The 51,480-nt window shown below is 44.2% G+C and carries 46 protein-coding genes; 23 read left to right on the top strand and 23 right to left on the bottom strand.

Features of this window, described 5'->3' with window-relative positions; translation table 11 throughout:
- Positions 1-44: 44 nt before the first annotated feature.
- The 6 genes from B7360_RS20985 to B7360_RS20960 all read right to left on the bottom strand — a co-directional run bounded on the left by B7360_RS20985 (position 45) and on the right by B7360_RS20960 (position 5,058).
- Positions 45-350 carry a DUF2960 domain-containing protein gene (locus B7360_RS20985; protein WP_085344534.1) on the bottom strand — a complete coding sequence of 102 codons (306 nt, stop codon included), beginning with the start codon at positions 348-350 and terminating at the stop codon, positions 45-47.
- 74 nt (positions 351-424) lie between these two features.
- On the bottom strand, positions 425-2,203 hold the full coding sequence (locus B7360_RS20980; protein ID WP_085344533.1) for a bifunctional molybdopterin-guanine dinucleotide biosynthesis adaptor protein MobB/molybdopterin molybdotransferase MoeA: 1,779 nt from the start codon (positions 2,201-2,203) through the stop codon (positions 425-427).
- Entirely contained in the window at positions 2,200-2,787 is a 588-nt protein-coding gene (mobA, locus tag B7360_RS20975) for a molybdenum cofactor guanylyltransferase MobA (protein ID WP_025534433.1), read from the bottom strand. Before mobA ends, B7360_RS20980 begins: the two co-directional genes overlap by 4 nt.
- A complete protein-coding gene (locus tag B7360_RS20970; protein ID WP_025796368.1) occupies positions 2,765-3,484 on the bottom strand; it encodes an energy-coupling factor ABC transporter ATP-binding protein in 720 nt (239 codons plus the stop codon). The genes mobA and B7360_RS20970 overlap by 23 nt, the downstream gene beginning before the upstream one ends.
- Positions 3,485-3,534: 50 nt before the next feature.
- Complete coding sequence (locus B7360_RS20965; protein WP_005396188.1) at positions 3,535-4,233, bottom strand: ABC transporter permease; 699 nt, start codon at positions 4,231-4,233, stop codon at positions 3,535-3,537.
- A gap of 6 nt (positions 4,234-4,239) precedes the next feature.
- Complete coding sequence (locus B7360_RS20960; protein ID WP_085344532.1) at positions 4,240-5,058, bottom strand: substrate-binding domain-containing protein; 819 nt, start codon at positions 5,056-5,058, stop codon at positions 4,240-4,242.
- Positions 5,059-5,391: 333 nt separating this feature from the next.
- Between B7360_RS20960 and B7360_RS20955 the strand changes: the two genes are divergently transcribed.
- The 3 genes from B7360_RS20955 to B7360_RS20945 all read left to right on the top strand — a co-directional run bounded on the left by B7360_RS20955 (position 5,392) and on the right by B7360_RS20945 (position 10,682).
- On the top strand, positions 5,392-6,843 hold the full coding sequence (locus B7360_RS20955) for a sigma-54 dependent transcriptional regulator (protein WP_005396186.1): 1,452 nt from the start codon (positions 5,392-5,394) through the stop codon (positions 6,841-6,843).
- The gene (locus tag B7360_RS20950) at positions 6,833-8,872 is read left to right on the top strand and encodes a cache domain-containing protein (RefSeq protein ID WP_085344531.1); all 2,040 of its coding nucleotides are present in this window, start codon (positions 6,833-6,835) and stop codon (positions 8,870-8,872) included. The genes B7360_RS20955 and B7360_RS20950 overlap by 11 nt, the downstream gene beginning before the upstream one ends.
- 217 nt (positions 8,873-9,089) lie before the next feature.
- Positions 9,090-10,682 (top strand): ABC-F family ATPase, encoded by a 1,593-nt coding sequence (locus tag B7360_RS20945; RefSeq protein ID WP_012841837.1) that lies wholly within the window; start codon positions 9,090-9,092, stop codon positions 10,680-10,682.
- 362 nt (positions 10,683-11,044) lie between these two features.
- On the opposite strand, the gene B7360_RS20940 is transcribed toward B7360_RS20945, so the two are convergent.
- Positions 11,045-11,878, bottom strand: coding sequence for a formate dehydrogenase accessory sulfurtransferase FdhD (locus tag B7360_RS20940; RefSeq protein WP_085344530.1), 834 nt, complete (start codon positions 11,876-11,878; stop codon positions 11,045-11,047).
- Positions 11,879-12,203: 325 nt separating this feature from the next.
- Here B7360_RS20940 and B7360_RS20935 point away from each other — a divergent pair, with 325 nt between their 5' ends.
- The 12 genes from B7360_RS20935 (at position 12,204) to B7360_RS20880 (ending at position 28,375) form a co-directional block, all read left to right on the top strand.
- A complete protein-coding gene (locus B7360_RS20935) occupies positions 12,204-12,668 on the top strand; it encodes a DUF3305 domain-containing protein (RefSeq protein ID WP_005396177.1) in 465 nt (154 codons plus the stop codon).
- Positions 12,658-13,287: a DUF3306 domain-containing protein gene (locus tag B7360_RS20930; protein WP_085344529.1), complete on the top strand. Its 630-nt coding sequence runs from the start codon at positions 12,658-12,660 to the stop codon at positions 13,285-13,287. The genes B7360_RS20935 and B7360_RS20930 overlap by 11 nt, the downstream gene beginning before the upstream one ends.
- A gap of 305 nt (positions 13,288-13,592) precedes the next feature.
- Entirely contained in the window at positions 13,593-15,254 is a 1,662-nt protein-coding gene (locus B7360_RS20925) for a 4Fe-4S dicluster domain-containing protein (protein WP_005396174.1), read from the top strand.
- Positions 15,255-15,263: 9 nt separating this feature from the next.
- Positions 15,264-15,890, top strand: coding sequence for a molecular chaperone (locus B7360_RS20920; protein WP_085344528.1), 627 nt, complete (start codon positions 15,264-15,266; stop codon positions 15,888-15,890).
- Between the two features lie 73 nt (positions 15,891-15,963).
- Positions 15,964-16,164, top strand: coding sequence for a twin-arginine translocation signal domain-containing protein (locus B7360_RS20915; protein WP_005396171.1), 201 nt, complete (start codon positions 15,964-15,966; stop codon positions 16,162-16,164).
- Positions 16,165-16,174: 10 nt separating this feature from the next.
- The gene (locus B7360_RS20910) at positions 16,175-19,030 is read left to right on the top strand and encodes a formate dehydrogenase subunit alpha (protein WP_005396169.1); all 2,856 of its coding nucleotides are present in this window, start codon (positions 16,175-16,177) and stop codon (positions 19,028-19,030) included.
- An 11-nt stretch (positions 19,031-19,041) separates the two neighbouring features.
- A complete protein-coding gene (fdh3B, locus tag B7360_RS20905; protein WP_005377536.1) occupies positions 19,042-19,650 on the top strand; it encodes a formate dehydrogenase FDH3 subunit beta in 609 nt (202 codons plus the stop codon).
- 14 nt (positions 19,651-19,664) lie between these two features.
- On the top strand, positions 19,665-20,717 hold the full coding sequence (locus B7360_RS20900; RefSeq protein ID WP_005396168.1) for a formate dehydrogenase subunit gamma: 1,053 nt from the start codon (positions 19,665-19,667) through the stop codon (positions 20,715-20,717).
- On the top strand, positions 20,701-21,117 hold the full coding sequence (locus tag B7360_RS20895) for a hypothetical protein (protein ID WP_005396167.1): 417 nt from the start codon (positions 20,701-20,703) through the stop codon (positions 21,115-21,117). The genes B7360_RS20900 and B7360_RS20895 overlap by 17 nt, the downstream gene beginning before the upstream one ends.
- A 423-nt stretch (positions 21,118-21,540) precedes the next feature.
- The gene (locus B7360_RS20890; RefSeq protein WP_085344527.1) at positions 21,541-25,917 is read left to right on the top strand and encodes an RHS repeat-associated core domain-containing protein; all 4,377 of its coding nucleotides are present in this window, start codon (positions 21,541-21,543) and stop codon (positions 25,915-25,917) included.
- 1 nt (position 25,918) lies between these two features.
- Positions 25,919-26,812 carry an immunity 49 family protein gene (locus B7360_RS20885; RefSeq protein WP_085344526.1) on the top strand — a complete coding sequence of 298 codons (894 nt, stop codon included), beginning with the start codon at positions 25,919-25,921 and terminating at the stop codon, positions 26,810-26,812.
- A gap of 342 nt (positions 26,813-27,154) precedes the next feature.
- A complete protein-coding gene (locus B7360_RS20880; RefSeq protein WP_085344525.1) occupies positions 27,155-28,375 on the top strand; it encodes an ammonium transporter in 1,221 nt (406 codons plus the stop codon).
- Between the two features lie 32 nt (positions 28,376-28,407).
- Here the strand turns inward: B7360_RS20880 and B7360_RS25055 are convergent, their stop codons facing one another.
- A complete protein-coding gene (locus B7360_RS25055) occupies positions 28,408-28,581 on the bottom strand; it encodes a hypothetical protein (RefSeq protein WP_012841833.1) in 174 nt (57 codons plus the stop codon).
- Between the two features lie 118 nt (positions 28,582-28,699).
- Here B7360_RS25055 and cobB point away from each other — a divergent pair, with 118 nt between their 5' ends.
- A complete protein-coding gene (gene cobB / locus B7360_RS20875) occupies positions 28,700-29,431 on the top strand; it encodes a Sir2 family NAD+-dependent deacetylase (protein ID WP_005396469.1) in 732 nt (243 codons plus the stop codon).
- A gap of 90 nt (positions 29,432-29,521) precedes the next feature.
- Here the strand turns inward: cobB and B7360_RS20870 are convergent, their stop codons facing one another.
- The 5 genes from B7360_RS20870 to potA form a co-directional block, all read right to left on the bottom strand.
- Positions 29,522-30,559 carry an extracellular solute-binding protein gene (locus tag B7360_RS20870; protein ID WP_005396470.1) on the bottom strand — a complete coding sequence of 346 codons (1,038 nt, stop codon included), beginning with the start codon at positions 30,557-30,559 and terminating at the stop codon, positions 29,522-29,524.
- Positions 30,560-30,806: 247 nt separating this feature from the next.
- Entirely contained in the window at positions 30,807-31,838 is a 1,032-nt protein-coding gene (locus tag B7360_RS20865; protein WP_012841832.1) for an extracellular solute-binding protein, read from the bottom strand.
- A 107-nt stretch (positions 31,839-31,945) separates the two neighbouring features.
- Complete coding sequence (gene potC, locus B7360_RS20860) at positions 31,946-32,716, bottom strand: spermidine/putrescine ABC transporter permease PotC (protein WP_005396472.1); 771 nt, start codon at positions 32,714-32,716, stop codon at positions 31,946-31,948.
- Positions 32,716-33,576, bottom strand: coding sequence for a spermidine/putrescine ABC transporter permease PotB (gene potB / locus B7360_RS20855; protein ID WP_012841831.1), 861 nt, complete (start codon positions 33,574-33,576; stop codon positions 32,716-32,718). Before potB ends, potC begins: the two co-directional genes overlap by 1 nt.
- Positions 33,557-34,672 carry a spermidine/putrescine ABC transporter ATP-binding protein PotA gene (gene potA, locus B7360_RS20850; RefSeq protein ID WP_012841830.1) on the bottom strand — a complete coding sequence of 372 codons (1,116 nt, stop codon included), beginning with the start codon at positions 34,670-34,672 and terminating at the stop codon, positions 33,557-33,559. The genes potB and potA overlap by 20 nt, the downstream gene beginning before the upstream one ends.
- 401 nt (positions 34,673-35,073) lie before the next feature.
- Between potA and B7360_RS20845 the strand changes: the two genes are divergently transcribed.
- From B7360_RS20845 to ttcA, 4 genes are all read left to right on the top strand, one after another.
- Positions 35,074-35,871 (top strand): hypothetical protein, encoded by a 798-nt coding sequence (locus tag B7360_RS20845; RefSeq protein ID WP_005396476.1) that lies wholly within the window; start codon positions 35,074-35,076, stop codon positions 35,869-35,871.
- Entirely contained in the window at positions 35,864-36,700 is an 837-nt protein-coding gene (locus B7360_RS20840) for a glucosaminidase domain-containing protein (protein WP_085344524.1), read from the top strand. Before B7360_RS20845 ends, B7360_RS20840 begins: the two co-directional genes overlap by 8 nt.
- A 13-nt stretch (positions 36,701-36,713) precedes the next feature.
- On the top strand, positions 36,714-37,376 hold the full coding sequence (locus B7360_RS20835) for a DUF2987 domain-containing protein (protein WP_074190133.1): 663 nt from the start codon (positions 36,714-36,716) through the stop codon (positions 37,374-37,376).
- A gap of 199 nt (positions 37,377-37,575) precedes the next feature.
- Entirely contained in the window at positions 37,576-38,469 is an 894-nt protein-coding gene (ttcA, locus tag B7360_RS20830; protein ID WP_005377502.1) for a tRNA 2-thiocytidine(32) synthetase TtcA, read from the top strand.
- A 125-nt stretch (positions 38,470-38,594) separates the two neighbouring features.
- Here ttcA and uspE read toward each other — a convergent pair whose 3' ends face one another.
- The 10 genes from uspE to ccoN form a co-directional block, all read right to left on the bottom strand.
- Positions 38,595-39,542 carry a universal stress protein UspE gene (uspE, locus tag B7360_RS20825; protein ID WP_053807422.1) on the bottom strand — a complete coding sequence of 316 codons (948 nt, stop codon included), beginning with the start codon at positions 39,540-39,542 and terminating at the stop codon, positions 38,595-38,597.
- A gap of 180 nt (positions 39,543-39,722) precedes the next feature.
- Entirely contained in the window at positions 39,723-40,469 is a 747-nt protein-coding gene (locus tag B7360_RS20820; RefSeq protein ID WP_005377497.1) for an FNR family transcription factor, read from the bottom strand.
- 90 nt (positions 40,470-40,559) lie between these two features.
- Entirely contained in the window at positions 40,560-41,237 is a 678-nt protein-coding gene (locus B7360_RS20815; RefSeq protein WP_085344523.1) for a sulfite exporter TauE/SafE family protein, read from the bottom strand.
- An 8-nt stretch (positions 41,238-41,245) separates the two neighbouring features.
- Positions 41,246-41,410: a cbb3-type cytochrome oxidase assembly protein CcoS gene (gene ccoS, locus B7360_RS20810; protein ID WP_012841826.1), complete on the bottom strand. Its 165-nt coding sequence runs from the start codon at positions 41,408-41,410 to the stop codon at positions 41,246-41,248.
- A gap of 15 nt (positions 41,411-41,425) precedes the next feature.
- Positions 41,426-43,789, bottom strand: a complete 2,364-nt coding sequence (locus tag B7360_RS20805; protein WP_085344522.1) for a heavy metal translocating P-type ATPase metal-binding domain-containing protein — start codon at positions 43,787-43,789, stop codon at positions 41,426-41,428.
- 4 nt (positions 43,790-43,793) lie between these two features.
- Positions 43,794-44,270 carry a FixH family protein gene (locus B7360_RS20800; RefSeq protein WP_046875302.1) on the bottom strand — a complete coding sequence of 159 codons (477 nt, stop codon included), beginning with the start codon at positions 44,268-44,270 and terminating at the stop codon, positions 43,794-43,796.
- A 105-nt stretch (positions 44,271-44,375) separates the two neighbouring features.
- Positions 44,376-45,350, bottom strand: coding sequence for a cytochrome-c oxidase, cbb3-type subunit III (ccoP, locus tag B7360_RS20795; RefSeq protein WP_005377487.1), 975 nt, complete (start codon positions 45,348-45,350; stop codon positions 44,376-44,378).
- Positions 45,350-45,523: a CcoQ/FixQ family Cbb3-type cytochrome c oxidase assembly chaperone gene (locus tag B7360_RS20790; protein WP_005396487.1), complete on the bottom strand. Its 174-nt coding sequence runs from the start codon at positions 45,521-45,523 to the stop codon at positions 45,350-45,352. The genes ccoP and B7360_RS20790 overlap by 1 nt, the downstream gene beginning before the upstream one ends.
- Positions 45,524-45,532: 9 nt before the next feature.
- The gene (gene ccoO, locus B7360_RS20785; protein ID WP_005377475.1) at positions 45,533-46,153 is read right to left on the bottom strand and encodes a cytochrome-c oxidase, cbb3-type subunit II; all 621 of its coding nucleotides are present in this window, start codon (positions 46,151-46,153) and stop codon (positions 45,533-45,535) included.
- 12 nt (positions 46,154-46,165) lie between these two features.
- Positions 46,166-47,593, bottom strand: coding sequence for a cytochrome-c oxidase, cbb3-type subunit I (gene ccoN / locus B7360_RS20780; RefSeq protein ID WP_005396488.1), 1,428 nt, complete (start codon positions 47,591-47,593; stop codon positions 46,166-46,168).
- 257 nt (positions 47,594-47,850) lie between these two features.
- Here ccoN and B7360_RS20775 point away from each other — a divergent pair, with 257 nt between their 5' ends.
- From B7360_RS20775 to B7360_RS20765, 3 genes are all read left to right on the top strand, one after another.
- Positions 47,851-48,207, top strand: a complete 357-nt coding sequence (locus B7360_RS20775) for a hypothetical protein (protein ID WP_041852960.1) — start codon at positions 47,851-47,853, stop codon at positions 48,205-48,207.
- A gap of 113 nt (positions 48,208-48,320) precedes the next feature.
- Entirely contained in the window at positions 48,321-49,502 is a 1,182-nt protein-coding gene (locus B7360_RS20770; protein ID WP_085344521.1) for an FIST signal transduction protein, read from the top strand.
- Positions 49,492-51,213: an ATP-binding protein gene (locus B7360_RS20765; protein WP_085344520.1), complete on the top strand. Its 1,722-nt coding sequence runs from the start codon at positions 49,492-49,494 to the stop codon at positions 51,211-51,213. Before B7360_RS20770 ends, B7360_RS20765 begins: the two co-directional genes overlap by 11 nt.
- Positions 51,214-51,480: the final 267 nt, after the last annotated feature.

The following is a 51,480-nucleotide window of genomic DNA, read 5'->3' as shown; positions in this document are numbered from 1 at the left end:
AAAGATGTTCGCTTCATCGATGGAGTGAAAGAAATGGAGACTCATCAACAGGCTACTGCATGATCTCCATACACCACATTTGACAATAGCTCCTTTTTGCCTACGCCTAGGTTTTCTTTTTGAGCTAGGGTGATTTTACTAAAGCCTAATTTTCTGAAGTAGTTATCGCGGTAGTTTCGCACCGCTTTAGTGTCAGACACTGCTTCAATTTGTTGCTCCATCTTTAGGAACTCAGTGATATCGATACCTTCTGCTTCTGCAACCGCTTCTTGAATGTTGCGGTGCTGCTGGTATGAGAACGTCAGTTCTTTGTCTTGGTCTTTGTAAGTGTAAAGAATGGTGCGAGCCATAGCTGTCTCTCTGAAAAGGTTTCTGTATTAAACAAAAAGGCCAGACTCGCTGACCTTTGAATTTCTAGTTTGGGCTAGATTCTGCCTTGAAGTGGGATAATTGTCACGCTTTCTCCCGCTTTTACTGTATCAATAGCTGGGGAGATTTCGATTAAACAGTTTGCTTCACTCATTGAGCGCAAAATACCAGAGCCTTGCTTGCCTGTTGTACGAACGGTTAAACGGCCAGTGTCATCCAGTTCATAGATTCCTCGACTAAACTCGGTACGACCTTGTCGAGAGCGAAGATTCTCAGTTGCGATGGCATTCACTTTCAGAGGCTTCCAGCCTTGTTCGCCTTGCATCTTACGCAGTGCAGGCTCAACAAAATTAATGAAAGAGACCATCACGGCAACAGGGTTGCCCGGCAGACCAAAGAACGGCTTGTTGTTGATTTGACCAAACGCGAGTGGACGTCCCGGACGCATGTTGATTCGCCAAAAATCGATTTGACCAAGTTTATCCAAGGCAAGTTTGATGTAATCCGCATCACCAACGGATACGCCACCAGAAGTCATAACCACGTCCGCTTGCGCCGATGCGTTTTCCAACGCTTCAATCATTAACTGTTCGTTGTCTTCCAGAATACCGAAATCCAAGATCTCGCAGCCGAGCTTTTCAAGCATGCCCATGATGGTAAAACGGTTGGAATCGTAGATAGAATTCGCTTTTTGCTCTGTTCCCGGCGCTTGTACTTCGTCACCGGTGGAGAACACGGCAACTTTCAATTTGCGGAACACATTCGCTTCACCAAAACCGAGAGAAGCGATCATGCCCATTTCTGGAGAGGCTAGGCGAGTGCCTGCGGTAAAGACGTCACTGCCGATAACGAGATCTTCACCTGCTTGACGAACGTTTTGGCCTGCTTTGATATTCGCACCGTTAAAGGTGACCTTGTCACCTTCTTGAGAGGCTTGCTCACGCATGACCACTGTGTCGCCGTTAAGTGGTGTCGGTGCGCCGGTCATGATCTTCACCGCTTGACCAACTTCCAGAGGCTGATCGTAAGCATGGCCCGCCATCACTTCAGCAATCACTTGGTAGCTATCGCGGTCAACATCATCACTGCGGATGGCATAACCGTCCATCGCAGAGTTGGTGTACTGCGGCACGTTTACTGGTGAAATGATATGTTCCGCGAGAACGCGGCCATAGGCGTTTTCAATCTTGCATGCTTCTATTTCCGAAACCGTGTTCACCAAAGAAAGGATTTTTTCTTGGCCTTGAACCACAGAAAGGAAAGCAGGAGAAAGTGTGTCGCAACATGCGGCTTCTTTCTCTTTGTTTTTTGGCGCTTTCGCTTCTTGAACATACTGAATAACGAACTGAGCAATCGCTTCAAGATCATTGATGTTCATTTGTGGCAGTTCAGAATCTAACTCAGCACTGTCGGAAGCGATAGCAATGATGTTTTCATCCTGAGGGTAAAGCCAAGGCTTACCCACTTCTTCACGGTGCAATTCAATTTTAGGAAACGCGATGTTTTTACAGCCTTCGACCAAAACTACATCGAGGTTGTCTTCATCAAAACGTGTTAATAGGTATTCAAACTCTGCTTCGGCTTCTGGCGTTTCTGTCATTAACGCAAAACGGTTGCGAGAAGCAATCAGCATTTGAGACGCGCCAGCTTTGCGTAAACGGTAGCTGTCTTTACCCGGCTTATCGACATCGAAGTTGTGATGAGCATGTTTTAGCATGCCAATGCGTAAACCTGCTTCAGTCAGCTTTGGCAATAGCGCTTCAAGTAGCGTGGTTTTGCCTGTGCCTGAATAAGCTGCAAAACCAAGAATAGGAATATTTAGCGTGTGTTTCATGATTCTAATTGTCCAAATTGCGCCAGTTCTTCCGGAGTGTTCAAGTTGACGAAACAGTTTGGTGAGTCGCTAAAGTCAACGTAACTGGTGTTGCACTCTTTGTAGAGCAGAATGATTTTGCGGTCGCCACGTTCTAAAAATGCGGTGAGTTTTGGCAGTACGCGCTTGTGGTAGAGCGTGAAAACAGGTTGCTGATGGTCACCATCATGAGCGACCAAAATATCGCTGTCTTCTTTGGCGGCTTGGCAGAAACGCTCGACAAGGTCGGTGTTAATTTGTGGGCTATCGCAAGGTACAAATCCAACCCAGTCAGTTTCAGCATGCATCAAACCCGCGTGAATACCGCCCATAGGTCCAGGGAAATCTTTGAATTGATCACTAAATACGAAACCAAATTTGCTGTACGCATCTTGGTTTCGGTTGGCATTAATTAAAATGCGTGGTGTTTGTGGAGATAAACGTTCAATAACGTGTTCGATGAGTGGCTTCTGATTTAATTCAATCAGACCTTTATCTTTTCCACCCATACGGCTGGCTTGGCCACCAGCCAAAATGACCCAACTAGTTTGTGTTGGTTGAAGCATATGCATTCTCTTGGGATGTTTCTTTTGGTATGACATACAACAGAGGAGACTCTATCAAAGTCTTGTCTTTAATCCACCACTGTTTTTTACATAAGTCGGTCAGTGCGTTGGTTTGATGGCTTGTCACCACAATACTGGAACCACGATCCAAAAGATCTTTCGCCATCACCACCAATCGTTCAATGGATTCTTGGTCTAAAGACGCACTTGGCTCATCCATCAATAAAATCGACGGTTTTAAGATCCAAGCCCTTGCCATGGCAACGCGCTGTTTTTCACCGCCGGACAACACGGAGATATGTTCGTCCGCTAAGGTTTCCAAACCTACCATGCGTAGTGCGTGAATAACTTGAGCTCGCTTATCTTTTGGTGTGTCTTGTTGATATTTCAATCCATAAACTACGTTCTCATATACAGTGCCGTCAAAAAGGTAAGGAGATTGATGGAGATAAATCACATCGACACGACCATTGCGACGCGTCAGTCTTTTCAGCCACGTATCTTTTGGCGCAACAACATCGCCAGTAGAAGGCTTTAGCAAGCCGGCAAGGATTTTGAGTAGGGTAGTTTTGCCCACACCATTGTCACCCTTGAGATAAATGGCATCATTTGGGCCGATGGCTAACTCAGGGATGTGGAAAAGCACACGCTCTTTAAAGCGCATGGATAACTGCTCGGCGGTGATTTTTATAGTCATAATGCGCCTCGACATGGGGTTAATGGTGAGTCGTTTGTTTGCTTCATGTTCTATGTTCTGAGGTAGCCTTTGCCTCTCATGCTTGATAAGAAGAAGTTTAGTGCCAACGCTAAAGATAGTAATACAATTCCTAATGCAACTCCTTGCGCAAAAGCACCTTTGCTGCTTTCCATTGCGATAGCGGTCGGAATATTGCGCGTTACGCCCATAATGTTTCCGCCTACCATCATTGAGCAGCCCACCTCGGTTACGATACGTGAGAACCCTGCAATGATAGCTGCAAGTAGAGGAAAGCGGGTTTCCCAAATCATCGTAGCGGCCACGCGCGGAATGGAGACGCCTAGGGTGATGGCGGTTTCCACTGCGCGACGGTCGCTAGATTGCAATGCACCATGCATCATCGATACCAAAACAGGGAAGCAGATCACCATTTGGCCGAAGATCATCGCCTTCTGAGTGAACAGCATTTGCCAGTCTCCCCAAGGGCCAGCGCGTGATAGCAACATATACAGTAAAAGGCCAATCACGACGGTAGGAACCGCTTGCAGCGTATTCACGATCGACAGCAAAAACCATTTGCCGCGAAAGTCGGTATAGGCCAGTACAAAGGACATCAAAATAGCTGGCAATACCACTAAGGATATTGCCGTGATAGAAACACTAAAGGAGACCGCAACGATCTCCCATAGGTCTGCATCAAAATTCACCAATAAGCGAAGCGCTTCCAGTGTTGTATCAGCAAGATTCATATTGCGTTATTTGCTCTCAGCATTCGCAACAAACAGTTGTTTACCGTTCAGGCGGAAACCATTGATAAGTTCCTGACCGCGAGGGGTCACCAACCAATCACTGAAAGCTTTCGCGCCTTGGTAGTTGATTGTTGGGTAACGCTCAGGGTTAACAAGAATAACTTGGTACGGGTTAAACAGTTTTTCATCGCCTTGGAACAGAATTTCTAGATCCAATTTGTTTTGATAAGCCAACCATGTGCCGCGGTCTGTCATGGTGTAGCCTTGCATTTCAGACGCCATGTTCAGAGTTGGGCCCATACCTTGACCTACGCTGCGGTAACCGCCAAAGTTTGGTTCGATTTTAGTTTGAGCCCAGAAGCCCATTTCTTTTTTGTGCGTACCAGAATCATCGCCGCGAGAGATGAACGTTGCGTTTTTGTTTGCGATCTCTTTGAATACATCTAACACGCCTTCGTCATTTTTGATTTTTGCTGGGTCAGCTTTCGGGCCAACAATTACAAAGTCGTTATACATCAGTTTACGAGGTAGAACGCCGTAGCCTTTCTCAACGAATGCGCCTTCGGCTTTTGGTGCGTGTGTCATCACCAAATCTACGTCACCGTTTTCGCCCATTTTTAAGGCCTTGCCAGTACCCGCAGCGATAACATCGACTTTGTAGCCCGTGTCTTTCTCAAATTGTGGAAGCAGGTAATCAAGTAACCCTGAATGGTAAGTACTGGTAGTGGTTGCTAGGCGAACGTGCTCGCCATCTTGAGCGGAAAACGCAGAGTAACTTACAAGCGTGATTGACGTCGCAGCCAGAGTTAGCGCAATTTTTTTCATTTTTATGTGTTCCTTTCCAATGATTCTTTGGCTTTTCTCCCGATGCATTGGGAGAGGCCTCTTGGGCGAGAGCGATTAGTTCAAAGTGCAAGTTGTCTTAGGGTGTTGGAATAACAAACACCAACATCCTGAGATCACTTGAATACGCCCTGTAGCCACCTTATAGCAAACAAGGTGCCAACCTTTTACAAGCGAAAAGTGCTCGATTTATGCACTAAATCATGGGGTTATTTGCACAAAAGTTTGCGTTGGTACAAAATGTCGCACTTTTTGTAGGGTATCTCTGTTTAAACTTGGTACACTCTGTCCCATCCGAAGCCATCTGGGGTAAATATGTCTACTCAATCCCATATTAGTACAAACCAACAATATAACGCCTTTTCCGTACTGGTCGTTGATGATGAATTGGGCATGCAAGCCATTTTGAAAAAGGCATTGGGGAAGCTTTTCTCACATGTCGACACTGCTGGCAGCATCGAAGAAGCAGAGCAACTGCGTAATTCTCGACATTATGATCTGATTTTACTGGATATTAATCTGCCGGGGCGCTCTGGGATTGAGTGGGAAGAAGCGTTTGAAGATGACGACAAACGTGCCGATGTGATCTTCATGACGGGCTATGCGGATTTAGAGATTGCTATTCGCGCACTTCAACTTGGTGCTTCTGACTTTATCCTCAAGCCCTTCAACCTAGAACAAATGCTAAAAGCGGTCAGCCGCTGCATGGATCGTCGCTTGAACGAGCGCATGCAGTACGCCATGAAGCGCGATTACCAACGTCACAATACCTCCGAGATCATCGGTGGTTCAGAAAAAACGCGTCAGCTTAAGCAGCTTATTAACCAGTTTGCACCGTCGCGTGCTTCTGTTTTGGTCGAAGGTGAGTCGGGTACGGGTAAAGAGCTGGTTGCGCGAGGTATTCACCAAGCGAGTGGGCGAACGGGCCCATTTGTGCCAATCAACTGTGGAGCAATTGCGCCAGAGCTACTTGAAAGTGAGTTATTTGGTCATACATCGGGGGCGTTTACCGGTGCAAAAAAATCTCGTGAAGGTTTGTTCCGTGTTGCGAACGGTGGCACCTTATTTCTTGACGAAATTGGGGAAATGCCACTTGCAATGCAGGCATCATTATTGCGTGTGTTAGAGCAGCGTACTATCCGTCCTGTTGGTTCAGAAAAAGAAATCAGCATTGATGTCCGTATTGTTGCAGCAACCAACCGAAACCTGCAAGAAGAGGTCAACCAAGGCAACTTCCGCAGTGACCTGTATTACCGTTTGAATGTGCTCAAAATCGAAGTGTGTCCTCTGCGTGAGCGCAAAACCGATTTGTTTGAGTTAGTGCCATTTTTCAGCAATATGTTGACGCGGGAGCTTGGTATGCCTGCGCCCAAATGGGCACATGAAGATATGGAAGCGATGAGCGAATACGATTGGCCAGGCAATATTCGTGAACTGAAAAACTTGATTGAGCGATGCATTTTGCTCGGTAAGCCGCCAGCGCATTATTGGCGGGAGCTGAATGGTGGACACTCATTGCCTAATGTGTCGATTACCGTTTCTCATTCTGCTGAACTACCGACGTTTAAAGAAGGTAGAGAGTTCACAGGTGAGGGGTACCCGAACAACTGGACACTGAAAGAAGTCGAAAAAGCCCATATAAAACAGGTCGTTAATTTGCACGAAGGCAACAAATCAGCCGCTGCTCGTGACTTAGGCGTTGCGCGTAAGACCTTAGAACGTAAGTATAAAGAATGGGATTCTGAGGATGAGGAATATGCCGACTAACGGCCCACAGCACAAAGGATTGTCGAAATGGACGCACCGTTTTAAAACCATGGTGCGTTATCGCTTATTATTTTTAACCTCCGCACCTATCTTCCTCACTTTGATAGCCCTGATCGGGATTACCATTTATTGGTCCATCCATTATACGTGGCAGAATGCACTGCTGGATGTCTCTGAACGTCTTGGTGTTGCGAATAACAGCGTAACGTTGTTACAGCAAAAGCAATCGAATTACGTACGTGCGTTTGCTGACTCATACGATTTTCGTATTCGCATCAATCAAGGGATACCGCAAGATGAGCTGCAAAAGTGGGTCACTGAGCAGAAGAAAAGATATGCTTTAGATTTTCTCTCTTTCCAACGCGTCAACTCGATGGAAAACAAATTCCGCTTTATGGATCTCACTAAGCGAGAATCGTTTTTTGATGTACTCAATAAAGATGAACTCGAACGCCTCGATCCTGAACTCGCTAAACGAGCGGAAGTGCCTATTCTTGCTGATGGTGGCATGGAAGCGCGTGGGTTAGTCAGTCGAACCGTGATTCCTGTACATAGCCAAACGAATGATTTGATCGGCTTTCTTGATGGTGGTTTGCTTCTCAATAACAGCACTGTATTGGTAGATCAAATTCGCGACTTAATCTATCTCAGCGATAATGATCGCCTTCGTCCGGTTGGCACATTGACCGTATTTCTTGATGATTTGCGTGTAAGCACCAACGTCCCTCTAGACAGCGAGCATAGGTTAGGGCGCGCCATAGGCACTCGCGTGAGCGCAGAAGTTTATAACCAAGTACTTTCAAAAGGTGAGCAGTGGGTTGACCGAGCCTATGTGTATGACGCTTGGTATATTACGGCGTATCAACCGATCAAAGACCAATACGACAATGTTATTGGTATGCTTTATACGGGTTACCTAATGTGGCCATTCGTTAAAGCCTACATGACCAACATTGCCGAAATTAGCTTGATTACGGTTATGTTATTGCTGGTTTCCGGCGTGATGGTATATCGCGGTTCTTATGATCTGTTTCGACCGATCGAACGCATCCATAAAGTGGTGAAGCAGGTCCAACAAGGAAAAGAAAAACGGATTGGTCCGTTGGGATTGGATGCCGATCATGAACTCGCACAATTAGCCAGACAGTTTGATGATATGTTAGACGCGCTAGAAGAGCGCAAAATTGAACTGAAGAACTCCGCAGCGCAACTTGAATGCAAAGTTCAAGAGCGTACGGCAAGCCTTAGAGAAAAAACCCAAGATCTAGAGCTGCATATTCAATTGCTCAACCAAACTCGCGACAAACTCGTTGTTCATGAAAAACTGGCAGCACTGGGAGAACTCACCGCGGGGATTGCTCACGAAATCAATAACCCAACCGCCGTGATCCTTGGCAACGTGGAGTTGATCCATTTTGAATTGGGTGACGATGCAAGTCGAGTACAAGAGGAGATTGATGCGATTCACGCGCAAATTGATCGTATCCGCAATATCACGCGCAGTTTATTGCAATACAGTCGCCAGGGCGGTGTTCAAGATGAAATCACTTGGCAACATGTCAATCCTATCATTGATGAAAGCATCACCTTGGTTAAAACGGGCACCAAGAAACGCGACGTCGAGTTTGTGACTGATCTACAAGCACATACGTCAGTTGAGATAAACCGCCATCATTTGCTACAAATCTTAGTTAACCTGCAAATGAACGCCATTCACGCAATGAACGGCAAAGGCACTTTAACAGTAGTCAGTGAAGACTGGATTGAAGAGGGAGAAGTGAAAGGAGCCGCGATTCATGTTATTGACGAGGGTTGCGGTATTAAGCCAGAAAACTTGAATCGAATCTTCTCACCATTTTACACGACGAAGCGAGAAGGCACAGGGTTAGGGCTGTCGGTCTCCCAAAGTATTCTTAGCCAAACGGGTGGTGAGCTAAAAGCCGAGTCGGAATGGGGAAAGGGCAGTAAATTCAGTATTTATCTACCTAAAAAAGCTGAACTGATCCTAGAGGTGACGAATATCGCTTAGTCACTTGTTGTAAGCATTACGGAAGAAAGAGCCAGTTATAATACTGGCTCTTTTTTGTATTCAATGACGCATTTGTGCTTGAGCTTTTTGCTTTGAAGAAGCACTGCGATGGTTTCGCTAGCGATGAATTAATAAAAACAACACTTGCAGTATGTAGCATGAACAAGTACCGTTGCCCGGTTTTTCTAAATACACCCCAATTGCTAAGGTAAAGGTTTTGATCTCCACAGCGAATATTACTCAACAATTCGGCGCTAAGCCGCTATTCGAAAACATTTCAGTTAAGTTCGGCGAAGGTAACCGCTACGGCTTAATTGGAGCTAACGGTTGTGGTAAATCAACCTTTATGAAGATCCTCAGCGGCGAGCTTGAGCAAACCAGTGGTAACGTAAGCTACGATCCAAACGAGCGCGTTGCAAAACTGAACCAGGACCAGTTCGCTTACGAAGAATTTACGGTAATCGATACCGTCATCATGGGCCATAAAGAACTATGGGAAGTGAAGAAAGAGCGTGACCGTATCTACTCACTTGCTGAAATGAGTGAAGAAGACGGCATGAAAGTGGCTGACCTAGAAGTTCAGTTTGCGGAAATGGACGGCTACATGGCAGAAGCAAAAGCGGGCGAGCTTCTTCTTGCGGTGGGTATTCCAATGGAGCAGCACTTCGGCCTAATGAGTGAAGTGGCGCCGGGCTGGAAACTTCGTGTGCTTCTAGCGCAAGTTCTATTCGCAGACCCAGACGTTATGTTGCTTGACGAACCTACCAACAACTTGGACATGGATACGATCCGTTGGTTGGAAGACACGCTAAACGCGCGTAACTGCACCATGATCATCATCTCGCACGACCGCCACTTCCTAAACTCAGTATGTACGCACATGGCTGACTTGGATTACGGTGAACTGCGCATTTACCCAGGTAACTACGATGAGTACATGACAGCAGCTTCTCAAGCTCGTGAACGTCTATTAAACGACAATGCGAAGAAGAAAGCACAAATTGCAGAGCTACAAACGTTCGTTGCACGTTTCTCAGCAAACGCATCGAAAGCAAAACAAGCGACATCTCGTGCGAAGCAAATCGACAAGATCAAACTGGATGAAGTTAAAGCGTCTAGCCGTCAAAACCCATTCATTCGTTTCGAACAGTCGAAAGAGCTGTTCCGTAACGCCCTGATTGTTGAAAACCTAAGCCAAGGTTTCGAAGAGGACTTGTTCTCAGACTTCAATGCAATTTTTGAAGTGGGTGAGCGCGTTGCGATCATCGGTGAGAACGGTGTGGGTAAAACAACACTTCTAAACACGCTTGCTGGTGTGCTTGAACCGCGCGCGGGTGAGTACAAATGGTCTGAAAACTCAAATATCGGTTACTACGCGCAAGACCACGCGCATGACTTTGCAGAAGACATGAACCTAACGGATTGGATGGGTCAATGGCGTCAAGAAGGTGATGACGAGCAAGTCGTTCGTGGTTTCCTTGGTCGTATGCTGTTTGGTCAAGACGACATTAAGAAGTCAGTAAAAGTACTGTCTGGTGGTGAGCAAGGTCGTATGTTGCTTGGTAAGCTGATGATGCACAAGCCAAACATGCTGCTAATGGACGAACCTACCAACCACATGGATATGGAATCGATTGAATCTTTGAACACCGCGCTTGAGCAATACAAAGGCACGTTGTTCTTCGTATCTCACGACCGTGTATTCGTAGACTCGCTAGCAACGCGTATTATCGAAATCCGCGATGGCAAGATCACGGACTTCAAAGGCACGTACTCTGAGTTCCTAAAATCTCGTGGCGTTGACGCGTAATTACTCGCAAAGCGTTTAAAAAGCAAAAGCCTCGCTATTTAGCGAGGCTTTTTTAATTGGTCTTAATCCTTAAACTGACCGGTTATATACGCATATATGCCGACGACACCAAATGTAATGATCATTGAGAGCATGATGCCACTGGGCGTGAGCAAAAAATTCCACAGTTGGTCATTGTTCATAGTTCACATCCTTTGTGAATGAGCTGTAGTTATCATCAATTAAAGCAAGCGTTGTTATTGCTACAACACATGTTGCTATTTCTGACTTATATCGTTTAATTAAGCCTTCATAACGTGATGATTTACTTATCCCAATTGTTATAAGTTTACACGAATCGACGGTTTTGTATTATTTTCTCGTTAACGAGATGCACTTTCGCCTTTCACATCAAACTCAATCTTGTCGGCTCCGGTAAATACTTGGAAGCGTAAACCTTTTGCTCGCGCAATCGTCGTAATGCCAAATTGTTTCGCAAGATCTAACCCCATTTGAGTAACGCCAGAGCGAGAAAGCAGAACAGGAATGCCCATTTGAGCCACTTTAATCACCATCTCTGAAGTAAGGCGACCAGTTGTGTAGAAAATTTTATCTTCACCTGTTTCTTCTTTGAGCCACATCTCACCTGCAAGCGTATCCACTGCATTGTGGCGGCCGACATCTTCCACAAATGATAATACCTCATTGCCTTTGCAAACCGCACAGCCATGCACCGCACCTGCTTTTTTGTAGGTGTCGTTGTAATGAGTCAACGCTTCCAATGCGGAATAGATTTCTGATTGTTTAAGCGGAACTTGAGGCACTTGGTAGCTTTCAAGCTGTTTCATCACGTTGCCATACATGGTGCCTTGACCACAGCCAGATGTGACGGTTTTCTTTTTCAGAGCGCCTTCTAAATGTTCGGTATTTTCTTTAGTAATCACTGCTGCGGAATGCGTTTCCCAGTCAATAATGACGGATTCAATCGCTGCTGGATCAGACAGGAAGCTTTGGTTTTTCAAATAACCTAGTACTAACGCTTCTGGACGCGAACCTAGCGTCATGAGCGTGACCACTTCTTTCCAGTTCAGCATGACCGTAAGAGGGCGCTCGCATGCGATTTGCTTTGTCAGTTTTTCGCCGTACTCGTCGTACACGTCGACTTCAATGGTTTGCAGGGGATTTTCACTGGTTTTAATAATATTTGGTTTCAGCACAGTCGTGTCCTAGTGATTAAGAGCGTTAGGTTGCTACGCATTTAGCTTGCTAAGTGGTTAGCAAAGCAAATCTCGTTCCAAAATAGCGGTTCCCACAAAAATTGCGAGGCTTTATGTCAACAATGCATTAAAACTGCGAGTTCGCAGTAATGACACATCAGTACATTTGAGTTTCGGCTAGTTTGGTACTTATAGCCAGAGGACATGAATAGGCTAAGCTTTATCAGTGTGGCTCGTTTATTGCTTATAAGTCAATAAAATGGTCGAAAGTAAGGTCAAAGTGTCCTGATTGCTTTCAGACCAAAATAGAAAAACTGGGTGAGTTATGTCGGATAAGAAAGATTTCGAGAACAATTACGAGAAGACCGAAGACGCATGGCCAATTGGCGTAGAGCTTGTTGAGCATGAGATCAGTACAGGGATTTGGGTAACAACCCAATGGCAGTTGACGGGATTTGCGCTAAATCCGACGGAAGAGACTCCCGATGTTTGTCTGTTGCAATTACACAAAGACGAGCGTACAGACTACCGCTTTAACTTAAGCTCTCAGCAACCTAAACTTTTTTTAGTGATGGATAACGTCGAGTCTGGTGAAAAACCAGCGATACAGCTACTAACGGCTTCACAATCTGTCGCGGCGCAATATATGGATGGCGACAACCTTGTACTATCCAACGATATGCCGTTAGCCGTTCAGGCTTGGATGGAAGCCTTTATCGGTCGCCACGGTGAGCTGTTAGAAGTAAGACGTAAGAAACGCAAAGGAGCGGGCAGAGCAAATGGCAACTAGTTTTTTAAGCCGTTGGTCGAAACGTAAATTAGAAGAATCTTCCCAATATGATGAAGAGATCACGCCGATAGCAGAGACGGAGCAATCCGAAGATTGTGTCACAGCGCTTTCAAACGCTGACGAAAGCTCAGACGCTTTGAACGTCAACGAGGTTAGTCAGTCACCAGACATTACCGCGAGTGTAGAGACTGAAAAGCCCGAAGAAATGTCTGTGGCGCAACTGCTGGTTTCCGAAGCTTCAGAAAGTGTTAAGAAAGCCGCGCTGCGCAAAATGTTCTTGTCCGAAGAATTTAACGTGCGTGATGGCCTAGACGATTACGATGATGATTACAGTAACTTAAAGTCACTTTCTAAAGACGTCGCAGAGACGCTGCGTGATTGGGTTAAAGAAAAAGTGGAAGAAGAACCAGACGCTGAAACGGCGCAAGGATCTGAACTTAACGCTGACGATATCGCATCTGAGGTGGTTGAAGACTCAGAACTAAACGCCGAAAAAAGTGCCGGAATTACCCAAGATGAAAATGAACTGTATATAAATACAGTATCCGGTGGAAGTGATACTTTTGCTGAGGAATCACCGCCTAACGAGGTGAGACAAAATATACCACACAAAGAATAGGTACATTTTGACTAAACACTCAATGAACCGGCTGGGACAAAATGTCTCAACCGGTTTTTTTATCCCTACTATTTGTCGGTAAAATATCTAAGTGATTGAATTTTAATTTATATTTTATTGGCATGATATTTGCTTTTTGCTCAATACCAATCTGGTTGAAGTTAGTACGGACCCACTGCGTAGTATTCATCGCCTATAAATGGCGGAATAAGAATACTCATTGATAAGTTAATCAGCAGAATCTCCGGCGCTAACTACACTAAGAGATGGAAAAGACTATCCATGTTCATAAATGGAATTGAGCAATGCTGAAACAATTATTAGAACAAGCAACTTCCAATAACGGTAAAGCGAGGCTGTACGCTTTCGAAAATACCGTAGAGTTGACCAATCTTATTCCACCAACCGTAAGCTATGAAAGCGGCGGTAATACTTTGATTGTGGGTCCAACGGCAATCATCGAAAGTGCGGCAGCGCAATTGTCGCAAATGAACAGCCTAACGCTGCTTTCTACCGACGGCGAAAAGGGCACAAATCCCGAGCTTTACTACGCCAATTCGGTTCAGGTTTCAGGGTTCTTAGGTACGTTTGAAGTTCTCATTGAAAATCATGGTTCGACCAACAACCTTGCCAAGGTCGCGATCAATAGCGATTGTTTCGATATCGTACTCGATCTTTGCCTAAACAGCTGCATGTCGGAAGAAGTACCAGTACCAGGCTACTACCCAGTCGGTCGTGGCTATCCGAAACTGGCTGAGGCGTTGGAAGAAATTCCAACCTTGATGGGGACGTTCGATAAACCGAAATTCTTCCGTTTAGATACCGATCTATGTGCACACAGCTCTCGTGGCGTAAAAGGTTGCGAACGTTGTGTGGATGCTTGCCCGGCAGGTGCACTATCGAGTGAAGGCAGCGACAAAACGGGCCATCGCATCGAGATCAACCCATACCTATGTCAAGGCGTAGGTACTTGTGCTACAGCGTGTCCGACGGAAGCGATTCATTACGCATTGCCAAACCCCGAAGATACGCAAAAGTTTATTGAACGTACGCTAGCTAACTATGAGCAAGCGGGGGGTTTAGATCCTATCGTATTGATTTGTAGTTCTCGCCACGAGAGCTACAACGTGATGGCACTAAAAGCATTGCCAGATAATGTGATTCCAATTGTGGTGGAAGAACTGCCTTCGGTTGGTATTGATACTTGGTTCGCCGCGCTTGTGAACGGTGCCACTCAGGTGCTGTTTGCGGCTTCGCGTTTTATGCCTCAAACCATTATTCGTGTGCTTAATAGCGAAGTAGGTATTGCTCAAGAGCTGCTCGACCAGCTTGGTATCGCCAAAGAAACCATCGACATTTTGTATCTAGAGTCACTACGTGAAGGTGCTCCGACACTTTGTACCGAGTCTTTTGATTTGGCATTAGGTGATTTGCAAGGTAACAAACGTCAGCGTCTATTTACGGCGTTGGATGCGTTGTCCGCATCACGTATTCCAGTTGAGAACATTGTTGAACTGCCAGCAAACGCACCTTACGGCACGGTCTCTTGTGAAAGCAAAGATTGTACGTTGTGCATGAGCTGTGTAGCGGTGTGTCCAACACGTGCATTGCATACGGACGGTCAATCTCCGTCGCTTAAATTCGTCGAGCAAGACTGCATTCAATGTGGGCTGTGCGAGAAAGCGTGTCCAGAGAAAGTGCTGACGCTTACTCCTCGTATGAACTGGGTGAAAGAAGAACGTCAGAAAGCGGTTGTGATTCATGAAGAAAAGGCAGCCGAGTGCATTCGCTGTCACAAGCCTTTTGCTCCGCAATCGATGATCGACATGTTGCAAAACAAACTTCGTGGTCATTCTCATTTCTCTGATGAAGCCGCCATTAATCGCATCGCCATGTGTGAGGACTGTCGTGTGATCGACATGTTTGAATCGATGGCTGCTGATCCAATGAATCAATTGAAATACTAGGAGCTCGCAGTGGATACACAACAAGAACAAACACTGAGAACAGACATTTATCTCGTTCTATCCGCACTTTTTCGTAGTGCGCCAAGTGATGAAATGCTGGCGTTCTTGAAATCGCTAGAAATTGAACCGTCTGAGAGCGCGATGCAAAAAGCTTGGCTCGCACTGCAACAAGCCGCGAACGAAGCGCAGCGAGAAGCGTTAGAAGAAGAATATCAAGATCTGTTTATTGGCATTGGACGTGGTGAAGTCGTGCCATTCGGATCTTGGCATCGCACTGGCTCGATGATGGAAAAACCGTTAGCGGAAATTCGTCGCGATTTGGAACTTTTAGGCATCGAGCGAGAAGAGAACGTGAAAGAGCCTGAAGACCATATTTCTGCACTGTGCGAAGTGATGGCAATGCTGACGGGTGAAGAGGAAGAACTTCAACAAGCGGTGTTTAACAACCACATCGCCCCTTGGTTCCAATCTTTTACGCGCCAACTAGAGAACGCAGAAAGCGTGAACTTCTACAAGCCAGCTGCACAGCTTTGCGATGCGTTTTTAACGTTAGAGCAAGTGCGCTTTAGCGTGAACACCAAAAGCAGTAAGAGCAAATTAAAAATTGATGTGAAAAACGTCACTGATTACGAGTAATCGAGCAGTACTTGGTCATATCGATAGAGAGGCATGAGTCTCCAAAGATCTACCGTAAGGTAAGGAAGCAATGATGAAAGATAATAAAGAAATAAACACAAGCCGTAGGGATCTCCTAAAAGGCTTCACAACCGCTGCCGTTGCTGGTGCTGTTGTTGCGGGAACCACGAAAGTGGCCGTTGCTTCAGAAACGGTTGAGCCTTCTGAAAAAGACGTGAAGAAAAAAGGGTATCGTGAAACTCAACACATTCGCGATTACTACGACACACTTTAGGAGATAACGGATGAAACTTGTCAAACGCTCCGACAGTGTTAGCAAAGAAACGAACCAGCTTGGCGTATCTCGTCGTGCATTCATGAAAAACACTTCGCTTGCCGCTGGTGGCGCAGTGGTTGGTGCTAGTCTATTCGCACCGGGAATGATGAAAAAGGCGCAAGCAAAATCAGTCGATCCAGAAGCGAAAACAGAAGTAAAACGTACTATCTGTTCTCACTGTTCAGTGGGTTGTGGTATTTACGCAGAAGTTCAAAATGGTGTTTGGACGGGTCAAGAGCCTGCATTCGACCACCCATTTAACGCCGGTGGTCACTGTGCAAAAGGCGCCGCACTGCGTGAACATGGTCACGGTGAGCGCCGCCTTAAATACCCAATGAAGCTTGAAAACGGTAAGTGGAAAAAGCTTTCTTGGGATCAAGCGATCGAAGAAATCGGTAACAAGGTGATGGACATCCGCAAAGAGTCTGGCCCTGATTCGGTTTACTTCTTGGGAAGCGCAAAGCACAGCAACGAACAAGCGTACTTGTTCCGAAAAATGGCATCACTTTGGGGCACTAACAACGTTGACCACCAAGCGCGTATTTGTCACTCAACAACCGTGGCGGGTGTAGCGAACACTTGGGGTTACGGTGCGATGACCAACTCTTTCAATGACATGCACAACTGTAAGTCGATGCTGTTCATTGGTTCAAACCCAGCTGAAGCACACCCAGTAGCGATGCAGCACATTCTGATCGCGAAAGAGAAGAACAACTGTAAGATCGTCGTAGCGGATCCTCGTCGTACACGTACGGCAGCAAAATCGGATCACTATGTCTCACTTCGTCCTGGTTCTGACGTAGCATTCATTTGGGGTGTGTTGTGGCACATCTTCGAAAACCAATGGGAAGATAAAGAGTTCATCCGTCAACGTGTATTCGGTATGGATGAGATCCGTGCTGAAGTAGCGAAGTGGACGCCAGCAGAAGTTGAGCGTGTAACAGGCGTAAGCGAAGAAGACGTTTACCAAACAGCAAAACTGCTTTCTGAAAATCGCCCGGGCTGTATTGTTTGGTGTATGGGTGGTACTCAGCATACTACTGGTAACAACAACACACGTGCTTACTGTGTGCTTGAGCTAGCGCTTGGTAACATTGGTAAATCAGGCGGCGGCGCAAACATCTTCCGTGGTCACGATAACGTACAAGGCGCAACCGACCTTGGCGTACTTTCTGACACGCTACCGGGCTACTACGGCCTTTCTGAAGGTGCTTGGCGTCACTGGTCAAAAGTGTGGGAAATCGATTACGAATGGATTAAAGGTCGTTTCGATGACAACGCTTATAGCGGTCAGAAGCCAATGCACAGTGCAGGTATTCCTGTATCTCGTTGGGTGGATGGCGTACTGGAAAACAAAGACAACATTCGTCAACGCGAAAACATCCGTGCAATGTTCTACTGGGGTCACGCAGTGAACTCTCAAACACGTGGTGTTGAGATGAAAAAAGCGATGCAGAAGTTGGACATGATGGTGATTGTGGACCCATACCCAACTGTTGCTGCGGTAATGAACGACCGTACCGACGGCGTTTACTTGCTTCCTGCAACAACACAGTTTGAAACATACGGCAGTGTTACCGCTTCTAACCGCTCTCTACAATGGCGTGATCAGGTGATTGAACCTTTGTTCGAATCAAAACCTGACCATGAAATCATGTACCTGCTTTCGAAGAAACTGGGCTATTCCGATCTTCTGTTCAAAAACATCCGTGTTGAAAACAACCAACCGGTGATTGAAGACCTAACGCGTGAATTCAACAAAGGCATGTGGACGATTGGTTACACAGGCCAAAGCCCAGAGCGTTTGAAAGCGCACCAACAAAACTGGCATACGTTCCACAAAACCACATTGGAAGCGGAAGGTGGCCCTGTCAACGGTGAAACCTACGGTCTACCTTGGCCATGTTGGGGTACACCGGAAATGAAACACCCAGGTACACACATTCTGTACGATACGTCTAAGACGGTTGCAGAAGGTGGCGGTAACTTCCGTACGCGCTTTGGTGTGGAATTCGAAGGCAAGAGCCTTCTTGCAGAAGACAGCTACTCGAAAGGCTGTGAAATCAAAGATGGTTACCCAGAGTTCACTGACAAGTTGTTGAAACAACTTGGTTGGTGGGACGATCTAACCGCTGAAGAGAAAGCGGCAGCAGAGGGTAAAAACTGGAAGACAGACCTTTCTGGTGGTATTCAGCGTGTCGCGATCAAGCACGGTTGTATTCCATTTGGTAACGCGAAGGCGCGTGCGATTGTTTGGACGTTCCCAGACCGCGTACCACTGCATCGTGAACCACTGTACACACCACGTCGTGACCTTGTAACGGACTACCCAACTTGGGACGACAAAGATGCGATCTTCCGTGTTCCTACGTTGTATAAATCCATTCAAGAGCAAGACAAATCTGGCGAGTACCCAATCGTTCTGACTTCTGGTCGTCTGGTTGAATACGAAGGTGGCGGTGAAGAGACGCGTTCAAACCCTTGGCTTGCCGAGCTTCAACAAGAAATGTTTGTTGAAGTGAACCCGAAAGACGCGAACGATCTTGGCTTTAGAGATGGTGATGATGTTTGGGTTGAAGGTGCAGAGAAGGGAAGAATCAAGGTGAAAGCGATGGTAACACGCCGTGTGAAACCTGGCTTGGCGTTCATTCCGTTCCACTTTGGCGGTAAGTTCGAAGGTGAAGACCTACGTCCTAAATACCCAGAAGGTACACAGCCTTACGTTGTTGGCGAATCGGCCAACACGGCAACCACTTACGGTTACGACCCGGTTACCTTGATGCAGGAAACCAAAGTAACCCTATGTAACATTCGTAAAGCGTAAGGAGTCTGACAATGGCACGAATGAAATTTCTATGTGACACCAAGCGCTGTATCGAGTGTAACGGCTGTGTTACTGCATGTAAGAACGAAAACGACGATGCGCTTGAATGGGGCATTCAACGTCGCCGCGTGGTAACACTAAACGATGGTGAAGCCGGTGAAAACTCCATCTCTGTTGCTTGTATGCACTGTACCGATGCGCCTTGTATGGCAGTTTGTCCAGCAGACTGTTTCGAACATACCGAAGACGGCATCGTTCTTCACAATAAAGATCTGTGTATCGGTTGTGGTTACTGTTTGTTTGCTTGTCCGTTTGGCGCACCTCAGTTCCCTAAACAAGAAGCGTTTGGCGAACGTGGCAAAATGGATAAATGTACTTTCTGCGCGGGCGGCCCAGAAACAGAGCCAGGCTCTGAGGAAGAACGTCAAAAATACGGTGCGAACCGTATCGCAGAAGGCAAGTTACCGATGTGTGCATCGCTTTGTTCAACCAAAGCGCTGCTGGCGGGTGACGCAGAGAAAGTCTCTGACATTTTCCGTCAACGTGTGGTAGAACGCGGCGCGAAAAACGCAGGTTGGACAGACGGAAACGATCTTTCTTACGATGCGACGAAAAGCTAAGTAAGGAGAGGCACATGTTAAACACGCTTAAACGTGCATCTCTAGCAATGCTGTCAATGATGACGGCATTGCTGCTGACTTTCGCAATGCCTGCTTCAGCAGAAGAACAATCTTCTAAAGTTATTCAACAGGAGATCACGCAACTCGCCGGGGCAGACTATTGGCGCGAAGTCAGAGAGGGGCAAGAAGGCTACACCACGTCTCAATCGCCAGAACATGGCGTATTGATCAGTAAACCTGGTGAGACTTGGTACATTCTAAAAGAGAAATGGATGTCTCCAGCTGGTGCTGTCGCGATTTTCGGCAGTATTGCAATGGTAATCATGGCTTACGTACTCGTTGGCCCTTTAATGCTTAGCAAGCCGCGTACTGGCAGAAAGATGAAACGTTGGTCTCGTTTAGACCGCGCGCTTCACTGGAGTATGGCGTTTACATTCTTAACGTTGGCATTCAGTGGTTTGATGCTGGTTTACGGTAAGCACTTCTTAAAACCGTACGTTCCTACTGAGTTCTGGGGCTTTATCGTCATGTTGGCGAAGCAGTACCACAATTACATGGGACCATTGTTCTTCATTTTGCTGATGCTCGTGCTCTTTAAATGGTGGCGCAAGTCGATTCCAAACATGACTGATGTTCGTTGGTTCATGAAAATGGGCGGTATGGTTGGTAAACACAAAGGCACACATCCGTCAGCTGGTTTCTCAAACGGTGGCGAGAAGGCAATCTATTGGTTATTGATCTTCTTTGGTGCTATCGCGGCAGTGAGTGGCTTGGTTCTAGATTTTCCTATCTTTGGCCAAACTCGCCGTGACATGGAGCTTTCTAACTTAGTTCACGCGATTTCGGCACTGATTCTAATCTGTGGCTTTATCTTCCACATCTATATTGGTCTATTCGGTATGGAAGGTGCGTTAGAAGGCATGGTAACTGGTGAAGTCGATGAAACATGGGCGAAAGAACACCACGATCTTTGGTATGAAGAAGTAAAGTCCAAAGAAGCGATGGGCGAAACAGATACGGCACAAACGGAATCAAAAGGAGCGAAAGCGAATGAACAAACCTCATAACGGGATTTGGGTTGCGTACATCCTGAGCTGTTTGACCCCGTTTACGTTTCTGATCTCAGGCGTTATCGCAATTATCTATGCGGGTTATCGATTAGATAAGGGAGAAGACAGCGACGTAGTGATTTCTCATTACTACGGTTTAATTCGTACCTTCTTTCTCTACCTGACGTTTTTTGTTGTGTTGATCGTCACCGTCGCGACTTCTAACGGTGTACTCGTTGGCGTGAGTGATTATTGGTTGCATAGTACTTTGCTTGAAACCATCGCTTACTTTATTCCTTGGATAGGGATGGTGTTTGCTGCATTAGCCATCTTGGTGTGGTTTATGCGAATGTTTCAAGGGATGCAACAACTGCGCAATAACCAACCACACAGACCATCGACAGGTCCAAACCTTTAATCAGTATTCTTTAAGCAAAACCGCCGTAATAGGCGGTTTTTTTGTTGCTGTCATGTCTCAAATATGAAGCGCTGAGTCCCACAGGTGATACTTGATGCAACTTATTGAGTGAATTTACGTAACTGGGCAGAAAATCATAGTTAAGTAAGAAACATGTAAAAAAATCGCGTTGCGATGAGACATTAGTCTCACTCACGCTATTGTTCATTTACTCAGGATTCATCGTCCCGTTAAAGTACGCTGCGCTCAGAAATTCAAAGAGTTGCATACGTGAAAATTGCCATCAATACATTCAGTCTACGCATACAGAGGAATCTCTATCGGAGGATGTTTGATTAAGGCATCTTGCTCTCACAAATAAAAAGAGCGAAACGAGCATTAAATGATGCGGCAAGGTAAGAAAAGGACAAACACGTTACGGCTATGATCCCTCAATTCGTCATTCCTATCACGAATCGCTTTGGCGAAAGTTATCACTTCTCTGGTCAGTTACTTACTAGCGGCGAACCTAAAACATTCGTGACCAAACAAGAGGCAATAGAGTTTCTTGAGAGCTTTGGTGAGCTTGACCTTCGCTCTGTCGAGGACTTGTTCTATGCGATTGGTCAATTCAAGCCAAACATACCTGACGGTGAGCTTACTTCCCAACACTATAATTCAACGTTTGCCAATGCTTTGGTGAACGGTGACTTGCATGTCGCTCGAATTGTACCGACCGGAGAAAACTACGCACTCTCGTCAGCGGTTACGCCTCCACCGACTCAAAATACCGTCAATGCAAAACCATCGAAAGGAAAGGGGAAGTCGAATAAAAAGAGTGGCAGAAGTGCCGCATCCGCCAAGCCTCAGCAACAAAGCAGCGAAAAACATGAGAAAGCCGGTGATCCTGTATCACTTGTGACGGGTGAAGAAATTCTCGAACTCTATGATATCGAGCTACAACAAGGCACTACTTGGCAGCGTACTTATCGCTCTTCGCAGTCGGATGTAAATCATGGAATGGGCTTTGGTTGGCGACATGCATTTCAGTTTGAATTACGCGAGAAGACGGACGAGAAAGACAATGTTATCGCTTGGGAGTTTGTTGACGATAAGGCCGATATCACAGCATTTGAGCCAGTAGATATTGGAGCAACAAGTTACCAGATATACGCTGGTGCGAGCTGTTATTTCCTAAATTCAGCAACTCGGATCGTGACGCTCGCTAATGGGCATCAATATCGATTTGAACAGAAAGATGATCGTTGGCTTGTTAAACAAGTCAGAAATGGCACGTTTTCAACGTTTCAACTGCAGTATTCTCGAAACCATCGATTGATCGAGATTGCATACAACAAGCGTCCGGTTCTTGAATGTCAATATGATAAGCAAGGACGCCTTGTAGAACTGCTTAATGCAAAGTCCCAAAAAGTTCTGACAACTTATACCTATGATGAGCACGATGATTTGGTCAGTGCAATTAATCATTTGGGCTTGAAGGAACAGTATCAATACCGCGGCCATTTAATTGTTAAGCGTGTACGACCAACTGGCTTTACTCATTATTTTGAATGGGATGGCGAAGGTGCTAACGCGAAATGCATCAGGAACGTTGGGGACGCAGGAATTTATGACTATCGCTTCCATTATCAGGGAAATCATTCTTCTTATTCTGACTCGTTAGATCATCAATGGTCTTTCTTGCATGACGAGCAGGGTAACTTACTCAAGAAAATAAGCCCCACCGGTAAAACTTGGCGATGGCAATATGATGAATTAGGACGAAAAGCACAAGCTATCTATCCTGATCAGTCAACGGTCAATTATCAATATAATCAGCATGGTCAATTAGTTTCTAAGTTTCATTCCTCTGGCAAAGAAGTTCAATATGGTTATGACGGCTTAGGTAAGTTAGTTAAAACGGTTTCACCTGACGGGGATATCGAGAAGGCTTACTACAATAGCCTTGGTCAAAGAGTTTGGGATACCGATCAGTTCGGCTGTGTCACGGAATATGATTACGATAAACACGGTCAAGTCGTCAAAAAAGAGTCTGAAGATGGTAAGAAAAGTCAGTGGTGGTGGGATGAACAACAAAGACTTATCGCGAATGAAATAGACGGTACATTACTTCGTTACAGCTACAACGAAGAAGATCTGGTGAATGGCGTCGCTTATCCCGATGGGTGTATTGCTCAACTCGCTTATGATCAATTTGGCAGGCGTACATCAGTTCGTTATTTTAACGACGAGGACAAAGTCGGTTATAGCGAAGAATATTCTTACGATGAGCACAGTCGTGTTGCTCAGATTCGAACTCCAGCTGGCGTTACCTCGTATCAATGGGGAGCACTCGCGCAACAAGAAGCAGTCATCTTTCCCGATGGCAGCCATATTTCTTATGAATACGATAAACAACGTAACCTGACTAAATTAGTTCGGAGTGACGGCTTAGAATTCGAATTTCTGTATGACGATGAAGGCCAGCTATCAGGAACTGTCGGGTTTGATAATCTACACAGCCAATTTGATTATGACGATATGGGGCGGATCCATCGTAAGCAAGTCGCCGATAGGACTGTGCTGTACCGATATGACGCTGCGGGTTATCTCAAGCACGTCAAAGCAGGAAATGGTAGCAGTATTGTAGAGAACCACTTCAACTATACGCTTGGTGGTCGACTTACTTTCGCATCCAATCGCCATCAAACATTGCAATACCAATACTCTTCATTCGGGCATTTAACAAAGCGCATTCAAGGTCAGTTTGAGATAGCGCAGGAGTTTAACAGAGTTGGCCAACGCGTATTTCAGGTACTGCCAGATAATACGCAGCTGAACTTCTCTTATGATCGATATGGGCGTTTTTCAGTGATTCGGTTTGGAAACCTAGATTTACCTCAAATCAAATTTCATTACGATGAAATGGGACGAGTTTCCCAAATTGAAACGGCACATTTTAATGAGCGCATCATTTATGATGGTGTTGGTCGTTTGGTCGAACAACATTGGCCTGATAGAGAGAAAAAGTACGTTTACAATGCGCAAAACCGTATTTCATCAATCATTGATAATACGGCAGGAGCAACACACTATCAGTACGATGCCTTAGGGCAACTGAAACGAGTCAATGCTTCCGGAGAAGTGACTAAGTTTGAATACGATAGTTTTGGCAATCCTACTTTGCCATCTTCAGAGGTATTCGCTGATCGTATTGAAGTGCACGATGATGTCCGGTTCAAATATGACGCGCAAGGAAATCAGACAAAACGTGAGGGGCAAGGACACGTTCAGACTCGCGTATTTGATGCGTTAAATCAGCTCATTGAAGTTCACACCGACGATGGCATCAGTCAATATGAATATGATGCATTAGGGCGCAGAACGAAGAAAATTACACAACAAGGCGTTACGGAGTTCCTGTGGGAAGGTGAACGTTTAATTGGTGAACGCTCTTCAGGTGCTTTCCGCTGGTACCTATATCAACCAGAAACCTACACGCCAGTGGCACTGCTAGAAAATGACGTTATTTATTGGTACCAGTGCGATCAAGTTGGTAAACCAGAGCGACTAATCGATTGCGAAGGGAATGTTGTATGGAGTGCAAGTTACGATGCTCACGGTTTTGCTCATGTACATATTGAAAATGTAGCAAATCCATTGCGTTTTCAAGGGCAGTACTTCGATCGAGAAACCAACTTACATTACAACCTCGCTCGGTATTACGACCCTAAGCTAGGACGTTTTATCCAACAAGATCCGATATCTATTGCTGGTGGCATTAATCATTACCAATATGCAGTCAATCCTATCCAGTGGATTGACCCAACAGGCTTCTTGTGTGAAGAAGGGCTAAAACGCTTGCAACAAATGCTGGCTGAGTATCAGGCGCAAAACAACGTTCCCCAAGAGGTTTGCGATCAGATTTTAGAGGCAGCAAAAGAGTCATCTGTCGGAGAAGATGGCGTTCGCTCGCAAGTCAAAATCCGAAAACCCAATGGTAAAAACAATATTCGATATGAATACGACTTAGACCATATTGATTGTGAGAGAAACGAGATTACTTTTTATCGTCATATTAATCACTCAGATGGCAGCAGACACGAAGTGCAGTATGTTGTTGGGATTGAGGAATTTGTCAATGCGCATGTTTTTGACTCAGAGAAAGTTGGCGGGGAAGAAGGTTGCACGATCTTCACTGAAGATCTTGTGCTGAATAAAGCAGAGTATAAAGAAAACTCTGAACTCAATACGAGTGATTATGAGCTAACAGAAAGAAACAAAGAAAAAATTGATGAATGCTTGAAAGAGCGTCAAGAGGCAATCGACGCTCGAGCTGGCGAAGAGGGATATAACGCTCAAATTGGCAATATTAACCAACAGTCTGCAAAAATTGGTGAGTTAGCCGCGGATGACTTTGTCCGGAGTAAACGTCCTAATGCTAAGCTGCTTCATCCCAAAGATATTGGAACCTCAATTTCGAAGCCGGGCGACTTTGATATGGTTTATGAGGTGGAAGAGCCACCACCAGGTGAAATTATAATTGTTGAGGCCAAAGGGGGGAGCAGTCCTTTAGGTAGTAGAAAAATAGGAAACGAAGCATGTCAGCAAGGAACGGCTAAATATGCAGCGGCAATAGTTGGTAAGATGTCTAGGAATGGGCGAAATACAACAGAGTGGAAAGCAGCTAAATCAATAAGAAACGCTTCGAGGAGTGGACGCCCAATTAGATATATACATACTAAAACCCCAATCTCTGAATCAGGGAGAGTTTCAAAGGTTAAAGTAAAAGAATTTAATGTAGATTTAGGGAAGTTTTAAAATGTCTGACAAAATTAAAATAGAAAGAAATGCTGATCCAAAGCTGACCTCGGAGTTAATCAAAGGCTATAGTTCTGATATTGATGAAGACCTTGATACGCGCAAAGAGGTAATCAGTATTCGTAGAGAAAACTTAGTTGCTTTAAGTGATGAATCGTTTTATCTAGTGAGATGGTACTCGTGGTTCCCACACTCCATAGAAAATGAACAAATCGGAACACTTTGCCTGTATGAAGCGTCATTAATGCGCGCGTTTTATCATCAGTTAGCGATGAGGCCTGACGAACCTCAAAGTATTCAATTACCTAGATACCCAGAAGTGACCTGGAAAGGCGAAGGTATTTTAAAAACAGGCTTCATTTGTCCTTCAATGTGGCTAGATGCCTATTTTACCTCTGTCATCGTCCGTGACAAAGCTAGCATGGATGTGTTGGCGAACTTTCCGATTTCTTTGATGAGGCAGAGCTCTACCAAAGCGGGTGAGCTGTCTTATATGTTAGTAGACGTCATTCAGTCGTTCCATCACCGTACAGCAGACTACCCTGATAAACTGGTGGCCGCGATGGACGCGGCAGTTGCTCAGGGTGATGATTGGGCGTTAGAAATCGCCATGGGTATTTTGGAAACTTTTGCTGCCCTGACAACTGACATCGGTTATGACTTTGAAGAAGTACTCATTAAGAACCTTCAGTTCCAAGAGAAATACCAAATGAGGCTCGATAAGCCAGAGGACTTGATTTCTATAGAAACTTTCATCTCTTTCCCTTTGCTTGGTATGGCATGTATGTGGTACGACAAAGGTAACCGTTTATCTGTTGAAACTGGTTGGCTTCCTCCTTATCTCGTCGAGGGGCGTTGGCTAGAAGAAGTAAAAGCAGGGAAGATCACTCGATAAACTCCTTTAGTTAGCCATTCAGTATAAAAGCCACCTCTCATGAGGTGGCTTTTATGTTTATGGTGGGGAGTTTGCTGCTTGTTGAGCTATATGGTGCGCATTATGTTGGTGCACTAAAACCACATTGGTGCATTTATTAGCGTGTTAAGCACCATTTCAAGAATGCGTGATTTTATTAAAGTTCATACAAAACAATAAATTAAAGTGTAAGTGTTAGAAATGTAAATTATGGAATGAGAATTGCTCTGTTAGACGCTCTATAAATTAAGTTCACCAAATTGGTGATGAGCCTAACTTTGATGCACAGGATAAGTGCGCTACAGATCAACGGAGACAATCATAATGAGTGTAACTGCCAATCAGGTACACGGCGCTGTACAAACTCTCACGCAAAGTTCCGACACACTTTTCTTACTACTTGGCGCAATCATGGTTTTTTTGATGCATGCTGGTTTTGCTTTTCTTGAAGTAGGAACCGTGCGCCAAAAGAACCAAGTTAATGCTTTAGTTAAAATCTTGGCCGATTTCGGTATTTCCGCCATTGCGTATTTTTTCATTGGATACTGGGTCGCTTATGGCGGCACCTTCTTTGCTGATGCTGAGACATTATCTCAAGGCAATGGTTACGAGTTGGTGAAGTTCTTTTTCTTGCTGACCTTCGCTGCAGCGATTCCCGCTATTGTTTCAGGTGGTATCGCAGAGCGAGCTCGTTTTTATCCGATTCTAATCGCAACATTTTTCACTGTCGGCATCGTATACCCGTTATTTGAGGGAATGATCTGGAACGGAAACTTTGGTGTTCAAGCTTGGTTTGAAAGTACCTTTGGTTATGGCTTTCACGACTTTGCAGGTTCAGTCGTTGTACATGGTGTTGGCGGCTGGATAGCGTTGGTTGCCGTTGTGTTTTTGGGCATGAGAAAAGGCAGAGTTCGAGCAGGAAAGCATACCAACTTTGCACCTTCGAATATTCCGTTTTTGGCTTTGGGAGCTTGGATCTTATGTGTGGGTTGGTTTGGCTTCAACGTCATGTCAGCTCAAACCGTGTCAGGTATAAGTGGCTTGGTGGCTATGAACTCATTGATGGCAATGGTCGGAGGCATTGTCGCGTCATTGTTGGCTGGTAAGAATGACCCCGGCTTTATTCATAATGGCCCACTGGCTGGCTTGGTTGCTGTATGTGCGGGTTCAGACTTAATGCATCCTATCGGTGCTTTAGTGACAGGTGCGATTGCTGGCGTGCTATTTGTTTATCTTTTTACCTACCTACAAAACAAAACCAAGATTGATGATGTGCTAGGGGTTTGGCCTTTACACGGTTTATGTGGCGCTTGGGGTGGTATTGCTGCGGGGATCTTTGGTCAAAGCGCGTTGGGTGGGCTAGGTGGCGTGAGCATTATTGTTCAGCTTCTAGGAACGCTTTTGGGCATTTCCATCGCTGTGCTTGGGGCACTTGCAGTCTACGGCGCGATTAATACCAGTATGGGACTAAGGCTTTCAGAAGAAGACGAGTTCAATGGCGCTGACCTAGCCATTCATAAAATATCTTCTACCAACGAGGATTGAGGCCAATGTGGGAGCGGCGTAAAGCCGCTCTTTTAGCAATTGCCTTTTTTTGCTTGGCCAGGTGGACAGAAATCTCCATTACCACGATGGTTATCGTCATTGGTGCTGACTCTTACTTTTACGTCGTCCACTTCGCCTTCAACATTGGTTAGTTGGCAACCTGCTAAAGTCGTAAGTAATATAAGCGCTAGAGATACTTGTCTCATTGCTGTTCCTCTTAAATTGTAATTCTAATAGTGACCATTACGACCATGGTCTAATCCATATTACTACTGTTGCTATTCTTTCAGTGTTAAGCTAATGAAAAAACAGCAAGGATGAGTTATGAATTTCCCTTATAGAAATATTGTAGTACTTACTGGTGCAGGTATCTCGGCCGAATCTGGTATTCAAACATTTCGTGCGCAAGATGGCCTTTGGGAGAATCACCGTATTGAAGATGTAGCAACACCTGAAGGGTTTGCTCGCGATCCGGACCTTGTTCAAGACTTTTACAACCAACGCCGCAAGAAACTTCAAGACAATGCGATACAGCCGAATGCCGCGCATAAGGCACTGGGCCGCCTAGAAACCGAGTTAGAAGGTAAAGTGACGGTCATCACTCAAAATATAGACAACCTTCACGAAAGAGGCGGCAGCCATAACGTCATTCATATGCACGGTGAGCTTTTAAAAGCGAGATGCAGTGAATCAAACCAAGTTATAGAACATAGTGAAGACATTAAGACTGGTGAGCTTTGTCATTGCTGTCAGATCCCTTCACAAATGCGACCACATATTGTTTGGTTTGGTGAAATGCCACTACGAATGGGGGATATCTACGCAGCATTAGAAGAAGCAGATTTATTTATTTCTATCGGGACTTCTGGCGTCGTATATCCCGCAGCAGGTTTTGTTCATGATGCAAAAATGCATGGCGCGCACACCATCGAAATTAACCTCGAGCCTAGTGCGGTAGAAAGTGAATTTGAGGAAAAACGCTACGGAAAAGCAAGCGTCGAGGTTCCAAAATTAGTTGACGAGATACTGGCTCTAGAAGGAAAAGAAAGAGCGTAATAATTCTCACAGAGGAGAGCTTTTGTCTTGTCATTAAGAACAAAAAAAGCGGCTCATGAGCCGCTTTTTCATATCTTTAAAACTAACGAATTAGTTGTTCACTTTTAGCTTTTGGAAGTACTCATCGTACATTACGCTCGCTTCGCCAACTTCATCTTGCCAAGTACCGCTGTCCATCACTTCTTGTGGTGGGAAGATGCTTGGATCGTTAGCAAATTCTTTAGGTAGCAGTTCGTGTGCCGTTTTCACTGGAGTAGGGTAACCAATCTCTAGTGCGATCTTAGCTGCGTTTTCTGGGCGCAGTAAGAAGTCAATCATCTTATGAGCCGCATCAACGTTCTTCGCGCCAGCTGGAATTGCCAGGCTGTCCATCCAGAAGATCGTTCCTTTTTCTGGCCAGATGATGTCGATGTTCGCGCCTTCTTGACGAGCCATGTAAGCAGAACCATTCCAAAGCATACCAAGTGAAACTTCACCCGCTAGGTAAGGGTTTGCAGGAAAGTCTGAGTTAAATACTAATACGTTTGGCATTAGCTTTTTCAGTTCTTCGTAAGCGGCTTTGATTTCTTCTGGGTTAGTCGTGTTTGGTGAGTAACCAAGCTTAGTCAATGCAATGTGGAATACTTCGCGAGAATCATCCATCAACATTAGTTGACCTTCCCACTTGCTATCCCAAAAATCATCCCACTTAGTAACAGATGATTTGTCTAGCATGTCAGCATTGATACCAATACCTGTCGCACCCCAAATGTAAGGGATAGAGTAGTTGTTGTTCGGATCGAACGGCTTGTTAAGGAAGTTAGTATCAAGATCGGCAAAATGAGACAATTTCTCTTTGTCGATCTGTTGCAGCATGCTTTCTTTACGCATTTTAGAGACGAAATAGGTAGACGGTACTACCAAGTCGTAACCAGAACCTTGGGTTTTAAGTTTTGCGTACATACTCTCGTTAGATTCATATGTAGAGTAAATAACTTTGATTCCAGTTTCTTTTGTAAAGTCTTCAAGAACTTCGTTTGGAATGTATTCCGACCAGTTGTAGAAATACAGTTCTTGATCAGCAGCCATTGCAGGGGTAGCGATGAGCGTCGCTGCACATAGAGCGCTTGCGTAGAATTTACTTTTCATTTGTTTTCCGTTTTGTTTCGCGATTGGACAAGTCAATACTAGCTGGAGTTATCAAGTTGATCCAAATCGCAGTAAGCACAAATCTGTTTATTTAGCTCGAGGGCTGTATCTCTGCTTTGTGAGAAGATAAAACTAGACATCGAGCCAGATAAACCTAGCAACGCATAATTATATCAGTCAATTACAAAAATAGGCAGCGTATTGCTGCCTATTTTCTTTTAGTCGATGACTTGTTACACAAGCTCGATTACTGTCCCGCTTTCAGCTTTAGGAAGTAATCTTCGTACTTAACGGTTAGATCACCAACCGCATCTTGCCATTCCACTCGATCAAGATCTTCTTGAGAAGGAAATAGCGGTGCAACATCTTTAAACTTAGCGTTCGATTCCTCTACCGCTGTTAAGTAACCAGTATCACGTGAGATTTGCTCTGCGATTTCTGGACGTAGTAGGAAGTCGATCATCTTGTGAGCTGCTTCTACGTTCTTCGCACCGGAAGAGATAGCGAAGTTATCAACCCAACCGATACCGCCTTCTTTAGGAAATACGAGTTTAAGATTTAGGCCTTCATTTTGAGCAGCTGCAGCGCTGCCGTTCCAAAGCATACCAACGCCCACTTCACCAGACATGTAAGGTGCGCCTGGGTTGTCAGAGTTGAAAACTAGAACGTTTGGCATCAACTTTTGTAGCTCAGCGTACGCTTCATCGATTTGTTTAGGGTCTTTTGAGTTGCCTGAATAGCCGAGTTTACGAAGTGCGATGTGGAAGACTTCACGAGTGTCGTCCATCAGCATTACTTGACCTTCAAGCTCAGGCTTCCATAGGTCTGCCCAGCTTTGGAAGTCGTTTGGATCGTACATATCTGCGTTAACCGCTAGACCTGTAATCGCAACAACGTGTGGAATAGAGTAGTCGTTATTTGGATCGTAAGGCTTGTCTAGATAGTTCTTATCTAGGTTGCCGAAGTTTTTCAGCTTAGTCTTATCGATCTTTTGTAGCATACCTTCATCGCGCATTTTTGCTACGAAGTACGTTGAAGGTACCACTAGATCATAACCTTGGTTATGAGTTTTTAGCTTTGCGTACAAAGTTTCATTCGACTCGTAAGTCGAGTAGATCACTTTGATACCAGTTTCTTTGGTAAATTGCTCTAGGATATTACTGTTGATGTAAGGCCCCCAGTTCATAAATACCAATTCTTTATCGTCCGCTGCTGCTGAACCTGAGAACAGAGAAAGCGCACATGCACTACCAGCTAATAGAGTAGCCCATTTTTTCATTGACGTTAGCTCCAAACCAAACGTTGTCCAAATCATTTTTGGACGGTAGATAGAAAAACAGAATGGCATGTAACCATTCTGTTTCGTGATGTTAACGGATGTGGATTTTACTTTACTTTTTCTCTTGCGAGCAACTGAGAAATTACGACAAGAATCAAAGAAACCACCAACATGACCGTTGCAAGAGCATTCACTTCCGGTGAAATACCCACCTTAACCATCGAGTAAATTTTCAATGGTAGGATTTCATACGTTGGACCTGTTACGAACGAACTAATAATTACGTCGTCCAGAGACAGGGTAAAGCTAAGCAGCCAGCCTGCCGCAACTGCTGGTTTTGCAAGAGGAAGGATGATCTGCTTTAAGATAACCCATTCACTTGCACCAAGATCTTTTGCTGCTTCCAACATCTTCACATCGAAGCCATTTAAGCGGCTGTATACGGTTACCACCACAAATGGCAAACAGAAGGTGATGTGGGCAATCAATAGAGTAAAGAAGCCCAGCTGTGCGCCTAATACTAGGAACAGAGCAAGTAATGAAATCGCCATGACAATATCTGGAGACATCATTACGACAAACAGCATGCCGTTTACAGCACCTTTGCCTTTGAACGAGTAACGGAATAGGGCAACAGCTGTTAAGCTACCAATAATAGTAGCCGCTGTTGCAGAAAATACCGCCACGTTCAATGAGTGCCATGCAGCCTGCATTAGGCTGTCGTTGTTGACTAGGGTTTCATACCATTTCGTGGTGAAACCACCCCATTTCATACCAAATTTATTGGCGTTAAATGAGTTTACGATTAGTACAACGATTGGCAGATACAAAAATGCATAAACCAACGCCATAAAGCTAAATCTAACTGTGCGTCCCATTAGTCTAGCTCCACTTTCTTATTCAATAATTTGCCTGCTCGGTAGTAAGCGTAAAGCATTACAGCCATTGCGAAGGTGAGGGCGATACTGGTCGCAGCACCAAATGGCCAATCACGAGCGTTCAATACTTGGCTCTTAATTACGTTACCAATCAGTAGGTTCTTCGCACCGCCTAGAAGATCTGAGATGTAGAACATACCCAGCGCAGGTAGTAGAACCAACAAACAGCCACCGATAATGCCAGGCATTGTCAGAGGTAGAATCACTTTAGTAATGGTTTGGAGCTTGTTCGCACCGAGGTCTTTTGCTGCCTCGATGTAAGTGTTGTCCAACTTCTCGATTGCCGAGTAAAGCGGCAGAATCATGAAAGGAAGTAGGATGTATACAAGACCAATCATTACAGCCGTTTCGGTATACATAATACGCAACGGCTTGTCGATGATTTCCATTGCCATCAGCGACTTGTTCAAAATGCCCTGTGTACCGAGAACAATCTTCAATCCGTAAGTTCGAATCAAAGAGTTCGTCCAAAATGGTACGATCACCAAAAACAGCATAAACGGACGCCATTTTTCAGGCATTTTCGCTACGATATAAGCAAACGGGTATCCAATGACTAAACACAACAACGTTGCCACAATTGCCATGTAGAACGAGTGCATCAGCACTTTCGCATACAGTGGGTCCAGCAGACGCAAGTAGTTGTCGAAAGTGAATGTCATTTCGATTAAGTTTGCTTCATCACGCGTTAAGAAACTGGTACCAATAATCATCACGTTTGGTACCAACACAAACAGTGTTAGCCAGCCTACGATTAAGGCAATGATCGCGTTCTGAAGATTAATCTTCTTGCTTATCATTGAGTACTACCTCCCAGCTCTCAACCCAAGTGATAGCGACTTTCTGGCCAAGTGAGTGGTCCACATCAGGATCATCTTCGTTAAAGAATTCGCTTACCATTACACGCATACCTGAATCCAATTGGATAACAGAATCTAACGTCATACCTTTATAAGTACGCTCAGTTACGTGACCAACAATGCCTTTTTCTTCAGACTCTTTGATTTCTTCGATACGTAAGTCTTCAGGGCGAAGTAGTACTTGTAGTTTGTCGCCTTTCTGTGCTTCCTTATCGTAGTAAACGACGGATTCAACACCTTCAATTTCTGCGCGGATGCGTTTGTCATCGATGCGCTCTAGCATGGTTGCATTGAATACGTTGATCTCACCAATAAAGCGAGCAACAAACAGGTTCTTAGGCTCTTCGTAAATCTCACGCGGAGAGCCATCTTGTTCGATAACGCCATCACGCATCACGATAATGCGGTCTGACATCGATAGGGCTTCTTCCTGGTCGTGTGTTACAAAGATAAAGGTAATACCAAGTTGACGCTGAAGCTGCTTCAACTCGATCTGCATTTGTTTACGCAACTTGTAGTCCAGTGCCGATAGCGATTCATCGAGCAGAAGTACTTTTGGTTTATTAACAACTGCACGAGCAATTGCGATACGCTGTTGCTGGCCACCAGAAAGTTGGTGCGGTTTACGCTGTGCCATTTTTTCTAGACGAACCATACGTAATGCTTCCATTACTCTTGGTTCAATCTCTGCTGCAGGCGTTTTTTGCATACGAAGACCAAAAGCGACATTCTCATATACGGTCATGTGTGGAAACAGTGCGTAACTTTGAAATACCGTGTTGACGTGTCTCTGCTCAGCAGGAACCTGTGTTACATCTTGGTCATCCAAAATGATTTGACCGTTATCTGCCGCTTCAAAACCAGCGATCATTCGTAAAACTGTCGTTTTACCACAACCAGAAGGCCCAAGAATCGTCAGAAACTCACCATGATTAACATCCAGATTTAAATTACCGATGATTTCCTTACCATCGAAACTTTTACTAATACCAGATAAACGAATAACTGGCTTTCCTGCTTGCGGTTTTGCGTTCAACGTCTGTATTTCCCCCACGTTCAAGCTGGGATAATCCCAGCTGATGTGACACTAGCCATTCACTTTTGAGGCGCGCATCATAATCACCAAAATTGTGAAATTAAAGCATTTTCTTATCTTGAAACAGAAAAAATTTTGCAGGAAAAAGTCATCATTCCTTACCATACTGTTTTTATAAGATTAATTGGCATTTAAACACAGTTTGATAGCACTAAGCTCTGTACAATAATTGTTTTCAATTTCATAACCTTGTGAGTGGTTAATTATCAACCATACAGTTGAGATTGCAAGGATAGTACGTGAGTTGTGATGTTAGATGTGGAAAGATTTCTTTATAATAACGGCCACATTAATTGACTGGAATTCCAGTGAAAATTTTACAAGTTAATCTTGGATAAACTATGAACGACGATTTTGAGAAAGATTTCAATCTTGGGGGGAGTGTAGAGCGAGCTTTGTCTGGCAACTACGAGCTTAAAGCTGGGGCTGTTTTCAATGAAGCTTGGCGAGCAACCATCCAGCACTTTTTATCCTTTTCTCCTGCTATTATTGTATTGCTTTTTGTCCAGTTAGGTATTTTCTATATCGCATTACAACTGCAGTTGGGTGATCTGACCGTTATTCTTGATGCATTTGAGAATCCAGAATCATTCACTAACGATATTGTGTCTTCTATTTATGTCGCGAACTTTAGTTATGAGGTGATCAGCGCCCCAATTTATGCAGGGATCAGCTTGATGGCCATGAGCCATATCGCGGGCTTAAAGACTAAATTGCGCCATGTAGGTAAAGGGCTGCAGTTTACTATTCCCGTGATCCTAGCAACGCTGATGAGCCTAATGCTGCAAGGCGTAGTTGGTATGATCTTCCCTCTACTGTCCCTGTATCTTTCTTTAGCGTTTAGTCACTCTATCTTGTTGATTTGTGAAAAAAGAGTGCCACCAATGCAGGCGCTATTGTTATCACTTCGCGCTATTAACAAGAAGATTTTTGTCGTCGCAGGGCTTTACTTAGGCGTGATGTTGATGTTTATTATCGCTGCGATGTTCTACGGTATTGGCTTGATTTTTGTGTTGCCATTCTTCTTTCATTTGAAAGGCATACTCTACCGCGAAATGTTTGGAATTAAGCTCAAGATCGTTGCAACACAGAAAAACGACAATGATCACGATGGTAACTCACAGGTGTTTGATGCCTAATTCTTTAAAATCAATAAGTTTACGAGTGGCGGCTACCTGTATAGCCGCCACTTTCATTTCTATTGGACCGTATTTACACTACGAGCAACAGTTTAAATATGTTGAGAATCCTGATGTGCTGTCCGGGACAATTAAGCATGTCGATTTGTCTCATTTGCCACACATTGGTGATATCCCTGACTTCAACGCAATAAAAGACACCAAAGAGAAAAAAGCGGCGTTTTTTGATTTTTTAAGGCCTAAAATAGCACTTGAGAATCAACGAATTCGCCATGAACGAGCGTTTCTTACTTCTTTAAAGGTGGGACAAATCACTCAAGAGCAAGAAGAGTACGCTCAGCGACTAGCGGCTCTGTATTCTTTGCCTTTGAGCGACAACAAAGTCGATCACGCGTGGTTGGGTGAAATGCTTGTGCGAGTGAATGTCTTACCAGAAGCGCTGGTTCTAACTCAAGCAGCAAATGAATCTGCGTGGGGCACTTCTCGTTTTGCCACTCAAGCTAACAACTTGTTCGGCCAATGGTGTTATAAAAAGGGTTGTGGAATTGTTCCTGCGCAACGTGGCGCAGGCAAAGCTCATGAAGTTGAAAAATTCGATTCTGTACAGCAGTCGGTTCATGGCTACTTTATGAATGTTAATCGAAACCCAGCGTATGCTGAACTGCGTGAAATCAGAGCTTCTCTAGCCGAAAAGAACAAAGACCTGTTATCGGTCGCAACGGCGTCAGAGTTAACTCATGGATTGCTAGCATATTCTGAACGTGGCATTGCTTATGTACACGATATTCGCGCTATGATTCGTCATAATAACGCCTACTGGACACAATAAAATAACGGATAAAATGAAAAAGTTAAGCCTAAGTCTATTGGGAAGTGCGGCGCTAATTCTTGTATCGCCAATAACCCAAGCTCAAGAGTACATGTTCACATACTCAAAGTTATACACCCAACTCAAAAACAACAATAAAGAAGGGCATGATGACGTGAAAGTTGGCGTCTTCTTTGTGGACGCGAAAACTAAGCAAATTTGTACAATAGAAAAAGCTTGGATGGAAAAAGAAGAGCACTATGAAGAGTTTGTTATCCCTGCTTCACAAGAGTTGCCTCTGCCAGTCGATAAAAACTTAAAGTCAGCGAATCCGTTGGTTTTTGTCGATACTCCAAAAGATACTCGCTGCGATTACTCACTTGTCGTGATGGCCAAAGAACCATTACAGGGTAACGTTTCTTACGAGCAACTTAAGCCTCTTCTACCTCAAATGCAGACGATGCTGGAAGATTTAGGCGGTATGTTTGCGGGTTGGTTTACACCTGAAGTTCAAGGTGTGACGATGGAGTTTGCAAATCAACTGAATGATAAAGTGATTTTCTCAAACGGAACCGAAAAGCCAATTGTCAATGGCAAGATACAAGTCGCACTAAGTGAAATAGGGCAAGGTGGCACAATGACACTACCAGAACCGACGATGCGAGTGCTACCTTATCTGCCTAACGCAAAGAAGTGAACACTGAGAGTTTAGAAAGGGCTGCAATTGCGGCTCTTTTTTCATTTGTGACCGTAACTAAAGTATCTTTCACACTCTTTTCTTAAAGACTCAATAAGACAAGCATTTAATCCTGCGTAAAAAGCTCGTATAATCCACGCCCCAAAGAAACCCATGTTAGGAAGTCCTAGTCGATTTATCGGCGATGTGAGAGCCCGCAATGAACCAAATAGATACAAGAAAAGAAACCCTAGAATTCAACAAGCTTCAGAAACGCCTGAGAAGACATGTTGGAAATGCCATTACTGATTACAACATGATTGAAGAAGGCGATGTTGTGATGGCATGTATTAGCGGTGGTAAAGATTCATTCGCGATGCTTGATATCCTGTTGAATCTTCAGAAAGCTGCGCCAATCAAATTTGAAGTGGTTGCGGTAAACCTAGACCAAAAACAACCGGGCTTCCCTGAGCACATTCTGCCAGAGTATTTCGAAACACTGAATATCCCTTACTATATTGTCGATAAGGACACTTATTCCGTCGTAAAAGAGAAGGTGCCAGAAGGCAAAACCACTTGTGGTCTGTGTTCGCGCCTGCGACGTGGTACGCTGTACTCATTTGCAGAGAAGATTGGTGCAACTAAGCTTGCGCTAGGTCATCACATGGATGACATTGTCGAAACAATGTTCTTGAATATGTTCCACGGCTCTCGCCTTAAAGCGATGCCACCAAAACTACGCTCTGATGATGGTCGTAACGTGGTCATTCGTCCATTAACTTACTGTCGTGAAAAAGATCTGATCAAATACGCTGAACACAAGGATTTCCCAATTATTCCGTGTAACCTTTGTGGCTCTCAAGAGAACCTTCAGCGTCAATCTATAAAAGCAATGTTGATTGAATGGGATAAGAAGACGCCAGGGCGTGTGGAAGCGATTTTTAAATCAATTCAAAACGTAAGCCCAAGCCAACTAGCAGACCGCGAATTGTTCGACTTTGTTAACTTACCGCTAGATCGCGAAGGTAACCGCGAAGAGTATGAATTTAATGAGGCTGTCGTTTCTTCGACGAATATTGATGAATCAATGTTCATCGATGTTACGAACATCTAACTCGTAAAAAGGAGGTCAATTAGACCTCCTTTTTTGTATTCAACGCTTTAACTGTCCCCAAACAAAAATCCCCCTTTATTAGGGGGATCTATTAGCGTCTGTTTGAAAGCGCTCATAAAGAGAGATTAGGTTGCTGTGTTTGGATCAAGAGGACTAATGTAGCCTTTTGGTTTTAGAGCCAATACATCGCAATTTATTTTATCGATCACGTGCTCAGCTGTATTACCAATAAAGACAGCAGAAAGCCCGGTTCGCCCTGTGGTGCCTAAAATAACCATTGCAGCATTCAAGCGCTCTGCTGCTGCTGGAATGACATCTTCAGGTAAGCCTTGCTCAACAATCGTTTGCTCTTCATCAAGGCCGTGTTTTTGGCGTAATGCTTTCATCGCAGTTAAGTGATGACCTCGAACGGCATCGGTATAAGTCGTTGGATCAAACTCAGGAAGTTCAATGGTAATGTTCGCCGGTGTAACGGGATACGCATTAACAAGGTATGGTTTGGCATCCAGTCGGGTGGTGACTTCTTTTAGTCGCTCGACCATGGCATCGTTGAGATCAATATGAGTTGGATTTTCAGAGCCTACGTGCACCGAGGCAAGAATGCTTGCTTGTTCTGGCCAATCTGCATTTTTAATCAGAAGTACTGGGATAGGGCATTTACGTAACAAGTGCCAATCGGTCGGAGTGAAAATCACAGATTCTAACACGTCGTGCTTACGTGTGCCTTTAATGACTAGGTCATGGCTGCCTGCATAGACCTCAGCGATAATTGCTTCGTAAGGACGGTTGTGCCAGACGACACATACATCAAAGTCGAAGCCATCGTTTAGATAAGGTTGAGCAATTTTACGCATCCACTGCTCACGTTGATGGATAACACCTCGACGCATAGCATCTCTTTCATCCACTGATAGCATTGACGTCATGTCATAAGAGAAATCGTAAATGGATAAAAAGAAAGTGATTCGGCTTCTAGATACACTTTTTTGAGCTAATTGAACAGCTCTTGCAAGTGCGGGCTGCTCATCATTATTGATGTCAGCTACAACAAGGATCTTACTGTATATACTCATAACTAAGCCCACTTCTATTGCAAAACCAGATACTGAATATAAATTAAATCAGTATTTTGGAGTACTTACCGTACATTTTTACTGTAGCTTAGTTTGGGTAACTTTTTGAGGACTTTCGAAAGGAATTTATGAGAAATATGATGTAGCTCATTTTCGAGCTACATCAATAATTGGGGTGTATTATTCTTTAGTTACACCAGCAAGTTCCATCAATGCATCGTGGTCTAAGATAGTGATATATTTACCTTTTACACTTAGGATCTCGGATTTCTGGAAACGACCCAACAAGCGACTGATTGTTTCCACTGTAAGACCAAGATAGTTACCAATATCACCACGAGTCATCGTTAAACGAAACTCTCTAGGGCTGAAGCCACGTTGAGAAAAACGAGTTGATAGGTTGTATAGGAAAGCCGCTAGACGTTCTTCTGCATTCTTTTTAGAAAGAAGCAAAATCATTTCCTGATCACCTTTAATTTCGTTACTCATCAAACGCATAATTTGCTGGCGAAGCTTAGGCATTTTACCTGATAGGTCGTCTAAAATTTCGTATGGGATTTCACATACCATCGACGTTTCAAGCGCTTGAGCAAAGCTAGGGTGGGAGTCACCTGTAATGGCATCGAAACCAACTAGGTCTCCGGCCAAGTGAAACGCTGTGATTTGCTCATCACCTTGCTCTGTGATCGTATAGCTCTTGATGGTACCAGAGCGGATAGCGTACAGAGATTTTAGCTCGTCACCAGCCTTAAAAAGCTCTTGTCCTTTTTGGATAGGCTTCTTACGTTCGATGATTTGGTCAAGCTGATCAAGTTCTGCCTCATTCAGAGTGAACGGGATACACAGCTGACTAATGCTACAATCTTGGCAATGAATGGCGCAACCGCCTGATTGGATACGCTTTGTTGCAGGTTTTTCAGAAATCATAACAACCTTTCACTATTTGATATACATCAATATTTTAGCATCGCTTAATCCTAAAGGGTAGCAAAAATGTCACCTCAATAGAGTTTAACGTTATATGAAACCGAGTAACTCTAAAGCTCCTACAGCAGTGTACGAACCATACCCAATAAGGATTAATGCTGAAATATTTCTAAATATTAACGATTTTTGTAATTTCTGAAAATGGTTGGCACCATATCCAATAATTAGCATTGCCGGAAGTGTTCCGAGGCCAAACGCGAGCATAATAAGACCACCGTTTATTGCGCTGCCTGAAACCGCCGACCAAGTTAGCGCAGAATAAACCAAGCCGCATGGTAACCAGCCCCAAATGAAGCCAAATGGTAAAGCATGAAGAGGGCGCTTTAATGGCAACAAACGCTTACCAGCAGGTGAGATAAAGCGCCAAATGTGCTGTCCTAACTTTTCTATTAACAGTAAACCTTGCCACCATCTAGCAATATAAAGCGCAACCAGAATCATGAACAGTGCGGCAATCAGCCTTAACCAAGCAAGAGAATGCGTTAATCCACTTAGCTCAGATAAACCTGATATTGCTCCGCCTACTAATGCACCGATTACGGCATAGCTGCTCAATCGCCCTAGGTTGTAGAAGAGTGGAATAAGGGGGGAGCTTTTACTTGTAGAAGAGCCCATGGTAAGCAGAGACGCGATACCACCACACATTCCCATGCAATGACCGGCCCCGACGAGGCCGATCATCAAAGCACCAATAAAGTCAGGAGTCATAAAGGTTGCTATTTTTTATCACTATTAGATTTGTCTTCTTCATCAAGAAGAATGTTATGTCCTTGTCGTTCTAGATCTTCAAACTGATCACTTCTTACTGCCCAAAGAAAAACGGCAACAGCAACACAAACGAGAACGATAGCGATGGGAATCAATATATAAAGACTTTCCATGTTTGCTTTCTCTACTTATTTCTCTTTGAGCAGGCGCAAAGAGTTAGATACAACGATAATTGAGCTTGCAGACATGCCAACTACTGCAATGTAGGGAGCCACTAAACCAGCGACAGCTAAAGGCAAAATTAACAGGTTGTAACCCAAAGACCAAGCCAAGTTTTCTCGAATAATCTTTCTTGTACGCAGTGCAAGCAAACGTGCCTCTAGTAGCTTTTCGAGATTATCCCCAAGTAACGTCATATCTGCAGATGCTTTAGCGACATCCGTACCACCGCCCATTGCAACAGAAAGATGAGCTCCGGCGAGAGTAGGTGCGTCATTGATGCCATCGCCAACCATCATTGTGATACTGTCTTCATCAAGACTCTTAAGGTACGCGAGTTTGTCTTCTGGTTTTGCTGACGCAACGACGTGATCGATACCAATTTCATTCGCTACAGGTCGAGCGTTTGAGAGAGAGTCACCTGTTAGCAGCGTTGTCTTAATTCCAGCGTCGGCAAAACGTTGAACAAAGGCTTTGCTTTCTTTTCGGATAGGGTCGCGGTAGTAAAAACTAGCGACATGCTCGCCATCAACTGAAAGATAGACCGCGTGGCTTTCTTCGCTTTCCTTGCCTTGAACAAAAGCCGCACTGCCTATCTTAACGACTTTGCCATTCCAGATCCCCTCAATCCCTGAACCAATCACGTTTTGCACTTCATACACAACAAAGTCATCATTGGCGTAACTTGCAAAAGAGCGAGCGATAGGATGGTTTGCATGAGCTTCTAATGCCGCGGCTAGAGAGAGACAATCTTCTTTTGGAAGATCACTCAACACTTTTGTATCACAGATCTCAATATCGCCTTTCGTTAGAGTACCTGTTTTATCTACAACTAAGTGGTTGATCTTACATAGCGTCTCGAACACATGACCTTTACGAAGCAAAATGCCAAAGTTTCCCATACGAGAGGTAGCACAGGTGAGAGCAGTTGGAGTCGCAAGAGATAGGGCACATGGACAGGTGGCTACCAACACGGATAGCATGATCCAAAACGCATCATCTGGTTTTGTTTGATGCCAGTACAACCAAGTACCAGCAGAAATAATAAGAATCGCTCCAACAAAGTAACGAGCAACAACGTCTGCAATTTCTGCGATTTTAGGTTTGGAGTGTTGAGCTTCATCTTGTAAACGCACGATATTGGAAATCATTGAGTCGGCTTTGCAACTCATGACCTCTAGCTCAAATGACTCATCACCGTTTAGTGTTCCTGCATAAACCGCATCGCCTTCTCGTTTCACAACATGTACGGATTCACCCGTTAGCATGGATTCATCAATATGAATACGACCCGAAATAACTTTGCCGTCAGCTGGGATATGTTCACCAGGAAGGACGCGAATACGATCACCAACTTTTAGAGTTTTCACTGGTATTTGCTCGCCATCCAGCGTCGTGGCGATCGCTGGGATCAACTTTAAAAGGTTACCACTCGCCGCTGCGGCTTTGCGACGCGCTCGCATCTCTAAAAATCGTCCAACCAATAGGAAGAAAGTGAACATTGAAATCGATTCGAAGAAGACTTCGCCCTGTTCTGTAACGGTTGCTATTAAGCTGGCTACGTAGGCAAAAATAAGTGCAATCGAGACAGGCACATCCATACCGAGGGTTCGGCCTTTGATGCTTCGCCACGCATTTAAGTAAAACGGAAGAGCAGAGTAGAGTAGGACTGGCGTAGCAAAGATCAGACTTACCCAACGAAAGTAATTTTTAAACTCCGGTTCTAGGTCACCAAAAACTTCTAGGTACAATGCGACGGCTAGCATCATAACTTGCATGGTAGCTAAACCAGCAATACCTAATCTGTATAAGTATTGCTTCATCATTCGATGATAAGAGGCTTCTTGCTTATCAGCTTCAAATGGTGCGGCTTTATAACCCAATTTATGAATGACAGATAGGAGCTCACTTAATCGCACCTGAGTTTTGTCCCAGGCTAGTAATGCGCGGTTAGTGGTTGTATTCACGCGGATAGACACTAACCCAGCCGTATTAGAGACTTGCTTTTCGATTAACCACGCACAAGCTGCACATGAAACGCCTTCTAAAGAAAGAGTTACTTCAGAGACATTTTCACGATTTCGCACAAATTCTGATTGTACATCTTCATTATCATAATGAATTAAAGCTTGGAGTTGCTCTGGTACTAAATCTGATTTTTCCGCAGGCGCAGTTCTATATTGATAGTAGGATACTAAGCCGCTGTCTACGATGGTTTGAGCAACCGTCTCGCAGCCAGGACAACACATCTTGCGGGATTCACCGAGTATATCAACTTTAAAATCCGTGTTGGCTGGTACATCTTCACCACAGTGATAACAGGATTCACACATATGCTTACTTCATTAACGGTGTTGACGAGGCAGGAAATTCAACTTTACCTTGGATCATCCATTGTTGGTCATGTGGTTGTAGTTCGATAAACCAAGGACCTTGAATAGATTCTTCTGCCGTTAGGCGGTAATTACCAGATGCATCCGCCGTTACGAGCTTTGTAAAGTCACGATCAGGAAGAGTACGATGAGTGAAAGTGGCCGTTAGAGCAGGGTAATGAGATAGCTTCCCTTTAGCGAAAACAATCACAACATTGTTATTTTCAGAAGAAATCTCTGCGTTAAGACCTAGGTCACGAGCGACATTCATTTTACTAATGTCGATGTTAATGCCTTTGCCTTTTTTATAGTAATCCTCGGCGACTAAAGAAACAGAGTTGTTCGAGAAAACGACCACAGTAATCACAGTCCAAACTACGACAGTAAGAGGAAGGATGATTAGGAACCACGGCCAAAATTGTTTATACCAAGGCTTTACCATAAAAAAGTTCTCAACAGCTAAATGAAAAAATGTAAGGCGTTAAATTTAAAGGAAAGACAGCCCCTATGAAAGGGGCTGTTATTGCTATGTTACTTAATATCTCAGTTACTTACTCTCTGAGTTACTTAAGCTCCAGACATAAGAGGCAACGAGCTGAACTTTATCTTCACCCAAAATGTCTTTCCACGCGGGCATTACACCTGAGCGGCCGTTCATTACGGTTTCGGTTACAGCTGCACGAGAGTCGCCAAATAGCCAATCTTGGTCTGTAAGATCAGGTGCACCGACTGCAGGGTTACCCTTACCATCAGTACCGTGACAAGCTGCACACACGACGAAACGTGCTTTACCTGCCGCTGCTTCACGAGCATTCACTTTACGACCAGATAGGCTAAGTGTGTAGCTTACAACTTCTTGGACACCTTGCTCACCAAGCGCATCTTTCCATGCTGGCATTTGACCAATACGGCCATGCATGATGGTTGTTACGATTGCAGCTGGTTCACCGCCGTATAGCCATGCATCATCAGTTAGGTTAGGGAAACCTTTCTGACCACGAGCATCAGAGCCGTGACATTGAGAACAGTTTTGCAAAAACAAACGTTGGCCAACTTTTAATGCTTCAGGATCTTGCGCAATTTCAGGAATTGGGCGTAGACCACTGTCATTGTGCGCGAGTTTACGGAATGCTTCGCCGAAGTAAGCGTCGGCATCATCCAGTTCTTTTGCATATTGGTTTAGTTGCTTGTTCTCTTGTGCTGCAGCGATGGCTTCTTTTGACTCTTCTAGTGAGCGAACGGTTTGAGCCGAACTCTGCCAGTTTAAAAAGCCCTTGAAGCTACCTAGACCTGGGAATAGGGCAAGGTAAACTGCTGCGAACACAAATGTGCTTACAAACAGGTAAGTCCACCACTTTGGTAGAGGGTTGTTTAGCTCGCGAATACCATCGTACTCGTGGCCCATGTCTTCCCCTTCCTCGACGCCCATTTTATCTTTAGCGCACCAAGTCAGGAGAATCGCACAGCCTACCAGCGTACCGACAGTAATCACGATAATCCAGAGACTCCAGAATGTAGTCATTACTTCTTCACTCCTTGGTTATTTGGGGTCGTTTGTTCTTCGTCAGCAAACACCAAGTTGGCATCTTCTTCAAAGCGTGCTTTACGCTTTTTACTAAATGCCCACCATACGATGCCGATAAAACTAGCGAAGAGTACAACGGTATAAATACTATGAATTGTACCGAAATCCATATGATCCCCTTACTTCATTGCATGACCAAGAGACTGAAGGTAAGCGATGATTGCATCCATCTCTGTTTTACCTTCTACTTCTTTAGCCGAATTCGCGATCTCTTCATCAGTGTATGGAACACCGAACTGATCACGAAATAGCTCAAGTTTCTTCTGAGTTAGCTTACCGTCTAAAACGTTTTCAGCTAACCACGGGAAACCTGGCATGTTTGACTCAGGCACAAGCTCACGAGGATCTAGTAGGTGAACGCGGTGCCATTCATCAGAATAACGACCACCAACACGAGCTAAATCCGGACCTGTACGCTTAGAGCCCCAAAGGAATGGGTGTTCCCAAACACTCTCACCAGCAACAGAGTAGTGACCGTAACGTTCAGTCTCTGAGCGGAAAGGACGAACCATCTGGCTGTGACAAACGTTACAACCTTCACGGATGTAGATGTCACGACCTTCCATCTCCAGAGGAGTGTAAGCACGCAGATTCTCTACAGGTTCAGTCGTTTGCTTTTGGAAAATCAGAGGAGTGATCTCTACAAGAGCACCCCAGCTGATAGCAAACACGATAAAAATAGCCAACAAACCGACATTACGTTCTAAGATTTCGTGGCGATTATTAGAATTATTACTCATTCTTAAATCTCCTTATGCCGGATGTGGGATAGCTTTTAGGCTTTCTTTTGGTGCACTTACCGTTTTGTACGTGTTGTATGCCATTAGGAACATACCAGATAGGAAGATAAATCCACCTAAGAAACGTACAAAGTAGAACGGATAAGACGCTTCTACAGACTCAACAAAGCTGTAAGTTAGCGTACCGTCAGAGTTAACCGCGCGCCACATCAGACCTTGCATTACACCAGAGATCCACATCGCAACGATGTAAAGAACGGTACCGATTGTTGCTAGCCAGAAATGCACATTCACGAGACCAACAGAGTACATACGCTCTTGGCCAAATAGGCGAGGTACTAAGTGATATACAGAGCCGATAGAAACCATCGCAACCCAACCTAACGCACCAGAGTGAACGTGACCAATGGTCCAGTCTGTGTAGTGAGAAAGTGCGTTAACTGTCTTAATCGACATCATTGGACCTTCAAAGGTAGACATACCGTAGAATGACAAAGAAACGATTAGGAAACGTAGGATAGGGTCATAACGAAGCTTATGCCATGCACCAGATAACGTCATAATACCGTTGATCATACCACCCCAAGAAGGAGCAAATAGAACCAGCGACATCACCATACCTAGAGACTGAGTCCAGTCCGGTAGCGCTGTATAGTGAAGGTGGTGAGGGCCTGCCCAAATATATAGAGAAATAAGCGCCCAGAAGTGAACGATAGATAGACGGTAAGAATAAACAGGACGTTCAGCTTGTTTAGGAACGAAGTAGTACATCATGCCTAGGAAACCAGCGGTGAGTAGGAAACCTACCGCATTGTGTCCATACCACCACTGAACCATCGCATCCACTGCGCCTGAGTAAATCGAGTAAGATTTACCAAGTGACACAGGAATAGCCATGCTGTTCACGATGTGAAGTACTGCTACTGTGATAATAAAGGCACCGAAGAACCAGTTTGCCACATATATGTGTGACGTGTTTCGTTTCACCAGTGTGCCGAAGAACACCACCGCATATGATACCCATACTAGCGCAATTGCGATATCAATAGGCCATTCTAGCTCAGCATACTCTTTACCCGATGTTAAACCGAGAGGCAAAGTAATGGCTGCTGCCAGGATGATTGCTTGCCAACCCCAAAAGGTGAAGGCAACGAGTGGGCCACCAAAAAGACGTGTTTGACATGTGCGCTGTACAACATAATAAGACGTTGCGAACAGAGCACTGGTACCAAACGCAAAAATTACCGCATTAGTATGCAGTGGACGTAAGCGACTGTACGTCAACCACGGCGTATCAAAGTTTAGCTGTGGCCAAACTAATTGAGCGGCAATCAAAACACCAACAGCCATACCAACTATGCCCCATAAAATGGTCACAAGGGTAAATTGGCGAACGACTGTATAGTTGTAGTTTTGTTCAAGCTGCTTTACTTGGCTCATTTGCATGCTTCCAATTTCTAATTAACTACACTTTTACTTCCAACACGACTTGCGTCGTAACACCACCCAAGTAAACTCTAGAATTCAAGTGTTATCATCACCTTATTTCCATTGCTGACTTTAATAAAAAGTGGCATTTTCAGCGTGACACTATACTTGAATTAACAATTCAATGACAGGGTAGTAACCTTACTGGCCCCCTGGAAATCATTTTTTATTTAAAAAGTTTGAAGTTTGTAACAAGGATATTAGTAATTATGCCTGCACAAAAGTTAACAAAGGCGCGACTTGCACAAATCTTAATCATGCTCAGTGTGTTAATAGGCGCATTTTTCTGGCGTACCTTTACACACGAGAGCGTTACTAGCATTGACTGTTCACAAAAAGAACGATGCGATGTAACAATTGAAGGTGAAATAATCACAATTAATCGTGACTCAACGGGAATTTCGCTCGAAACGATAAAAAGTAGCACTCTAAAAATTGATCCAAATCAATCTGGCGAATTTATCAATCTCGATCGAGAGCATAAGAAAATAGAATGGGACACAATGCCTGAATCAAAAAAAATCACCTTTAAAAAAGGCGAAAACATTGTTGTAGTTCAATTGTAAATACGATCTGTCACGAGATAATCGCAACTTCTTAATGAAATTTTCACCTTCTTACCTAGAGAAAATTGGTTGGAATGGTATAACAGCAGAGTGATACCCAATTATAAAATCGTATGCATTGCCAATCAGTTTTTACTCATATTAAAGATGAAGACTCAGCGATAGAAACGCTTAGGTCCGAACTGACACAACAGAACTTGTCTTACGTGATGTGCTACTACACGGAAGAGTACGACTTCGAGTTAATTCGAGAAGCGTTTCTTGAACATTTTCCCGGTGTGCCTTTTCATGGCGCCAGTTCATGCCAAGCAGTAATGACAGACCAGGGGTTTCATACGGGCCCAGTGATTGCGGCGCTCGCAATTTATGACTCAGGCCCTCATGCTTATGGCACTGGTATTTCTAACTATGATTCAGGTGACAGTGTAACTAGAGCCTTAGATATGGCTCTTGAGAACGCTAACCGCGTAGGAGAAGTGCCAAACTTAATACTGCTTCATGCAACTCCAGGGCAAGAGGAATCAATCATTGCATCTATAGATGAAAGGTTTGGTACGCTGATCCCAATTATTGGTGGTTCAGCCGCTGATAATCATATCACGGGAAAATGGTCTGTCATTACCACCCAAGGATCTCAAACTGCAGGTTTAAGTCTGACATTATTTTACTCCTCACAGCCTGTTGATATTGCTTTTAGTGCTGGGCACACTCCAACCAATATCAAAGGGGTTGCAACCAAAACTAACGATAGGTGCTTGCTAGAAATTGATGACGAACCGGCCCTCAATGTTTATAGAAAGTGGACAAACCATCAAGATAACCAAGTAGGTAAAAACAACCTGCTATTTACAAACTCGAGTGCTTATCCACTAGGGCGTGTCGCTGGCCACCTCTATGAGCGTCCATATTACAAATTGTCCCATCCAATTCGTGAGACGCGAGATGGAGGAATTGAGCTATTTACACTAATAGAAGAGGGTGATGAACTCACTTTGATGAAAGGAAGCAGAGAACACCTCGTTGCACGCGCCGCTAAAGTTGTAAATGCAGCCTTTAATCAAAAATTAGAAGAATCTCGAAAAATTGGGGTGATAAACATCTTTTGCGCAGGTCCTATGTTGCACTTAATGCAAGACATGAATAGCGTTTGTGAACAAATTAACCAAGAACTAGAACAGTTACCTTTTATTTGCCCTTTTACTTTTGGTGAGCAAGGTAGATTTATTGGTGGTGAGAATGGACATGGAAACCTGATGATTTCATCAGCGATATTCCATAAACCTTATGAAAGATAAATACTTAGACATATACCAACAGGAAGCGCTGCAAGAAGCGTTAGTCGAACTAAAACAGGCTAGGCAAAGAGAGCGACTGCTCGCCGATGAGAATAAAGCTATTCTTTCAGCGATATCCGCGATGAGTGAAGCAAAAAACCGGCACGAGATATTTACGGGATTAAATAATGTCCTTAAGAAGTACATCAACTTTGATGATTTTATCGTTCTAACTCGTGATGATGAGAGGTGCCCCTTCAAAACGTTGATATCGACAAATAGTGTATTTGATAACATATCTTGGTTACACGGTAACGCATCTGAGAGGGCGCTGAATGGCGAATGTATTCTGCTGTTCGAACCAGATAGGCTTGCGGAGTTTATTAACCTGAACAGCTTTATAAAAAGCCATGTAAACTCGGTAGTCCTAACGGGCATACGTTCAGAAGTAACACAAACGGTCATCTTACTTATTGGTGCTAAGAAAGGGCACTTTAGCATAGAAAATAAGGAAACCTTAAGACGCTTTCGGCCTTTAATTGAGAGGGCTGTCATCGATATTGAGACCAAAGAGAAGTTACAACGTATTGTTGAAGTGCGAACAACTCAGCTTGCTAAAGCAAGAGAAGAAGCAGAGCTTGCAAATCGCTCAAAGTCAGAATTCTTAGCGATGATGAGTCATGAAATTAGAACCCCTCTAAATTCCGTCCTTGGAATGCTCGATATTCTGAAACAATCCACCTTATCAGAAGAGCAAATCGATGCCCTGAGCCAAATGGAATGCTCAGCGGAGTTGCTTCTCGCGATTATCAGCGACATCCTTGACCTCTCAAAAATTGAATCAGGTCGCTTTCAACTCAATGAGCAGTGGGTTAATTTAAGAGACACTGTCACTTTTGTTATTTCTCAACAAAAACAAATAGCTAAGAAGAAGAGCCTTCAATTTAAACTCAATTGCATGGTAACTACCGACAAACAGTTTTGGATTGACTCTACGCGATTATCTCAAATCCTGTTTAATCTTATTGGGAATGCAATAAAGTTTACTGATGAAGGAGAAGTAAAAGTTTCAGTATCTGAGCAAGACTCCGAGCTTGTAATTTCAATATCAGACACCGGAATTGGTATATCTAAAGCCAAGCAAGAACATCTATTTACGGCATTTCATCAAGGTGATCGTTCCATCACGAGACGCTTTGGTGGTACAGGACTAGGGCTAGCAATAACCAAGCATTTAGTTGAAATGATGCGCGGCAAGATTATCGTTAAAAGTGACGAGCATGTCGGCTCAACATTTACTATTAAGATTCCCGTTTTAACTCGGTGCAATCAAAATCGTCCAGTTAAAATAGAAAACAACCAACCAATAAAAGCGATGGATCTTCTCGTAGTCGAAGATACCGAGTCGAATCAGTTTGTAATAAAGCTTATTTTAAATAAGCTTGGTCATAATGTTCATATCGCAAGTCATGGAGCAGAAGCATTAACGTTCTTAGAGGAAAATGAGGATTTAATCGACCTGATTCTTATGGATGTCTCGATGCCAGTGATGGATGGGATTACTGCAACAAGGCTTCTCCGAGATAAAGGCTTCAAGACTCCAATCATCGCATTAACCGCTCATGCGCTAGAAAGTGATAGAGATAAATGCCTTGACGCAGGTATGGATGGATTCATTTCCAAACCAGTTCGAAGACAAGATATCTTTGAAGCTATACAGCCATTTCTGTAAGTAGAAAAAACATTAATATAGATCTTAACAATCGATAGATTATTAAGATCTATATTAAGTATTTTATGGTAAATAGCCATTATGTTTAATGGTTATGCTAGAGACCTTAAATTTCAAATCCACAGGGGAATAGGAGTGCTCATTGGCAACATTTGGCGTACGAGCACTTATCATTTAACTATTCTGGGTTGAAGTTAGGTGCGTGAGTGAGTGAGTCCGCCAATCCCAAGCTCCATAAGGCATCTTCTATTTCATGAAGTGGAAAAA

The organism is Vibrio sp. ArtGut-C1 (assembly GCF_002105475.1).
Taxonomy (GTDB): domain Bacteria; phylum Pseudomonadota; class Gammaproteobacteria; order Enterobacterales; family Vibrionaceae; genus Vibrio; species Vibrio diabolicus.
This window is presented reverse-complemented; position numbering and strand designations above follow the sequence as displayed.

Excerpts from the sequence above, each read along its gene's own strand:
- B7360_RS20985 (WP_085344534.1), bottom strand. The coding sequence starts at position 350 with ATGGCTCGCACCATTCTTTACACTTACAAAGACCAAGACAAAGAACTG.
- B7360_RS20980 (WP_085344533.1), bottom strand. The coding sequence starts at position 2,203 with ATGAAACACACGCTAAATATTCCTATTCTTGGTTTTGCAGCTTATTCA.
- mobA (WP_025534433.1), bottom strand. The coding sequence starts at position 2,787 with ATGCTTCAACCAACACAAACTAGTTGGGTCATTTTGGCTGGTGGCCAA.
- B7360_RS20970 (WP_025796368.1), bottom strand. The coding sequence starts at position 3,484 with ATGACTATAAAAATCACCGCCGAGCAGTTATCCATGCGCTTTAAAGAG.
- B7360_RS20965 (WP_005396188.1), bottom strand. The coding sequence starts at position 4,233 with ATGAATCTTGCTGATACAACACTGGAAGCGCTTCGCTTATTGGTGAAT.
- B7360_RS20960 (WP_085344532.1), bottom strand. The coding sequence starts at position 5,058 with ATGAAAAAAATTGCGCTAACTCTGGCTGCGACGTCAATCACGCTTGTA.
- B7360_RS20955 (WP_005396186.1), top strand. The coding sequence starts at position 5,392 with ATGTCTACTCAATCCCATATTAGTACAAACCAACAATATAACGCCTTT.
- B7360_RS20950 (WP_085344531.1), top strand. The coding sequence starts at position 6,833 with ATGCCGACTAACGGCCCACAGCACAAAGGATTGTCGAAATGGACGCAC.
- B7360_RS20935 (WP_005396177.1), top strand. The coding sequence starts at position 12,204 with ATGTCGGATAAGAAAGATTTCGAGAACAATTACGAGAAGACCGAAGAC.
- B7360_RS20930 (WP_085344529.1), top strand. The coding sequence starts at position 12,658 with ATGGCAACTAGTTTTTTAAGCCGTTGGTCGAAACGTAAATTAGAAGAA.
- B7360_RS20925 (WP_005396174.1), top strand. The coding sequence starts at position 13,593 with ATGCTGAAACAATTATTAGAACAAGCAACTTCCAATAACGGTAAAGCG.
- B7360_RS20915 (WP_005396171.1), top strand. The coding sequence starts at position 15,964 with ATGAAAGATAATAAAGAAATAAACACAAGCCGTAGGGATCTCCTAAAA.
- B7360_RS20910 (WP_005396169.1), top strand. The coding sequence starts at position 16,175 with ATGAAACTTGTCAAACGCTCCGACAGTGTTAGCAAAGAAACGAACCAG.
- fdh3B (WP_005377536.1), top strand. The coding sequence starts at position 19,042 with ATGGCACGAATGAAATTTCTATGTGACACCAAGCGCTGTATCGAGTGT.
- B7360_RS20900 (WP_005396168.1), top strand. The coding sequence starts at position 19,665 with ATGTTAAACACGCTTAAACGTGCATCTCTAGCAATGCTGTCAATGATG.
- B7360_RS20895 (WP_005396167.1), top strand. The coding sequence starts at position 20,701 with ATGAACAAACCTCATAACGGGATTTGGGTTGCGTACATCCTGAGCTGT.
- B7360_RS20890 (WP_085344527.1), top strand. The coding sequence starts at position 21,541 with ATGATCCCTCAATTCGTCATTCCTATCACGAATCGCTTTGGCGAAAGT.
- B7360_RS20885 (WP_085344526.1), top strand. The coding sequence starts at position 25,919 with ATGTCTGACAAAATTAAAATAGAAAGAAATGCTGATCCAAAGCTGACC.
- B7360_RS20880 (WP_085344525.1), top strand. The coding sequence starts at position 27,155 with ATGAGTGTAACTGCCAATCAGGTACACGGCGCTGTACAAACTCTCACG.
- B7360_RS25055 (WP_012841833.1), bottom strand. The coding sequence starts at position 28,581 with ATGAGACAAGTATCTCTAGCGCTTATATTACTTACGACTTTAGCAGGT.
- cobB (WP_005396469.1), top strand. The coding sequence starts at position 28,700 with ATGAATTTCCCTTATAGAAATATTGTAGTACTTACTGGTGCAGGTATC.
- B7360_RS20870 (WP_005396470.1), bottom strand. The coding sequence starts at position 30,559 with ATGAAAAGTAAATTCTACGCAAGCGCTCTATGTGCAGCGACGCTCATC.
- B7360_RS20865 (WP_012841832.1), bottom strand. The coding sequence starts at position 31,838 with ATGAAAAAATGGGCTACTCTATTAGCTGGTAGTGCATGTGCGCTTTCT.
- potC (WP_005396472.1), bottom strand. The coding sequence starts at position 32,716 with ATGGGACGCACAGTTAGATTTAGCTTTATGGCGTTGGTTTATGCATTT.
- potB (WP_012841831.1), bottom strand. The coding sequence starts at position 33,576 with ATGATAAGCAAGAAGATTAATCTTCAGAACGCGATCATTGCCTTAATC.
- B7360_RS20845 (WP_005396476.1), top strand. The coding sequence starts at position 35,074 with ATGAACGACGATTTTGAGAAAGATTTCAATCTTGGGGGGAGTGTAGAG.
- B7360_RS20840 (WP_085344524.1), top strand. The coding sequence starts at position 35,864 with ATGCCTAATTCTTTAAAATCAATAAGTTTACGAGTGGCGGCTACCTGT.
- B7360_RS20835 (WP_074190133.1), top strand. The coding sequence starts at position 36,714 with ATGAAAAAGTTAAGCCTAAGTCTATTGGGAAGTGCGGCGCTAATTCTT.
- ttcA (WP_005377502.1), top strand. The coding sequence starts at position 37,576 with ATGAACCAAATAGATACAAGAAAAGAAACCCTAGAATTCAACAAGCTT.
- uspE (WP_053807422.1), bottom strand. The coding sequence starts at position 39,542 with ATGAGTATATACAGTAAGATCCTTGTTGTAGCTGACATCAATAATGAT.
- B7360_RS20820 (WP_005377497.1), bottom strand. The coding sequence starts at position 40,469 with ATGATTTCTGAAAAACCTGCAACAAAGCGTATCCAATCAGGCGGTTGC.
- B7360_RS20815 (WP_085344523.1), bottom strand. The coding sequence starts at position 41,237 with ATGACTCCTGACTTTATTGGTGCTTTGATGATCGGCCTCGTCGGGGCC.
- ccoS (WP_012841826.1), bottom strand. The coding sequence starts at position 41,410 with ATGGAAAGTCTTTATATATTGATTCCCATCGCTATCGTTCTCGTTTGT.
- B7360_RS20805 (WP_085344522.1), bottom strand. The coding sequence starts at position 43,789 with ATGTGTGAATCCTGTTATCACTGTGGTGAAGATGTACCAGCCAACACG.
- B7360_RS20800 (WP_046875302.1), bottom strand. The coding sequence starts at position 44,270 with ATGGTAAAGCCTTGGTATAAACAATTTTGGCCGTGGTTCCTAATCATC.
- ccoP (WP_005377487.1), bottom strand. The coding sequence starts at position 45,350 with ATGACTACATTCTGGAGTCTCTGGATTATCGTGATTACTGTCGGTACG.
- B7360_RS20790 (WP_005396487.1), bottom strand. The coding sequence starts at position 45,523 with ATGGATTTCGGTACAATTCATAGTATTTATACCGTTGTACTCTTCGCT.
- ccoO (WP_005377475.1), bottom strand. The coding sequence starts at position 46,153 with ATGAGTAATAATTCTAATAATCGCCACGAAATCTTAGAACGTAATGTC.
- ccoN (WP_005396488.1), bottom strand. The coding sequence starts at position 47,593 with ATGAGCCAAGTAAAGCAGCTTGAACAAAACTACAACTATACAGTCGTT.
- B7360_RS20775 (WP_041852960.1), top strand. The coding sequence starts at position 47,851 with ATGCCTGCACAAAAGTTAACAAAGGCGCGACTTGCACAAATCTTAATC.
- B7360_RS20770 (WP_085344521.1), top strand. The coding sequence starts at position 48,321 with ATGCATTGCCAATCAGTTTTTACTCATATTAAAGATGAAGACTCAGCG.
- B7360_RS20765 (WP_085344520.1), top strand. The coding sequence starts at position 49,492 with ATGAAAGATAAATACTTAGACATATACCAACAGGAAGCGCTGCAAGAA.